The organism is Streptomyces sp. NPDC002156 (assembly GCF_053593675.1).
The window spans coordinates 1-57671 of sequence record NZ_JBSFDA010000058.1 but is presented as its reverse complement, the minus strand read 5'-3'; the positions used below and the strand labels follow the sequence as shown (position 1 = coordinate 57671).

Genomic DNA, 57671 nt, shown 5'->3' with positions numbered 1-57671 from the left:
GTTCAGGCCGAAAGGGGGGTCTGGGGGCGCAGCCCCCAGAGATGGGACGGGTAGGGGCGGCGGGGGCGAAACAAACCCCTACCTCCCGCGCAACTCCCGATACGTGGCCACGAGGGCGACAGTGGAGGAGTCGAGGCCGGGGACATCAGCTCCTGTGGTGAGCGCGGGCTCGACGCGCTTCGCCAACACCTTCCCCAACTCAACCCCCCACTGATCGAACGAGTCGATGTTCCACACAGCCCCCTGCACAAACACCTTGTGCTCGTACAACGCGATCAACTGCCCCAGCACAGACGGAGTCAACTCCCGAGCCAGCACAGTCGTCGTCGGATGGTCCCCCCGGAACGTCTTGTGAGCCACCAGCTCCTCCGGCACCCCCTCCGCCCGAACCTCCTCCGGCGTCTTGCCGAAGGCCAACGCCTGCGTCTGCGCGAAGAAGTTCGCCATCAACAGATCGTGCTGCCCCTTGAGTTCGTCACTCAACTCCCCCACCGGCTCGGCGAACCCGATGAAGTCGGCCGGAATCAGCTTCGTCCCCTGATGGATCAACTGGTAGTACGCGTGCTGCCCGTTCGTACCCGGCGTCCCCCACACCACCGGCCCGGTCTCCCACTCCACCGGCAACCCGTCCCGCCCGACCGACTTGCCGTTGGACTCCATGTCCAACTGCTGCAAGTACGCCGTGAACCTGGACAGATAGTGCGAGTAGGGCAGCACCGCATGTGACTGCGCCCCGAAGAAATTGCCGTACCAGATCCCCAACAGCCCCAGCAGCAGCGGCACGTTCTCCTCCGCCGGAGCCGTCCGGAAGTGCTCGTCGACCAGCGCGAAGCCGTCCAGCATCTCCCGGAACCGGTCCGGGCCGATCGCGATCATCAGCGACAGCCCGATCGCCGAGTCGTACGAGTACCGCCCACCGACCCAGTCCCAGAACTCGAACATGTTCGCCGTGTCGATCCCGAAGTCGGAGACCTTCCCGGCATTCGTCGACAACGCCACGAAGTGCTTCGCGACCGCCGCCTCCTCACCGCCCAGCCCCGCCAGCAGCCAGGAACGGGCCGAGGTCGCGTTCGTGATCGTCTCGATCGTCGTGAACGTCTTCGAGGCGATGATGAACAGCGTCTCCGCCGGGTCCAGGTCGCGCACCGCCTCGTGCAGGTCGGCACCGTCGACGTTCGACACGAACCGGAACGTCAACTCCCGTGCCGTGAACGCCCGCAGCACCTCGTACGCCATCGCCGGACCGAGGTCCGAGCCCCCAATACCGATGTTGACCACGTTCTTGATACGACGGCCGGTGTGGCCCGTCCACGCACCCGAACGCACCCGCTCCGCGAACCCGGCCATCCGGTCCAGCACCCCGTGCACGGCCGGCACGACGTTCTCCCCGTCCACCTCGACCACCGCGTCCCGCGGCGCCCGCAGCGCGGTGTGCAACACCGCACGATCCTCGGTCGTGTTGATGCGCTCGCCCCGGAACATGGCGTCCCGCAGCCCGAACACGTCCGTCGCGCCGGCCAGTTCTCGCAGCAGTCGCAGCGTCTCGTCCGTGATCAGGTGCTTGGAGTAGTCGATGTGCAGATCACCGACCTGGAGCGTGTACCCGGTGCCGCGCCCGGGGTCGGTCGCGAACAGGTCCCGCAGATGGGTGTCCGCCAGCTCCTCATGGTGCTTGGCCAGTGCCGTCCACTCGGGCGTCTGGTTGAGCCTGCTACGGCTGTCTGCGTTCATCTCGGACTTCCGCCTCTTTCGTGCCTGGGCCCCGCTGCCGGTCCCAACCTAATTGATCAACGCGCTGGTCGAACTGTCGTCGGACCGTCATCCGGTCGAACAACAGACATGTCTCGAACAACAGACACGTCTTCACCCACAGATACGTCCGACTTCAGCCCCGGTATCAGCGAGGCGACCGACAGGACGAAGAAAGCCGCGGCGAGCAGCGCCGGCGTGTTCAGTCCCCACGCCGTCGCCACGGCTCCGCCCAGCAGCGCGCCCAGGGGTGCTCCGGCGACCGCCAACGTACGGAAGGCCGAACTCACCCGGCCCAGCATCCCGTTGGGGCTGCGACGCTGCATCAGGGTCGTCGTGTTGACGTTCCACACCATCCCCATGAACCCGAACACCGCCAGGGCCGCCACCAGCGCGGCCAGGCTGCGCACCGTCCCCATGACGACCAGCGCGCCGGTCTGCACCGTGCCGGCGAGCAGCACGGCCCGTATCCGCCCGATCCGGTTCACGAGCCGGCCGTTCAGCGCGCCGCCGGCGAGGCTGCCGACGGTGTACGCGGTCATCGCCGCCGCGTACCCTCCGTTGCCCGCGTCCAGCCAGCCCGTCACCAGCAGGACCATCGTGGCGATGAGGGCGCCCATGCCGACGTTGCACAGTGCCGTGGCCGCGCACAGCCCACGCAGCGGTCTGTCGTGCCACAGGGTGCGCAGGCCGGCCGTGATCTCCGCGCGCAGGGTGCTGCCCGCCGGTCTCGGCGCCCGCTCGGGCACGTCGGGCCGCAGCGAGGCGACCAGGGCCGCCCCGACCAGGAAGGTGACGGCGTCGGCCGCGAAGGGCACGGCCGCTCCCAGTACGAGCAGTACGGGCACCACCGGTCCGGCCAGCAGACCGCCCGCGATGCGCTGGCCGGTCATCAGGCGGGCGTTCGCGCCGCCGAGCGCTTCCTTGTCTACCAGGGTCGGCAGCAGGGCCGTCGAGGCGTTGTCGAAGAGGGTCTGGAGTGTGGTCAGCGCGAGGGCGAGCGCGATGAGCAGGCCGATCGAGGCGTGCCCGAGGCCGACGGCCACGGCGAAGCAGGCGACCAGCAGCCCTCGTACAGCGTCCACCGTCCACATCGCGCGCCGCTGGTCGACGCGGTCCGCGACGGCCCCGCCGAGCAGTCCGAAGACCAGCCAGGGCAGATAGCCGCAGGCCGTCACGGAGGCGATGAGCAGGGGCTGGTCGGTGAGGGTCGTGGCGAGCAGGGGCAGGGCGGCCGTGCGCAGCGCGTCGCCGAAGCTGGAGAGGACGGCGGCACTCCACAGCCGTCCGAATCCCCCGCGCCACGCGGGTGCACACGCTCCCGCCGTCTCGACCGTCGTCACAACTCCCCCTCGCGGTTCGCCGATTCACAAACCGTAGAGGGCACCACTGACAATCGGTCGGGGAGCCGGTGTACGACGCCCCGTCAGACGGGTCCGGCCAGGCACCTTCTCGGTGCCTGGCCGGCCGTCAATTCCTAGATCTCGCCCCGCAGTTTGGCGAGCGCCTCGGCGAGGATCGCCTCGCCGTCCGCGTCGCTGCGCCGCTCCCGTACGTACGCCAGGTGCGTCTTGTACGGCTCGGTGCGCGGCGGGTCCGGCGGGTTGTCCCGGTCCTGTCCGGCGGGAAAGCCGCAGCGCGGGCAGTCCCAGGTGTCGGGGACCTGCGCGTCGCTGGCGAAGCTGGGCTGCGTCTCGTGCCCGTTGGAGCACCAGAAGGAGATGCGCAGCCGTGGCGCGGACTCGCCACGCTCCGCCTCGCCCATCGGCCCCGCCCCGACCCGGCTTCCTCGGATCGCGTTGCCACTTGCCACGGTCGTAACTCCCTGCGTAATGGTGCCGCGAAGCGAGTCGGCGTTTTCGCTTCGTTGCGAGCGCCTCAGTCTACGTAAGGCCCAACGCGCGTCCAGTGCTTGGAGTTACAGGCCCCGCACCAAGACGCAAGCCCCATGATAGGCCGCCCTTGGCGGGGCGTACCGAACATGGGGCCTTACGTGCGGAATGTGCGTGCGTAATGTGCTGTCGTACCGGTATTTGACGACCGGTGTCAGCCGCTGATCAGTTGTTCACCTTCATCAGGATGCCGAGCACCACGATGCACGCGAACCACAGCAGACCGAGCACGACGGTGATGCGGTCGAGGTTGCGCTCGGCGACCGAGGAGCCGCCGACGGACGACTGCATGCCGCCACCGAACATGTCGGAGAGGCCGCCGCCCTTCCCCTTGTGCATCAGCACGAGCAGCATCAGCAGCAGGCTGAAGACGATCAGGGCGATCGAGAACCCCAAAACCACGGCTGGACCAACTTCCTCGGATTCTGATGGACGACGGGGCCGAAGCTTTCGTTCGAGGAACGCTCGGCGCCCCCCATACTAGTTTCGGCCCCGCCAGGGTACGACGGATCTCCGCTAGCGCATACTCACTGGTCGCGGAACCGAACGATCTTGACGAACTCGTCGGCGTCCAGAGCGGCACCGCCGACCAGTGCGCCGTCGATGTCGGGCTTCGCCATGATCTCGGCGACGTTCCCGGACTTCACGGAGCCGCCGTACTGGATGCGTACGGCGTCGGCGACGTCCTGGGAGTACAGCTCGGCGAGCTTCGCGCGGATCGCGGCGCAGACCTCCTGGGCGTCGTCGGCGCCGCAGACCTTGCCGGTGCCGATGGCCCAGACGGGCTCGTACGCGATGACGACGGTCTCGGCCTGCTCGGCCGGGAGGTCCTTGAGACCGCCCTCGACCTGCGCGAGCGTGTGGGCGACGTGGTTGCCCGCCTCGCGGACCTCCAGCTCCTCGCCGACGCACAGGATCGGGGTGAGGCCGTGCTTGTAGGCGACCTTCACCTTGGCGTTGACGAGTTCGTCGGTCTCGTTGTGGTACTGGCGGCGCTCGGAGTGCCCGATCGCCACATAGGTGCACTTGAGCTTGGCCAGCATCGGGCCCGAGATCTCGCCCGTGTAGGCGCCCGAGTCGTGCGCGGAGATGTCCTGGGCGCCGTACTTGATCTTGAGCTTGTCGCCGTCGACCAGGGTCTGTACCGAGCGCAGGTCGGTGAAGGGCGGCAGGACCGCGACCTCACAGGCCTCGTAGTCCTTGTCCGCGAGGGCGAAGGCGAGCTTCTGGACGTGGGCGATGGCCTCGAGGTGGTTGAGGTTCATCTTCCAGTTGCCCGCCATCAGCGGCGTGCGAGTGGTCATGCTGGGTCAGTCCTCCAGTGCGGCGAGACCGGGGAGCGTCTTGCCCTCGAGGTATTCGAGGGAGGCGCCGCCACCGGTCGAGATGTGGCCGAATGCGGTTTCGTCGAAGCCCAGGATGCGTACGGCGGCGGCAGAGTCGCCGCCCCCGACGACCGTGAAGGCCGGGGAGTCGAGGAGGGCCTGGGCGACGGCCTTGGTGCCCTCGGCGTAGTCGGGGTGCTCGAAGACGCCCATGGGACCGTTCCAGAAGACGGTGGCCGCGTCGGCGAGCTTGGAGGCGTACAGCTTGCGGGACTCCGGACCGATGTCCAGGCCCATCTGGTCGGCCGGGACGGCGTCCGCGGCGACGGTCGTGGGGTTCGTGGGCGCCTTGGCCTTCAGGTCGGGGAAGCCCACGGAGACCACCACGTCGACCGGGACGATCAGCTCGACGCCGTTCTTCTCGGCGCGGGCGACGTACTCCAGCACGGCCGGGATCTGGTCCTCCTGCAGGAGGGAGGCACCGATCTCATGACCCTGCGCCTTGAGGAAGGTGTACGCCATTCCGCCGCCGATGAGGATGCGGTCGGCCTTGCCGAGCAGCTGGTCGATGACGGCGAGCTTGTCGGAGACCTTGGCACCGCCGAGCGCGACCACGTAGGGGCGCTGCACGTCGTCGGTGAGCTTCTTGAGGACGCCCACCTCGGTGGCGATGAGGTAGCCGGCGTAGTGCGGCAGGCGGGCCGGAAGGTCGTACACGGAGGCGTGCTTGCGGTGCACGGCACCGAAACCGTCGCCCACGTAGACATCGGCCAGGGCCGCCAGCTGATCGGCGAACTCGCCGCGCTCGGTGTCGTCCTTGGCGGTCTCACCGGCGTTGAAGCGCAGGTTCTCGATCACCGCGACCTGGCCCGGCTGGAGGCCGTTCACGGCGTCGTGGGCGGCGGGGCCGACGGTGTCCTGGGCGAAGGCCACGGGGGCGTCCAGGAGTTCACCGAGGCGCTCCGCGGCGGGCAGCAGGGAGAAGGCGGGGTCCGGGGCGCCCTTGGGGCGGCCCAGGTGGGAGGCGACCACGACCTTGGCGCCGGCGTCCGTGAGGGCCTTGACGGTGGGCAGGACGGCCCGGATGCGGCCGTCGTCGGTGATGAGACCGTCGGCCAGCGGCACGTTCAGGTCGGCGCGGACGAAGACCCGCTTGCCGTCGACTCCTGCGGCGAGGAGTTCGTCGATCGTCTTCATGAAGGGGGCTCCTAAGGGAGGGCTCTTTTGTCCGGGAGGGGCTGGATCGATCAGCACGTGCGACAGGGCTCGGGCAGCGCCGCGTCGCGCTGCCCGAGCCCTGTGCTCACATCGAAGTGCCTGCTCCGGGACTCAGAGCTGGTTGCCGACGAAGACCGTCAGGTCGACGAGGCGGTTGGAGTAGCCCCACTCGTTGTCGTACCAGCCGAGGATCTTCACCGACGTGCCCTCCTGGACCATGGTCAGGGAGGAGTCGAAGGTGCAGGACGACGGGTCGCCGACGATGTCCGAGGAGACGATCTCGTCCTCGGTGTACGTCAGGAAGCCCTTGAGCTCGCCGTCGGCGGCCTTCTTGAACGCGGCGTTGACCTCGTCCTTGGTGACCTCGCGGGACAGCTCGACGACCAGGTCGGTGGCCGACCCGGTCGGGACCGGCACGCGCATCGCGATGCCGTCGAGCTTGCCCTTGAGCTGCGGGAGCACGAGCGCGGTGGCCTTGGCGGCACCGGTCGTGGTCGGGATGATGTTCTCCGCGGCGGCGCGGGCGCGGCGCAGGTCGGAGTGCGGGAAGTCCAGGATGCGCTGGTCGTTCGTGTACGCGTGGACCGTCGTCATCAGGCCCTTGACGATGCCGAAGTTCTCGTCGAGAACCTTGGCCATCGGCGCCACACAGTTGGTGGTGCAGGAGGCGTTGGAGATGACGTGGTGGTTGGCCGCGTCGTACTTGTCCTCGTTGACGCCCATCACGATGGTGATGTCCTCGTCCTTGGCCGGAGCCGAGATGAGGACCTTCTTGGCGCCGCCCGCGATGTGCTTCTCGGCGTCGGCCTTCTTGGTGAAGATGCCGGTCGACTCGATGACGACGTCGACGCCCAACTCGCCCCACGGGATGTCGGCGGGGTTGCGCTCGGAGAGAACCTTGATCGTCTTGCCGTCGACGGTGATCGTGTCGGCGGTGTGCGACACCTCGGCCTTGAGACGGCCCAGGATGGTGTCGTACTTGAGCAGGTGAGCGGTGGTCGCGGTGTCACCCAGGTCGTTGACAGCCACGATCTCGATGTCAGCACCCTGCTCCAGCAGCGCGCGGAAGTAGTTACGACCGATGCGGCCAAAGCCGTTGATGCCTACGCGGATCGTCACGAACCGATCTCCTCGTTGGTACGCCGGCTTTCGTGCCGGCGAGTTGTATGGGATGTCCCCGACCGCCTACGACCCTACCTCCCTGCGGCCCCCGTGGTGACATCGAGATGCCCCATACACGGCAGGGCGGTCCGTACCCGCCAGTAGGGGTACGGACCGCCCAGTTGTCGCACCGCGATTACCCGATGAACGGACAGGGTCGGATCGTCGGTGAACGGTTCTGATCAGTCCTTCAGCGCGGCCAGTGCCTTGCCGAGGAGTGCCGTCCGGTCGGCGGCCTTGGTGACGTGCTCCAGGCCGAAGCCAAGCAGCACGGTGTCACCCGTGGAGACCGCTCCGTACGTCTTGGCCAGCTCACCCGAAAGACCCCAGTCCTTGATGACCGCGGGGCTGCCCGCGGGCGGTCCGGGGACGCTCCAGGCGCCCAGGGACGTCTCGAAGCCCTCGACCGCGCCCGCCGTACCGCCGATGACGACGGTGGCGTTGTCGGCGAGGACACCGCGGCCGCCGGAGCCGGGGTCGGTGATGTAGCCGAGCGAGATCTCGACCGTCCTACCGGCGTAGGCGGAGAGGTCGAACTCGACCTGCTGCCAGCCCGCGGAGGCCCCGGTGAAGCTGTTCCAGGAGCCGCTGGTCCCGGTGGGCGTGCAGGCACCCGCGCCGATGGTCAGATAGCGGGCGAGCGCGGGGTGGCCCGCGATGAAGAACCCGGCCTCGCACTCGGTGGGCACGGCGGTGCTGGTGGCGCCGCCCTTGTCCGGGAGCGTGGTCCAGTCGTCGGCCCCGACGGTGTGGGCTTCGAGCACGGCGTGGTCGTAGCCCTCCTCCGTGTCCCACAGGAGCTGGGTGCGGAAGGCCGGCGCCTGGGCCGCGGTCACGCCGGTGAGGTCGATGGTGCGGGTGAGGCGGTTCCAGGCGTAGTCGGTGTGCGTGACGGCGGCCATGGAGGCGCCCGCGTAGGGCCCGTACGGGTTGACGGTCCCGGGATAGCTGCCCGCACCCGCGCTCGCGAACTGCGGGTACGTCGCCACGGGCAGGGTGTCCGACGTGACACCGAAGGACCCGGCCGTGTTCAGCGGGTTGCCGGGCGCGTCACCGAGGGCGCCGTTGAAGCCGGTGAGCTTCCCAGAGCCGTTGAACGCGGTGACCGACGGTGTGGTCGTACGGGAGTAGGCGCCCAGGTAGTACTGGCTGAAGTCGTTGGACAGGGTGCCCCCGCCCAGGTCGACGGAGCCGCCCGCGGTCTCGCCGGCCTCGATCAGCTTGCCGCCCTCGTTGAGGTAGGCGCGCAGTTCGAGCTGGGTGGCGTTGCCGGGCCGTACGGCTCCCGTGTAGTGGACGACCGTCTTGAAGTGGTCGAGCACACCGAGCGCGTCGGGTGCGCCCAGGGCGGCGACGTCCCAGACGAGCGGCTTCCTGCCGTTGGCCTTCAGCGCGTCGACGTAGACCTGGGCCTGGGTGGCGGTAGCGCCCTCCTCGGCGAGGACGAGCGTGTCGGCGCGCGGCCGTTCGGCGACCGTGTACGTGAAGCGCGTGCTCCTGGTCGGCTTGCCGGCCTTGGTCTCGCCGGTGAACCAGACCTCGACCTTGTCGCCCGGGTCGCCGTCGGCGACCTTGGCGCGGTACTCGTCGAAGTACAGGTTGTCGTCACCGCCGAAGGTCTCGCCGCCCTTCCAGGCCTTGAGCGTCACGTCCTTCGTACGGCCGCCGTTGACGCGGTACTTGAGTTCCTTGTCGCGCACGGACTTGCGTACGACGACCGAGACCTCCTGGTCGGCGCCGCGCGAGTACGAGGTGGTGAAGGGGGCCGGGGTGAAGTCCGGGGCGTCGACGCCGACCGAGGACTTCGGCTGGTCCGGCCTGGCCGCGGACTCGGCGAGCGACAGGGCGAACGGGATGTTCTTGGTGAACTCCTCCTGGATCAGCTTCTCGTCGTCCGGGAAGGTGAAGACCGAGGCGCAGTCGGCCGCGTTCCAGGCGTCGTCCGGATAGAGGTCCGACGCGGTCTGGCAGGTCGACATCTCCGGGGTGAACATCGCCGCGCCGTTGACGTTGGACGCGTGTCCGTTCGCCTCGCCGTTGGTGGTGTACAGCTCGGAGGAGAGCTGCGGGCGGTAGCCGGGGATCGCGGAGTTCTCGGGTGTACCGGCGAGGGACTTGTAGAGGACGTCGTCGGGGCTCGGCGAGGCGACCTGCCAGCCGACGCCGTAGAGGAGCAGTTCGGCGGCGGAGTGGTAGTTGATGCCGTACTCGAAGCCGATGCGCCGTTCGAAGGCGTCCAGTGCCTTGGTCTCGGGCTCCGAGCCCGGACCGGCGCCGCGGTAGGTCTGGCTGGTGGGGAACGGGGAGGAACCCTCGTCGTCGTAGCCCCACTTGTAGGGGAAGTTGCGGTTGAGGTCGACGCCGTCGCCGATGGTGTAGGCGCCGTCGCCGTTGACGTCACGCATGTTCTTGCGCCACTGACGGTCGCCCTCGGGCTCGAACGTCCAGTCGTAGCCGTCCGGGTTGGCGGACAGGACGAACCAGAGTTCCGTCGAGTCGACGATCTTCTTGATGCGCCGGTCCGTGGAGTAGCCGTCCAGGTAGTAGTGCATCAGGCGCCGGGTCATCTCCGGCGTGATCCATTCGCGCGCGTGCTGGTTGGACAGGTACAGGACGGACGGCTTGGTGCCGTCCTTGGTCTTCTTCGCGCCCTTGGTCAGTTTGAGCGCGAGGATGTCCTGGCCCTGAAGGGTCTTGCCGATGGAGACGACCTTGGTCAGGGCCGGGTTCTCCTGGGCGGTCCGGAGGACCTCCTCCTGGAGGTTGCCGGCTCCGCTGTACGGCCGGAAGACTCCGTCTCCGGCGGCGGCCACGCGCGCGCGTGCCTTCGCCGTGAGCGTGTGCTCCTTGAGCTCGACGCCCTTGTCCTCCAGCTGGTCGGCCTGCTTGTCGGTGAGGTAGACCTCGACCGTGGCCGTGCCCTTCTCCGGTGCCTGCTCCCCGAGTTCGTGCCCGTCCTGGCCGGTCGCGAGAAGCAGGGGAATCTGCTCCTTCGTGACCTCGGCACGGAAGACCTTGACCTCTTCGGCGTCCGGTGTACCGGCGTCCTCCGCGGCCACGGCGATGGGCGCGAGTCCCGCGCCGCCCAGCAGGAGTGCGCCGACAGCGAGGATCGTTCTCGCTCTTCGTCTCATGAACCCCCCTTGCGATGGTTCGCCACAATGGCGAACAGATGCCAGGCTCATGACAGTTCATGATCCAGTCAAGGGTGCCCCAAGGACAGGCAACACGCCGGGGCCGGTACCCGAAGTGGGTACCGGCCCCGGCGTGTTGAGGCTCCGTCAGCCCGCGCTGAGACTCCGTCAGCCCGCGTCGGCCATCTCCTCGGAGAGGTTGGACTCCGTCCCCGGGATGCCGAGGTCCTGGGCGCGCTTGTCGGCCATGGCGAGCAGCCGGCGGATACGGCCCGCGACCGCGTCCTTGGTCAGCGGCGGGTCGGCGAGGGCGCCCAGCTCCTCCAGGGAGGCCTGCTTGTGCTCCATGCGCAGTCGGCCGGCCGCCGCGAGGTGCTCGGGGACGTCGTCGGCGAGGATCTCCAGCGCGCGCTGGACCCGGGCTCCTGCGGCGACGGCCGCGCGCGCGGAGCGGCGCAGGTTGGCGTCGTCGAAGTTGGCGAGACGGTTCGCCGTGGCGCGGACCTCGCGGCGCATTCGCCGCTCCTCCCAGGCCAGCACGGACTCGTGCGCGCCGAGCCGGGTGAGGAGGGCGCCGATCGCGTCCCCGTCCCGGACGACGACCCGGTCGACGCCCCGGACCTCGCGGGCCTTGGCGGCGATCGAGAGGCGCCGGGCCGCGCCGACGAGGGCGAGCGCGGCCTCGGGGCCGGGGCAGGTCACTTCGAGGGACGAGGATCGCCCCGGCTCGGTGAGCGAGCCGTGGGCCAGGAAGGCCCCTCTCCAGGCCGCCTCCGCGTCGCAGGTGGCCCCGGAGACCACCTGCGGGGGCAGACCTCTGATCGGGCGCCCACGGCCGTCCACGAGCCCTGTCTGGCGGGCCAGCTGATCGCCGCCCGCGACCACCCGGACCACGTAACGGGAGCCGCGGCGCAGTCCGCCGGGTGCCATCACGATCAGTTCGGAACTGTGGCCGAAAATCTCCAGGATGTCCCGCTTGAGACGGCGCGCCGCCATCGCGGTGTCCAGCTCCGCCTCGATCACGATGCGCCCGCTGACCAGGTGAAGGCCGCCGGCGAACCGCAGAATGGCGGAGACCTCCGCCTTCCTGCAGCAGGTACGGGTGACGGGGAGCCGGGAGATCTCGTCCTTCACCGCTGCCGTCATCGCCATGGGCCGATCCTTCCATGCATCCGAAAAATACGGTCGTACGCGGCGGCCAACAGCTCCGTATCGTGCCGAGGAGATCCGTCGGGCCGGGCCACCGGCGCCAGCTCGACCGCGGCGCCGAACCCCTTGGCGGCGTCGGTCAGCAAATCGCGGTCGGGCACGGCGGCCTCGTCGGCCAACACCACGTCCAGGGCGAGTTTAGGGGCGTGTCGTCCCAAAACCTCCAAATGACGCTGCGGGGAGAAGCCCTCGGTTTCTCCGGGCTGCGGCGCGAGGTTCAGCGAGAGTACCCGGCGGGCCTTCGTCTCGGTGAGCGCTTCGAGCAGCTCCGGCACCAGCAGATGGGGGATCACGGAGGAGAACCAGGAGCCGGGACCGAGGACCACCCAGTCGGCGTCCAGGACGGCGGCGACGGCTTCCGGGACGGCGGGCGGGTCGTGCGGCACGAGGTGCACGCTCTGCACCTCGCCGGGCGTCAGCGCGACGGTCGCCTGTCCCCGTACGGTGTCGACGTCCTCGGGCCGCTCCGGGTCGTGCCCCTTGACCAGGGCCTGCAGTTCCAGGGGTACGGCGGACATCGGCAGGACGCGGCCGTGCGCGCCCAGGAGCCTGCCGACCAGGTCGAGGGCCTGGACGTGGTCGCCGAGCTGCTCCCACAGGGCGACGATCAGCAGATTGCCGACGGCGTGTTCGTGCAGGTCTCCCTTGGACTGGAAGCGGTGCTGGATGACGCGGGCCCAGGTCTGGCCCCACTCGTCGTCGCCGCACAGCGCGGCCAGGGCCTTGCGCAGGTCACCGGGCGGCAGGACGCCCAGCTCGTCGCGCAGGCGCCCGCTGGAGCCGCCGTCGTCGGCCACGGTGACGACGGCGGTCAGGTCGCCGGTGATCCGGCGCAGTGCGGCGAGCGAGGCGGACAGGCCCATGCCACCGCCCAGGGCGACGACCTTGGGCTGGGCGCCCCGGCGGCGCGGCCTGGCGCCGCGTGCCTCGACGGGCCGGCCGGCCCGTCCCTCGGGGGTCACCCGGCGCAGCCTGCTCAGCCGCGGTGTACGTCCCGTCATTCCCGTCCCATGTCCCGGTGCACGATCACGGTCTCCACGCCCTGCGAGGCAAGGCGTGCGGCGAGCTTCTCCGAGGTGGCGACCGAGCGGTGCTTGCCGCCGGTGCAGCCGACCGCGATGGTCACGTAGCGCTTGCCCTCGCGGCGGTATCCGGCGGCGATGAGCTGGAGCAGTTCGGCGTACCGGTCGAGGAACTCCTTGGCGCCGGGCTGGTTGAAGACGTACGCCGACACCTCCTCGTTGAGGCCGGTGTACGGGCGCAGCTCCGGGACCCAGTGCGGGTTCGGCAGGAACCGCATGTCCACGACCAGGTCGGCGTCGACCGGGAGGCCGTACTTGAAGCCGAAGGACATGACGGTGGCCCGCAGCTCGGGCTCCTCCTCGCCGGCGAACTGGGCGTCCATCTTGGCGCGCAGTTCGTGCACGTTGAGGCTGGAGGTGTCGATCACCAGGTCGGCGTCGCCGCGCAGCTCGCGCAGCAGTTCGCGCTCGGCGTCGATGCCGTCGACGATACGGCCGTCCCCCTGGAGGGGGTGCGGCCGGCGCACCGACTCGAAACGGCGCACCAGGGCGTCGTCGGAGGACTCCAGGAAGACGATCCGCCGGGTGACGCCCTTGATCGCCAGGTCGGCGAGCGACTCACGGAGGTTGTCGAAGAAGCGCCTGCCGCGTACGTCGACGACGACCGCGATCCTGGCGACGTTGCCCTGGGAGCGGGCACCCAGCTCCACCATGGTCGGGATCAGCGCCGGTGGCAGGTTGTCCACGACGAACCAGCCGAGGTCTTCCAGACACTTGGCGGCCGTCGAACGGCCGGCTCCGGACATACCGGAGATGATCACCAGCTCGGGGATGGCCGCTTCCGCGACCCCGGCTGTCTCGATGCCCGTACCCACTTGGTCTCCGTCTTCCTGGCCCGGTGGTTCCTGGCCCGTCGGGCCGCCCGGTGCGGGGCCCTCGGCGTGCCGCGAGCGATCATCGCCCGCTTCCTTGTGACCTGCCTGGCCCTCTGCTGTGGGCTCGGCCTTCGGTGTCTCGTGCTCGGTCATTTCTCCTGCCCCCGTCGCTCGTCCGGGGCGCCCGCGGCTACGGGCTCCCCCGGGGAACCCGTCCGCGTCCCGGGTTCCCCGTCCTGCGTGTCTGCCGTGTCTTCCGCGTCTGCTGCGTCTGCTGCGTCTGCTGCGTCTTCCATGATCTCTCCGGTCGCCGTGTTGACGGCGGGTGCGGCCGGGGCCGCCCGCGCGAGGGCCACGGCGATCGTCTCGGCCGTCTTCAGGCCTATGCCGGGAACCTCGCGGATCTGGTCGATTGTGGCGGACCGCAGCTTCTTCACCGAGCCGAAATGCTTGATCAGCGCCTGTTTCCGGGTTTCGCCGAGTCCGGGCACGTCGTCCAGGGGGCTCGCCCGGAAGCGTTTGGCCCGCTTGACGCGCTGGTAGGTGATCGCGAAGCGGTGCGCCTCGTCACGCACGCGCTGGAGGAGATACAGGCCCTCGCTGGTGCGGGGCAGGATCACCGGATCGTCGTCACCGGGCACCCAGACCTCCTCCAGGCGCTTGGCGAGGCCGCAGACGGCGATGTCGTCGATGCCCAGCTCGTCCAGCGCCCGCTGGGCGGCGGCGACCTGCGGCTGCCCGCCGTCGACGACGACGAGCTGCGGCGGATAGGCGAACCGCTTGGGCCGCCCGTCCTCGTCCTTCAGCTCCGGCACGGGCTCCGGGTCGGTTTCCTGGCCGATTTCCTGGCCGTCCGCCCACTCCCCGGTCTTCCCCTTCTCGGCGATGTAGCGCTTGAAGCGGCGGGTGATCACCTCGTGCATGGACCGGACGTCGTCCTGGCCTTCGAAGCCCTTGATCTGGAAGCGGCGGTACTCGCTCTTGCGCTGCAGGCCGTCCTCGAAGACGACCATGGAGGCCACCACGTCGTCGCCCTGGAGGTGGGAGATGTCGTAGCACTCGATCCGCAGCGGGGCACTGTCCAGGTCGAGGGCTTCGGCGATCTCCTCCAGCGCGCGCGAGCGGGTGGTCAGGTCGGAGGCGCGCTTGGTCTTGTGCAGCACGAGCGACTGCTGCGCGTTGCGCTGCACGGTCTCCATGAGGGCCTTCTTGTCGCCGCGCTGCGGGATGCGCAGCGAGACACCGGACCCGCGCCGCTCCGCCAGCCACTCCTGGACGGGCTCCACGGGATCGGGCAGCGCGGGGACGAGGACCTCCTTGGGCACGGAGTCGCCCTTCTCCTCGCCGTAGAGCTGCTGGAGCGCGTGTTCGACGAGGGCGCCGGTGGTGATCTCCTCGACCTTGTCGGTCACCCAGCCCCGCTGGCCGCGCACGCGACCGCCGCGTACGTGGAAGATCTGGACGGCCGCTTCCAGCTCGTCCTCGGCGACCGCGATCAGGTCGGCGTCGGTCGCGTCGGCGAGGACGACCGCGCTCTTCTCCATGGCCTTCCTGAGGGCCTCGATGTCGTCGCGCAGCCGGGCCGCCCGCTCGTACTCCATCTCCTCGGCCGCCTCGGCCATCTGCTTCTCCTGGCGGCGGATGTACGTCCCCGTACGCCCGGCCATGAAGTCGCAGAACTCGTCGGCCAGTTCCCGGTGTTCCTCGGCCGAGACCCGCCCGACGCAGGGCGCCGAGCACTTGCCGATGTAGCCGAGGAGGCAGGGGCGCCCGGTGCGGGCGGCGTTCTTGAAGACCCCGGCCGAGCACGTGCGCACAGGGAAGACGCGCAGGAGCAGGTCCACGGTGTCGCGGATCGCCCACGCGTGCCCGTACGGCCCGAAGTAGCGCACGCCCTTGCGCTTGTGACCGCGCATCACCTGCACGCGCGGGTACTCCTCGTTCATCGTCACCGCGAGATACGGGTAGCTCTTGTCGTCGCGGTACTTGACGTTGAAACGGGGGTCGTACTCCTTGATCCACGAGTACTCCAGCTGGAGCGCCTCGACCTCCGTGGACACGACCGTCCACTCCACGGAGGCCGCCGTGGTGACCATCGTGCGGGTGCGCGGGTGGAGTCCGGCCAGGTCCTGGAAGTAGTTGGCCAGGCGCTGGCGCAGGCTTTTCGCCTTCCCGACGTAGATCACCCGGCGGTGCTCGTCGCGGAATCTGTACACCCCGGGAGAGTCCGGGATCTGTCCCGGCTTGGGGCGGTAGCTGGAGGGGTCGGCCATGTCTCACACCCTACTGGCGGGGTGTGACAGCGCGGCGGTCCTGTGGACGGACGCCCCGGTCCCCACGGAGGGGTGAACGACGAAGTCAGAGTCCCAGCAGTCGCGCATGTTGCGCCTCAGGTGTTGTCGCGCCTTGGTCAACACGCTTCAATGCGGGGGAACTCGGGGCCGCGAACGGCCGCGTACGCACGTGAGGACACACGGGGGCGAGGACGACGCCGCGTACGCCCGCCGGACCGCCCCGGTTCGCCCCACGCGCGCGGTCCGACCAGCCGCCGCGACCATTCACAGAAGGGCCCCTGCATGCGCCAAGGCACACCGCACGCGGACGACGCCATCGCCGAGGACGCCACCGCGGAACTGGACACGGCCCTGCGAAACGGCCCCTTCCATGTGGCCCTGCGGGCGGCGATCACCGCCCGCGGTCTGCCGCTGCAACGCGTCCAGCACCATCTGTGGCGGTACGGGGTCAAGGTCGGCGTCACCAGCCTGAGTTACTGGCAGCAGGGCGCCCGCCGCCCGCAGCGCCCCGAGTCGCTACGGGCCGTGCGGGCCCTGGAGGAGATCCTCCAGCTGCCGGAGGAATCGCTGATCCGGCTGCTCTCCCGGGACGACGAACGCGCCGGCACACAGCGTCCCGCCGCGCGTTCGTACCGCTCCCTGGTGGAGGCGTCCGGGGTCCTGGAGCAGCTGCTGACGGAGCTGGAGGCGCCGCTCGACGGCGGTCTGCACACCCTTGGCCTGCACGAACGGATACGGATCGGCGCACACCGCGAACTCCTCGTCCGCGAGGCCCACCACATCGTGCGCGCCCACCGGGACGGCACCGACCGCTTCGTCGCCGTCCACCACGGCGACCCCGGGTGCGCGCCGGACCGTATGTCGGTCCACGCCCTGGAGAACTGCCGCACGGGACGGGTACGCCGGCACCACGACACCGGGGTGCTCGTCGCCGAACTCCTCTTCGACACCCGGTTGCGCGCCGGAGATACGTTCCTCTTCCGTTACGCCGTCGAGGACGGCACCGCGGGCGTGTCCCGTGAGTACGTCCGTGGCTTCGGCGTCGCGGGCGGCCAGTACGCGCTCCAGGTCCGCTTCGACGACGGATCCCTGCCGGTGCGCTGTCACCGGTTCGCCCAGCACTCGGCCGCGGCACCCCGCAGCGGCCGCCAGGACCTCCCGGTGAGCGCCCGCCACCGCTCGGTCCACCTCGTCGAGCCGAGGCTGCGACCGGGGATCCTGGGCATCGGCTGGGACTGGGAGTGACCGGCCCGGGGCAGACGTAAGCGATTGCGCAATCGCTTACGTAAGCGTTTACGTCCTGCGGCGAATGCGGTACGTTGCCGCCATTGACGCCGGATCCGGACGGGAGGGCACAGCCCCATGGCGACGATGGCCGATGTCGCACGGCACGCGGGCGTGTCCGTGGCGACCGTCTCCCATGTACTGAACGACACCCGTGTGGTGCGCCCCGCGACCCGGCAGGCCGTCCTCGACGCCATCGAGGTGCTGGGCTACACGCCGAACACGCTGGCCCGTTCCCTGGTCACCGCGCGGACGCGGTCCATCGGACTCGCGGTGTCGGCGATCAGCAACCCGTACTTCACGGAGATCGTCCAGGGCGTCGAGGCGGGCGCCCTGGAACAGGGCTACAGCCTCCTCATCGCCGACCCGCACGACGACCCCGAGCACGAGCGCAAGGTCGTCCAGCTGCTGCACGAGCGGCGCGTGGACGGCATGATCGTCGCCCCGTCGGCGGATCCCGGCGCCCTGGTCGCCTATCTGACCCGGCACGACGTACCGACGGTGATCCTGGACCGGCTGCTCGACCCCCCGTCGGACAGCACCACCTCGGCCGGCCCCCCGCGCTTCGACCAGGTGTGCGCCGAAAACTCCGAACCCATGGCCCGGCTGGTCGCCCACCTCACCGCGCTCGGGCACGAACGCGTCGGCCTGGTCGCGGGCCGCCCCGGCCTCAGCACGACGACGGAACGGATCACCGGCTACCGCATCGGCCTCGCGTTCGCCGGGCTCCCCCACGACGAGCGGCTGGTGGTCCATGGCGACTCCGAGTCGGAAGGGGCCGAGCGGGCCACCGCCGCCCTTCTCTCCCTCGCGGCGCCCCCGACCGCCCTCGTCACCGCCAACAACACGATGACGATCGGCGCCCTGCGTGCCGTGCGCGAGCGGGGCCTCACCGTGCCGGATGACCTGGCGCTGTGCTGCTTCGACGACTTCGCGTGGGCGGATCTCTTCTCCCCCGGGCTCACCGCGATGGCACAGCCCGCCAAGGACATCGGCGCCCAGGCCGTACGTCTGCTCCTGGACCGCCTGGCCGACCCGGACCGCCCGACCCGGACCGTGCGGCTCCCGTGCGCGTTCGTCCATCGCGAGTCGTGCGGGTGTGCCGGGCGACGGGGCCGGCAATCGCGCCCCGCGAACTTCCCCAAGGCCGAGAAAGGACCCGTCTCGTGATCGTCGTCGCCGGTGAGGCACTGATCGACCTGGTACCGCGTGCGGCGGGCGCCCTCGCGGATCTGCGGCCGGCGCTGGGTGGCGGGCCCTACAACACTGCGGTGGCCCTCGGGCGCCTCGGCTCCCCCACCGCGTTCTGTTCCCGGGTCTCGTCCGACGCCTTCGGCGAGGCGCTGCTCGACGGGCTGCGCGGGGCGGGCGTGGACGTGTCGTCCGTGCAGCGCGGCAACGAGCCGACGACCCTCGCGGTCGCCTCGATCGGCGCGGACGGTTCGGCCGCCTACTCCTTCTATGTCGAGGGCACCGCCGACCGGCTGTTCACGGCACCCGACCGACTCCCCGGCGCGGCCCGGGCGGTGTCCTTCGGCACCTGTTCGCTGGTCCTGGAGCCGGGCGCGACCGCGTACGAGGAACTGCTGCGGACCGCCTCCGCACAGGGCGTGTTCACCGCGCTCGACCCGAACATCAGGGCGGTACTGATCCCCGACGCGGACGCCTATCGGGCCCGTTTCAAGAGCTGGCTGCCGTCGGTGTCGCTGCTCAAGCTGTCGGAGGAGGACGCGAAGTGGCTCGGCGGGACTCCGCACGAATGGCTGGCCGCCGGTCCTTCCGCCGTCGTGGTCACCCGGGGCGGCGACGGGCTGACCGTCTTCACCCGTGAAGGCGCGGAACACTCGGTGCCGGGCGAGGAGGTCGACGTCGTGGACACGATCGGCGCCGGTGACACCGTGAACGCGGCGCTGCTGCACGGTCTGTCGGTCCGGGACGCCCTGTCCCCTGCGGCCCTGGCCGACCTGGGCCCCGACGGCTGGACCGACCTGCTCCGCCTCGCGGCCCGGGCGGCGGCGATCACCTGCTCACGGGCGGGGGCGGAACCGCCGTACGCGGCTGAACTGGGTGCCCTGTAGGGCTGGGTGCCCTGTAAGGGCGGTTGCGTCCGCTTGTGCAACGCGCGGTGGCCCGCGGGGAGTTCCCGCGGGCCACCGTGTTCGCCGTGTTCGTCGTGCTTTCCGGGCTCGTCGACAGCTCAGGCCTTACGGGCCCGAGTTGTCGTCTTCTTCGCCGGAGTCGCCTTCTTCGTCACCGTGTTGTTGGCGGTCTTCGCCGTCGCCGTCGCCGTCTTCGTCGCCGTCGACTTGGCCGCCACCGCCTTCTTCGTGGCCGTCCTGCGCGGGGCCTTGACCGAGGTGCCGTCGCTGATCCGGTCGGCGCCCAGGATCTCGCGCAGGAACTTGCCGGTGTGGCTGGCGGGGACCCCGGCGATCTCCTCGGGCGTGCCCTCGGCGACGACGAGCCCACCGCCCGCACCGCCCTCGGGGCCCATGTCGACGACCCAGTCGGCGGTCTTGATGACGTCGAGGTTGTGCTCGATGACGATGACCGTGTTGCCCTTGTCGACCAGGCCGGAGAGGACCTTGAGGAGCTTGCTGATGTCCTCGAAGTGGAGACCGGTGGTCGGCTCGTCCAGGACGTACACCGTGCGCCCTGTGGAGCGCTTCTGGAGTTCGCTGGCGAGCTTCACCCGCTGGGCCTCGCCGCCGGACAGGGTCGTGGCGGACTGGCCGAGCCTGACGTAGCCGAGGCCGACGTCGTGCAGGGTGTTGAGGTGGCGGGCGATCGCCGGGACCGCCTCGAAGAAGTGTCTGGCTTCCTCGATCGGCATGTTGAGGATGTCGGCGATGGACTTGCCCTTGTAGTGGACCTCCAGGGTCTCCCGGTTGTAGCGGGCGCCGTGGCAGACCTCGCACGGGACGTACACGTCCGGGAGGAAGTTCATCTCGATCTTGATGGTGCCGTCGCCCGCGCAGTTCTCGCAGCGTCCGCCCTTGACGTTGAAGGAGAAGCGGCCGGGCAGATAGCCCCGCACCTTCGCCTCGACCGTCTCCGCGAAGAGCTTGCGCACGTGGTCGAAGACACCGGTGTACGTCGCCGGGTTGGAGCGCGGGGTGCGGCCGATGGGCGACTGGTCGACGTGCACGACCTTGTCGACGAGGTCGTCGCCGTCCACGCGCGTGTGGCGGCCCGGCACGCTGCGGGCGCCGTTCAGCTCGCGGGCGAGGTGTGTGTACAGGATGTCGTTGACCAGCGTCGACTTGCCGGACCCCGACACCCCGGTGACGGCCGTGAGCACACCCAGCGGGAAGGACACGTCGATGTCCTGGAGGTTGTTCTCGCGGGCACCGTGGACGGTGAGCCTGCGGGACGGGTCCTGCGGGCGCCGGATGTCGGGCAGCGGGATGGCCTTCTTGCCGGACAAGTACTGCCCGGTCATCGACTCGTCGTTGGCGAGCAGTTCCTTCAGGGAGCCGCTGTGCACGACCTTGCCGCCGTGCTCGCCCGCGCCGGGGCCGATGTCGACGATCCAGTCGGCGACCTTGATGGTGTCCTCGTCGTGCTCGACGACGATGAGCGTGTTGCCCATGTCGCGGAGCCGGACCAGGGTTTCGATCAGCCGGTGGTTGTCGCGCTGGTGCAGACCGATGGACGGCTCGTCGAGGACGTACAGGACGCCGACGAGTCCGGAGCCGATCTGGGTCGCGAGGCGGATGCGCTGGGCCTCGCCGCCGGAGAGGGTGCCGGCCGCGCGGTTCAGCGAGAGGTAGTCGAGGCCGACGTCGACCAGGAACTTCAGCCGTTCGTTGACTTCCTTGAGCACCCGCTCGGCGATCTTCTTGTCGCGGGCGTCGAGCTTCAGCTCGGCCAGGAAGTCGGCGCAGTCGCTGATCGACATCGCGGCGACCTCGGCGATGGACCTCTCCATGACCGTGACCGCGAGGACGATCGGCTTGAGGCGGGTTCCCTGGCAGGTGGGGCAGGGCACCTCACGCATGTAGCCCTCGAAGCGCTCCCGGCTGGCGTCGCTCTCGGACTCGCTGTGTCGCCGCTTCACGAACGGGACGGCGCCTTCGAAGGGCGTGGTGTACACCCGCTCACGGCCGTACCGGTTGCGGTAGCGCACCTCGATCTGGGTCTTGTGCCCATGCAGCAGCGCCTTCTTGGCGCGCTGCGGGAGGCCCGCGAAGGGGATGTCGGTGCGGAATCCCAGGGCGTCCGCGAGGGCGGTGACGAGGCGGCCGAAGTAGTCCTTGGTGTGGCCGTGCGACCAGGGGTGGATGGCGCCCTCGTCGAGGGACTTGTCCTCGTCCGGGACGATCAGCTCGGGGTCGACCTCCATGCGCGTGCCGATGCCCGTGCACTCGGGGCAGGCGCCGAAGGGCGAGTTGAAGGAGAAGGAGCGGGGCTCCAGCTCCTCGAAGGACAGGTCGTCGTACGGGCAGTACAGGTGCTCCGAGTACATGCGCTCGCGCTCGGGGTCGTCCTCGGGGAGATCGACGAAGTCGAGCACGACCATGCCGCCGGCGAGGCCGAGGGCGGTCTCCACGGAGTCGGTGAGACGGCGCTTGGCGGTGTCCTTCACCGTGAGGCGGTCGATGACCACCTCGATGGTGTGCTTCTCCTGCTTCTTCAGCGCGGGCGGGTCGGACAGCTGGACCGTCTCGCCGTCCACCCGCGCGCGGGAGTAGCCCTTGGTCTGGAGGTCCGCGAAGAGGTCGACGAACTCGCCCTTGCGCTCGCGCACCAGCGGCGACAGCACCTGGAAGCGGCTTCCCTCCGGCAGCGACAGGACCTTGTCGACGATGGCCTGCGGCGACTGGCGCGAGATGGGGCGACGGCACTCGGGGCAGTGCGGCTTGCCGATGCGCGCGAAGAGCAGGCGCAGATAGTCATAGACCTCGGTGATGGTGCCGACCGTCGAGCGCGGGTTGCGTGAGGTCGACTTCTGGTCGATCGAGACGGCCGGCGAGAGGCCCTCGATGAAGTCGACGTCCGGCTTGTCCATCTGGCCGAGGAACTGGCGGGCGTACGACGAGAGCGACTCGACATAGCGGCGCTGGCCCTCGGCGAAGATCGTGTCGAAGGCCAGGGAGGACTTGCCCGACCCGGACAGGCCCGTGAAGACGATGAGCGAGTCGCGCGGGAGGTCGAGCGAGACATTCTTGAGATTGTGCTCGCGCGCGCCACGGACGATGAGACGGTCGGCCACGCCGGTCCGCACCTTTCTTGAGAGTGGTGACAGGGGCGGGGCCCCCGTGCTTTCTCAGACTAGGGGGAGCCACTGACAACGCCGGTCGGATCCCTGGGTTGGTAACAATCCCCGGCCATCCAGCATGCCCGACGCCACGCCCGACCATATAGCACGCACATTCGATTTACGGGTCCTGGCCGCTACCTTCACCCGAACGTGTGGCGGGGCTATCGTCGGCTCCATGGCTGATCATGTGCGCGACCTGGCATCTGTACGTGACGCGACGGAACGACTGCTCACCGCAGCCGCGAAATTGAACAACGATTCGGTGGCCGAGCCGTCACGACTCCCGGGCTGGACCCGCGGCCATGTCCTCGCCCACCTCGCCCGCAACGCGGACGCTCTCGTGAACGTCTTCGAGGGGCGCCTCATGTACGTCTCCGGGGAGGCGCGTGACGCCGACATCGAGCGCGACGCCCCGCGCCCCCTCGACGTACAGCTGACGGACGTGCGCGAGAGCGCTGCCCGCTTCCAGGAGGCGGGGGCCGCGCCCGCGGACTGGACGCGCACGGTGGAACTGCGCAACGGCGTCACCGACTCCGCCTCCAATGTGCCGTTCCGGCGCTGGGCCGAAGTCGAGTTGCACCACGTGGACCTGGGGATCGGGTACGAGCTGGAGGATCTGCCGGAGGAGTTCGTGGAGCGGGAGATCGACTTTCTCGCCGAGCGCTTCGCGGGGCACCGGAATGTGCCCTCGACGGGCTTGATCACCAGTGAGGGCCGGATCTGGACGACCGGCAGCAGCGCCGAGGGCGGCCCGATCGGCGTCCGGGGCACGGCTGCGGACCTGCTGGGCTGGCTCGCGGGCCGCCGCGAGGGCACCGCGCTGCACGTCGAAGGAGGGGCCCTGCCGTCGCTGCCCCCGCTATAGGCTGAACTCCATGACGTACAGCGGAGCGGTGAAGGTCGGCGGCCCCGCCGATGTGCACGAGTTGCAGGACCTGATGATCACCAAGGTCGCGGTCGGCCCGATGAACAACAACGCCTATCTGCTGCGCTGCCGGGCCACGGACGAGCAGTTGCTGATCGACGCGGCGAACGACGCCCACACGTTGATCACACTGATCGGCGACGACGGCATCGCGTCGCTCGTCACCACGCACCAGCACGGCGACCACTGGCAGGCGCTCGCGGAGGTCGTGGCAGCCACCGGTGCCCGTACGTACGCGGGCCGGGACGACGCCGAGGGCATCCCCGTACCCACCGATGTGCCGGTAGACGACGGGGACACGATCCGCGTGGGGCGCGTGGAACTCACCGCGCGCCACCTGGTCGGACACACGCCGGGCTCGATCGCGCTCGTCTACGACGACCCGCACGGGCACCCTCACGTGTTCACCGGGGACTGCCTCTTCCCCGGTGGCGTCGGCAATACGCGCAAGGACCCCGAGGCCTTCGCCAGCCTGATCCACGACGTGGAGACGAAGATCTTCGACCCGCTCCCGGACGAGAGCTGGATCTATCCGGGACACGGCAACGACACGACCCTGGGTGCGGAGCGGCCCCATCTGCCGGAGTGGCACGCGCGGGGCTGGTGAGCGGGCCGAATCCCGTTCCGGGGGCGCGCAGTTGATGAACGCGCGCCCCGTGTGAAACGAACACACACGCTGGCATCGCGCACGCGCTCCCGGCGTGCGCGCGGGCGCAGTCCACTGGAGGCAGCCCCGCACAGGATGACGGCTCCTGAGCGGCACGGGCCGCCGACCTGTCGATCCCCGCCCTCGGTCGGCGGCCCAGGCGTTCACAGGAGGCGTTCACAAGAACGCAACACGCGTTCCCACTATGCGGACATTTCCGGTCGTGACCTCGACAAATGACACGCTCCGCTGCCACTCTCCCGCCATGCACTCTGCCCCTCACCTGCTGCGCCGCGCAGTATCCGCCGCCACTGTCGCCCTGCTCGCCACCGCTGTCGGCTGTGCCCCGCAGCCGGAGGAGAAGAGCAGCGCCGCGTCCACCGAGTCGGCCGGAAGCACCTGCGCCAAGGGCAAGTTGGCCACCGAGACCTCGGGCAAGCTGACGATCGCCACCGACGAGCCCGCGTACGAGCCGTGGTTCAAGGACGACAAGCCCGCCAATGGCGAGGGCTTCGAGTCGGCGGTCGCGTACGCCGTGGCGAAGCAGCTCGGCTACGACAAGGCGAACGTGGTCTGGCAGAGCGTGCCCTTCAACAAGGCGTTCGCACCCGGGGAGAAGACCTTCGACTTCGACATCAACCAGGTGTCGATCAGCGCCGAGCGCAAGAAGGCCGTGGACTTCTCGTCCGGCTACTACGACGTGCGCCAGGCCGTCATCGCGCTGAAGACCTCCAAGGCCGCGAAGGCGACGAGCATCGCGGACCTCAAGGGCCTCAAGCTGGGCGCCCAGGTCGGCACCACGAGCCTCAACTACATCGAGGACGTGGTGAAGCCGACCGAGGAGCCGGCCGCGTACGCCAAGAACGACCAGGCCAAGTCCGCGCTGCAGAACGGCCAGGTCGACGCCATCGTCGTCGACCTGCCGACCGCCTTCTACATCACCGCCGCCGAGGTGACCGACGCGAAGATCGTCGGGCAGTTCGAGAACCAGGGCGGTACGCCGGAGCAGTTCGGGCTCGTGCTCGACAAGGGCAGTGCGCTCACCTCGTGCGTGACGTCCGCGGTGGACGCCCTGCGCAAGGACGGCACGCTCGCCTCGATCGAGAAGCAGTGGCTGTCGGACGCCGTCGACGCTCCGGTGCTCAAGTGACCGCAGTGAAGGAGGAGTCCGGGCAGGAGGACCCGGGCGACATGCCGGACCGGGGCGACGGTTACGTCCCCTCGCAGCGGCGGATCGACCGTGAGCGGTTCAAGCGCACCCGCGCGCGCCGCGCCACGTCGATCGCCGCGGTGTCCACCCTGGTCACCGGGGTCGTCCTCTACCTGATAGTCGTCAACGCGCCGGGCTGGCCGCGCACCAAGGAGACGTTCTTCAACGCGCAGTACGCGCGCGAGGCGTTCCCCAAGGTCCTCGAAGGGCTGTGGCTCAACGTACGGCTGCTGCTGATCTGCGGCGTCGCGGTGCTCGTCCTGGGCATGCTGATCGCGATCGCCCGTACGCTGCGCGGCCCGGTGTTCTTCCCGGTGCGCGCGCTGGCCGCCGCGTACACGGACTTCTTCCGCGGCCTCCCGCTGATCATCAACCTGATGATCGTCGTCCTGGGTGTCCCGGCGCTGCGGCTCCAGGGCATCACCGTGGACCCGGTGCTCCTGGGCGGTACGGCGCTGACGCTGACGTATTCGGCGTACGTCGCCGAGGTGTTCCGGGCCGGCATCGAGTCCGTGCACCCGTCGCAACGGGCGGCGGCGCGCTCGCTCGGGCTGACCAACCGGCAGGCGCTGCGGCACGTCGTACTGCCGCAGGCCGTTCGACGCCAGGTGCCGCCGCTGCTGAACGACCTGGTGTCGCTGCAGAAGGACACCGGGCTCGTGTCGATCGGCGGCGCGGTGGACGCCGTCCGCGCGGCCGACATCATCGTGGGCCGCAGCCTCAACTACACGCCGTACATCGTCGCGGGACTGGTCTTCGTGGCGCTGACCATCCCGATGACCCGCTTCACCGACTGGGTGACGGCCCGGATGGACCGGCAGCGGGCGCAGGGAGGAACACTGTGAGCAACATCCCCGGCCGCGTCCCCGAGGGCTCCTCCCCCGTGCTGCGTATGGAGTCCGTGCGCAAGACGTTCGGCGAGACGGTCGTCCTGCGGGACGTCGATCTGGAGGTCGCCTCCCACACGGTGACCGCCCTGATCGGCGCGTCCGGCTCCGGCAAGTCCACGCTGCTGCGGTGCGCGAACCTGCTGGAGGACATCGACGACGGCGCGATCTGGCTGGACGGCGAGGAGATCACCGATCCGCGGACCGACCAGGACGCCGTGCGCCGCCGGATCGGCGTGGTCTTCCAGGCGTACAACCTCTTTCCGCACATGACCGTCCTGGAGAACATCACCCTCGCCCCGCGCCGGGTGCACGGCGTGAACCGCGCGGAGGCCGAGCAGCACGCCCGTGAGCTGCTGGAGCGGCTCGGGCTGGGCGCGAAGGCCGGCGAGTATCCGGACCGGCTGAGCGGCGGGCAGCAGCAGCGGGCCGCGATCGTCCGCGCCCTGGCCGTACGCCCCCGGCTGCTCCTCCTCGACGAGATCACCGCGGCCCTCGACCCGGAACTCGTGGGCGAGGTCCTCGCCGTCGTCCGGGATCTGAAGGGCGAGGGCATGACGATGGTGCTGGCCACCCACGAGATGGGCTTCGCCCGCGATGTCGCGGACCAGGTGTGCTTCCTGGAGGGCGGTGTGGTCCTGGAACGCGGCACGGCGGACCAGGTGTTCGGCGATCCGCAGCAGGAGCGTACGCAGCAGTTCCTGCGGCGGATCGTGGAGGCGGGGCGGCTGTAGGACCGGTTGTGGCCTCTCGTCACGCCTCCGCGGTCGCCGCTCTCACCAGCGCGGCGACCCGCTCCACCCCGAACACGTATCCCTGCACACCGCACCCCGCGATGACGCCGTCGGCGCGCAGGGAGACGTACGAGTGGTGCCGGAACGTCTCGCGCTGGTGGATGTTGGAGATGTGGACCTCCAGCACCGGCAGGCCGTCGCAGGTGTTGAGCGCGTCCAGGATCGCGACGGACGTGTGGGAGTAGGCGCCGGGGTTGATGACGATGCCGGCGTGGTTGAGGCGTGCCTCCTGGATCCAGTCGACCAACTCGCCCTCGTGGTTGGACTGACGGAAGTCCACCGTGCCGCCGTGCCCGGCCGCCGCCTTGGCGCACAGGGCCTCGACGTCGGCGAGCGTGTCGGAGCCGTAGATCTCCGGCTGGCGCTGGCCCAGGAGGTTCAGATTGGGCCCGTTGAGAATCATGATCGGGGCGTTGGCGAGGGTGCGGGGCACGGTTCCTCCGGTCCGTTCGGGGGTGACGGCCCGTCGAGGACCGCTGCTCAGCCCCGGTTTATCACGGTGCACTGACAGTGCGGTGGCCCGTACGCTCCCGGCATGACGACCCCCGCGTATCCGCCCAGGCCCGCACCCGGCGACCGCATCGCCGTCATCTCGCCCGGCGCCGCCCTCCCCGGGCTCTTTCCTCGCCCCCACGAACTGGGGCTGGAGCGACTGCGCAAGGAGTTCGAGCTCGAACCGGTCGAGTATCCGGCGACCCGGAAGATGGGTTCGACGCCTCAGGAGCGCGCCGACGACATCCACGCCGCGTTCTCCGATCCGGACGTCAAGGCGGTCATCGCGTCGATCGGCGGCGACGACCAGATCACCGTGCTGCCGTTCCTGGACCGGGAGTTGATCAGGGCGAACCCGAAGCCGTTCTTCGGGATGAGCGACAACACCTGCCTGCTGGCGTACCTGTACAACACCGGGATCGTCGGCTTCCACGGCGCGACCGTGATGACGGCACTGGGGCGTCCCGTGGCCATGGACCCGCTGACCGCAGAGTCCCTGCGGGCCGCCCTGTTCACCTCGGGCGAGTACGAACTGCGGCCCGCCGAGCGCTGGAACGACGTCGACCGCGACTGGGCAGACCCCGCGACCTTCGACAGCGAGCCGGAGACCCGGCCCGGCACCGGCTGGACCTGGCAGAACGCCGACCGCGTGGTGGAGGGCCGCAGTTGGGGCGGCTGTCTGGAGATCGTCGCCTGGCTGCTGATGGCCGACCGCGAGATCTCCCACGATCTGACGGAGTACGACGGCGGCGTGCTGTTCCTGGAGACCTCCGAGGAGTTGCCGAACGGGGAGGAGGTCTTCCGCATCCTGCGCAACATGGGCGAGCGCGGTCTGCTCCAACGCTTCTCCGCGCTGCTGATGGCCCGCGCGAAGACCTGGTCCTTCGAGCGCCCCAACAGCCCCGGGGAGAGCGCCCGTTACGCCGCCGAGCAGCGGGAGGCGGTCCAACGCGCGCTGCGCGCCTACGCTCCCGGCATGATGGCCGTCTTCGACGTGGACTTCGGGCACACGGACCCGCAGATCGTCATCCCCTATGGAGGGTCGGTACGGGTGGACGGCCTCGACCGGCGCATCACCGTGACGTACTGATCCGGATCGGCCCCCGCACGCCCCCGTAACGCGTGGTCACCGTGGGTAGTTGACCCGGCATGCACGATGTACGCACGGTAAAGGCGCCTTCCATGGTGCGGCTGGCCACGGCCTCGCTCGCGGGGACGGCCATCGAGTTCTACGACTTCTTCGTCTACGGCACCGCGGCCGCGCTGGTTCTGGGGCCACTGTTCTTCCCGACGTTCTCGCCCCTGGCCGGGACGCTGGCCGCCTTCGGGACGTTCGGGGTGGGCTTCGTCGCCCGGCCGCTGGGGTCGGTGCTGTTCGGGCACATCGGGGACCGGCGCGGGCGGCGCCCCGTCCTCGTCGCCTCGCTGCTGCTGACCGGTGCGTCGACGGTCGCGGTCGGCTGCGTACCGACGTACGAGTCGATCGGCATGGCCGCTCCCGTACTCCTCCTGGTGCTGCGTTTCCTCCAGGGGCTGGGGCTCGGCGGGGAGTGGGGCGGGGCGGTCCTGCTGACCGCGGAGCACGCGCCCGCCGAACGGCGCGCCCTGTGGGCGAGCTTCCCGCAGATCGGCCCCGCGGTGGGCTTCCTGCTCGCCAACGGCGTGATGCTGGCGCTGTCGGCGTCGCTCACGGAGGCGCAGTTCGCCTCGTGGGGGTGGCGGGTGCCGTTCTGGGCGGCCGGGGTGCTCGCGGTGGCGGGGCTGTGGCTGCGTTCGTCGCTCGCGGAGAGCCCGAGTTTCCTGGAGATCGACGACCACGCGCGCGTGCCGCTCGCCGAGGTGGTGCGCGACCATTGGCGGCTGGTCCTGCTGACGGCGGGCGCGCTCGCGGTCGGCTACGCGGTGTTCTACGCGGTGACGACCTGGTCCCTCGCCTACGGGACGGAACGGCTCGGCGTCAGCCGCACCGTCATGCTGGCCTGCATCATGGCCGCGGTGGTGGTCAAGGGCGCTCTGACACCGGTGGCGGCTCTCCTCGGGGACCGTTACGGCCGCCGCCCGCTGTGCCTCACGGGCTGTGCCGTCGCCGCTCTGTGGATGTGCCCGATGGTCGCGCTGCTGTCGACGGGCGAACCGCTGCCGATGTTCCTCGGCTTCCTGGTCGCGATGATCGCGTTCGTGACGATGTTCGCGGTGATCGCCGCCTATCTCCCGGAGCTGTACGAGCCCCGCGTACGGTGCACGGGCGCCGCGGTCGGCTACAACCTCGGCGGGGTTCTCGGCGGCGCGCTCACGCCGATCGTGGCAACGGCGCTCGCGGAGGGTGGGGGCCGGGTCCCGTGGGGCGTGGGCGTGTATCTGACGGGGATCGCGCTGTTCAGCCTGGGGTGCTTCGCGCTGCTGCCGGAGACCCGGCCGGTGCCCCGCCTCGCCGCCGTACCGGCCACGGAGTGAACGGAGTGGCCTGTGACGGTGGTCAGGGGTTGATCGCCAGCTCCAGGTAGGCCGCGAACAGCACCAGATGTACGCCTCCCTGGAGCGGCGTGGCCCGCCCGGGCACCACCGTCAGCGAACCCACCACCACGGTCAGGGCGAGCAGCACCATGTGCGTGGCGCCCAGGCCGAGGACCAGCGGCCCGGAGAGCCAGACGGACGCCAGGGCCACGGCCGGGATGGTCAGGCCGATGCTGGCCATCGCGGACCCGAGGGCGAGGTTGAGGCTGGTCTGCACCCGGTCGCGGCGCGCGGAGCGCAGGGCGGCGATGGTCTCGGGAAGCAGCACGAGCAGGGCGATGATCACACCGACGACGGCATGCGGCAGGTCCGCCGCCTCCACTCCGTCCTCGATGGTGGGCGACACTCCCTTCGCGAGGCCGACCACACCGATCAGCGCCAGGCCCAGCATTCCCAGGCTGGCCCGGGCGTCGCGGGCGGTCGGGAGCTGCGCGTGGCCGTCCGCGGTGATGACCTCGCCCTGCCGGGTGATCGGCAGGAAGTAGTCGCGGTGCCGCACGGTCTGGGTCGCCACGAACAGGCCGTACAGAGTCAGTGAGGCGAGCGCGGCGAAGGTGAGCTGGGCGGTGGAGAACTCGGGGCCCGGCTTGCTGGTGGTGAACGTCGGCAGCACCAGGCTGAGCGTGGCCAGCGTCGCGACCGTCGCGAGGGCGGCGCCGGTGCCCTCCGGGTTGAAGACCGCGGTCCCGTGGCGGAGCGAGGCCGTGAGCAGGCTCAGTCCGACGATGCCGTTGCAGGTGATCATCACGGCCGCGAAGACGGTGTCCCTGGCCAGGGTGGAGCTCTTGTCCCCGCCGTCGGCCATCAGCGTGACGATCAGGGCGACCTCGATGATCGTGACGGCGACGGCCAGCACGAGCGAGCCGAACGGTTCACCTACGCGGTGCGCGATCACCTCGGCGTGGTGCACGGCGGCCAGCACCGCTCCCGCGAGGACCAGCGTCACCAGCCCGACAACGACACCGGGAAGGTCGCGTCCCCACGTGAACACGAGCAGGACGACCGCGGCCACCGGCACGACGGCCGTCCACCGCGTCACGAGCGACCGCAGCCGGACGATCATTCAGCGATCGTCGCAGAGGGACCCGGGCCCCGCATGCGCACGCCGGCTCCGCGCCCGCCCCTCAGACCGGGCTCGACAGCCGGTCCTGAGCACTGCCCCGCGCACCGTGCTCCCGACGAACCATCGGGAGCAGTGGTCGGCAATTCGCCGCTCACCGCTCCCGATGTGGTTGCTCCTGCGTCCGGCGCGGTCAGGCGCCGATGCTGTCCTTCGGAGCGCCTTCGCTCTCCTCCTGCGCCGCCTCGGCCGCCGCCTGCTTCTTGGAAGCGATCAGGCTGGTGATCGTGGTGACGATCAGGACCGCGCAGATCACGCCGAGAGAGACCGGTATGGAGATCTCCGGGACATGGACACCCGACTCGTGCAGCGCGTGCAGCACCAGCTTCACCCCGATGAAGCCGAGGATGACCGACAGGCCGTACGAGAGGTGGACCAGCTTCTTCAGCAGACCGCCGATGAGGAAGTACAGCTGGCGCAGACCCATCAGCGCGAACGCGTTGGCGGTGAAGACGATGTACGGGTCCTGGGTCAGGCCGAAGATCGCCGGGATCGAGTCGAGGGCGAAGAGGACGTCCGTGGTACCGATCGCGAGCATCACGACCAGCATCGGCGTCATGACGCGCTTGCCGTTCTGCTCGATCCACAGCTTGGTGCCGTGGTAGCGGTCGGCCACTCCGAACCGCTTCTCGGCAGCCTTGAGCAGCCTGTTCTCCTCGAACTCCTCGTCCTCGTCGTCGGTACGCGCCTCCTGGATCAGCTTCCAGGCGGTCCAGATGAGGAAGGCACCGAAGATGTAGAACACCCACGCGAAGCTCGCGAGGATCGCGGCGCCGGCGGCGATGAATATCGCGCGCAGGACGAGCGCTATGAGGACACCGACGAGGAGCACTCGCTGCTGGTACTGCGAGGGCACCGCGAACTTCGCCATGATCAGGACGAAGACGAAGAGGTTGTCGACACTCAGCGACTTCTCGGTGATGAAGCCCGCGAAGAACTCGCCACCGGCCTCACCGCCGCCGAACACGAGCAGCCCGAGGCCGAAGAGCCCGGCCAGGGCGATCCAGACGACCGTCCAGATCCCGGCTTCCTTGATCGATACGTCGTGGGGCTTGCGCCCGATGAAGAAGTCCACCGCGATCAGAGCGGCGAGACCCACGATGGTCAGGACCCAAAGGGTCGGGGAAACATCCACTGCGCCTCCGGCAGTACGTAACGGCAAATTTCAGCGTCGTCGCTACCGGAGGTCTCTTCCACCCGCGACAACCCGGCTCCTTCACGCCCGGTGCCTGCGGGCCGACGCCCCGGGATCTGGATTGATCCGTATTGACGGGTACGCCGCAGCAGGTAGGGAGTACTCCCCTCCGTTACGGAGAACAGTACCCCAATCACCAAGGAAAGGTAAAGAGATTGGTAAAAGAAAACCCAAATACGCAGGTCAGATGGCTTTACCGATGCTTGGTGAAGTGCTTGCGGGTGTCAGCGGTTCCATGAGCGGCGGGCCGCCGCGACCTGGCTGAGCACCTGCTGGAGCACCTGGCTGCCCTGCGGCACGACCGACGGCTCGTACGTCCACGCGTGACCGACCCACGGGTCGGCAAGGTGGTCGTCGGGCACCGGGGTGAGTCGCAGAAGCGAACGCCAGAGGGGGTCGAGCAACGGCCCGTAGGCGGCCGCGTCCTCGCGGTCGGCGACCATCATCAGGTGGACGCCGACGGCCGGGCCCTCGTCCGCGAGATAGCGCAGCTGGGTCACCGCCCGGTCGTCGAAACCGTGCGGGAAGTCGTTGACGATCAACAGCTGCTGAGCGGTGTCGAGATCGGGCGGCAGCGAGTCGGCCGCGCCGGCGCGCACCGCCATCTGCACCAGGTCGACGCGCTGGGTCAGCCGGCCCAGAACGTCCGTGACACCCGCGGCCCCGGCGGCGGGCGGACCAGCTAGCACACCGGTCCCCACGAGCGGTGCCAGAGCCTGGGCGCCCGCGCCTGCCGGGTCGATGACGTGCACGGCGAATTCGCCCGCCGGATGGACGGCCAGCAGCCGGGCCGCGTGCATCACCGCCGTGTCCATCGCGAGCCGGCGCAGCTCGTCGGAGTCGACGAGCGAGCCGTCGGGCGACTCACCGCTGTCGATCCACAGACCGCGCTCCAAGGGCAGCCGGACGAGCATCGGGATGCTCAGGTCAACGCTCTCGGGCAGCCGCAGGTCGCCCAGCCGCAGCGCCATGGGCATCTCCATCGGCACGCGGTAGCCACGCCAGACAGGGCTGTCCCAGCGTGCGTACGCCAGGGGCAGCGCGGGCTCGACGACCTCGGCCTCGGCGGTGAGCTGGGCGAGGTCGCGGTCGAGGGCGGCGCGGGCCTGGTCGACGAGCTGGGCGTGCTTGGCGCGGGCCGCTTCCCGTGCGCCGTCGCCCTGGCCGCCGAGCCGGTTGCGGGGATCGGCCAGTGCCCGGTCGATCTCCTGCTCCAGGCGCGAGTCGGCGAAGTCGACGGCGCTGCGGTACGCGGCGGCGGTGCGCGCCAGGTCCTCGAACATGCCCCAGACCTGGTTGTAGAGCCGCTCGTCCATGGACCACCCGGTCGCGTCACCCGCGACGGGCCGCGACGGCTGTCCGGGCTGGACCGGGGGTGGTGCGGTCGGCGGCGCCGGTGACGGAGCTGCCGTACGGCGGCCGGGATGGCTGTAGTTGAGCGGGCCGGCGGCTTGTGTGGCTCCCCCGGCGTGGCCCGCCTGGGGCGAGGCGTCCGGTTGGCCGGCCTGCGCCGGGGTGTTCTGCGGGCCCTCGACCCCGTACGGCGATGAGGGCTGCGGGGAGGCAGGGCCGCCCTGAACCACGGAACCGGCCTGCTCCGGTGTGCCGGGAGGCGGGGTGTCCTGCGGCCCCTGAGCCGCGTACGGCGCGGGGGCGGGGGATGCCGTCCGGCGGGTGCGGTCGCTGTCCGGCGTACGGGGTGGCGGGGGTGCCACCGAGCGGGAGTGGGCCTGGGACACCGCCTCGTTGATCGTGTCCGCGAGGCGGCGGGCCTCGGGGAGGCCCTGGTCGGTGAGGAGTTCGGCTAGGCCGCCGGAGTACCCCTGGCCGATGGCGCGCACCTTCCAGGTGTCCTGTCTGCGGTACAGCTCCAGGGCGACGACGGCCGACTCCGCCTCCAGGCCCGTGATCGTGTAGCTGGCGACCTCGGCACCGTCGAGCCCGGTGACGGCGACGAAGGGGGCGGCCACGGCGCCGAAACGGGCCGGGCCGCCCACGCCGGACGGCAGGGCGAGCAGCACGCTGATCCGGTGCACGGAGTCCGGCATGGCGCCCAGGTCCACGGCGAGCCGGTGGTCGGCGGCCGCCTGCTTGGAGACCTCCAGGCCGGGGAGCGTGGGGGCACCGGGGTGGGCCACCCACTCGACGCCGTGGACCTTGCCCTGTTCGTCGCCGATCGTGGCCCCCGCCACGATCGGCGCACCGGCCGAGATCCGCACTTCGAGGCGGACCTGGGAGAGCGGATGGTTCTGCCCCCGGACCAGCTCGGCCGTCATCGCCTTCGTCCCCCCGTGTCGTTCTCTCTTGCTTCTGTGGGCTGCGCGGGCCCGGTTACAGGTGCGGCAGGATCGCCGGCATCAGGTCCTGGAAGGTACGGCCGTTGGCCGGGGTACCGAGGGCCGTCATCTGCCAGCCCGTGCCCGCGCGGTGCACCTTCGCCATGATCTGGGCCGTGTACTGGCCGCCGCCGTCCAGGGTGTAGCGGGCGAGTTCGTCGCCGTTGGTCTCGTCGACCAGTCGGCAGAACGCGTTCTGCACCTCCTGGAACGTCTGGCCCGTGAAGGAGTTCACGGTGAAGACGATCTGGTCGATGTGGACCGGCACTCGCGGCAGGTCGACGAGGATCGCCTCGTCGTCACCGCCCTGGCCGACACCGCCGACGAGGTTGTCGCCGGTGTGCCGCACCGAGCCGTCGTCGCTCACGAGGTGGCGGAAGAACACGACGTCGACGGGCTGCTTGTCGGCGAAGAGCACGGCGGAGGCATCGAGGTCGATCTCCCGTGTGCGCGAGCCGAACAGGCCGCGCCGGGGAGCCGCCTGCCAGCCGAGGCCCATCCGCACCGCGGTTAGGGTGCCCCCGTCGCTCTTCTGCAGGTTGATGGCCTGACCCTTGGTCAGATTGACGCTGCCACTGGGCGTTCCGCCCTTGGATACGTCCACCACGCGCTGTTCCCCTCTCGAACCGATCCCCTGTTGCCGCGGGGTCCGCGGATGACGTGAACCCTACGCAGGAGCACTGACAGTGCCGAAGCCTCGGGCGCACTTTGTGTCGGTGTTGCAACACTGCGCGTACGACGCAGCTCATCGACGCCGGCCGGAGTGCCCGACCGCTGCGGCGGCCGGCACCCCGTGTGCCCTGTGCGGCGGTCAGGCCAGGCCCGCCTCCTTCATCTGCCGCAGTTCCTTCTTCATCTCCGACACCTCGTCGCGCAGCCGGGCGGCGATCTCGAACTGGAGGTCGGCCGCGGCGGCGCGCATGCGTGCCGTCATCTCCTCGATCTGACCGGCGAGTTCGGCAGCGGGACGGTCGGTCGGCACCGTCTGCCCGGCCTTGCCCTTGCCGGCCCCGGCTCCCTTGGCCGCCTTGCCGCCGAGCGCGGGCACCGGGGCCTTGGCGCCCTTGCCGTCCTTCGACTTGCGGTAGCCCGAGCCGAGGAGCTGTTCCGTGTCGACGTCCTCGCGGGCGATCTGCGCGACGATGTCGTTGATCTTCTTGCGGAGCGGCTGCGGGTCGATGCCCCGCTCCTTGTTGTACGCGACCTGCTTCTCCCGGCGGCGGTTGGTCTCCTCGATGGCCTTCTCCATCGCCGGGGTGATCTTGTCCGCGTACATATGGACCTGGCCGGACACATTGCGCGCCGCGCGGCCGATGGTCTGGATCAGGGAGGTGCCGGAGCGCAGGAAGCCCTCCTTGTCGGCGTCGAGGATCGACACCAGGGACACCTCGGGGAGGTCGAGGCCCTCCCGGAGGAGGTTGATGCCGACCAGGACGTCGAACTCACCGGAACGCAGTTCGCGCAGCAGCTCGACCCGGCGCAGGGTGTCGACGTCGCTGTGCAGATAGCGGACCTGGATGCCGAGTTCCAGGAAGTAGTCGGTGAGGTCCTCGGCCATCTTCTTGGTGAGCGTGGTGACCAGGACGCGCTCGTCCTTCTCGGCGCGCGTGCGGATCTCGTGCACCAGGTCGTCGATCTGGCCTTCGGTGGGCTTGACGACGACCTCGGGGTCGATGAGGCCGGTGGGGCGGATGATCTGCTCGACGTAGCCGTCGCCCCGGGACAGCTCGTACTTCCCGGGGGTCGCCGACAGGTAGACGGTCTGTCCGATGCGCTTCTGGAACTCCTCCCATTTCAGGGGGCGGTTGTCCAGTGCGGAGGGCAGCCGGAAGCCGTGGTCGACGAGGGTGCGCTTGCGGGACGCGTCGCCCTCGTACATGGCGCCGATCTGCGGGACCGTGTTGTGCGACTCGTCGATGACGAGCAGGAAGTCTTCTGGGAAGTAGTCGATCAGGGTGTTCGGGGGCGAGCCGGGGAGGCGGCCGTCGAAGTGCATCGAGTAGTTCTCGACCCCGGAGCAGGAGCCGATCTGGCGGAGCATCTCGAGGTCGTACGTCGTCCGCATCCTCAGGCGCTGGGCCTCCAGGAGCTTGCTCTGCTTCTCCAGTTCGGCGAGGCGTTCGCCGAGTTCCTTCTCGATGTCGTTGACGGCCCGCGCCATGCGCTCCGGTCCTGCCACGTAGTGGGTGGCCGGGAAGACGTACATGTGCTCGTCTTCGCTGATGATCTCGCCGGTGAGCGGGTGGAGGGTGGAGAGGGCCTCGATCTCGTCGCCGAACATCTCGATGCGGACGGCCAGTTCCTCGTAGACCGGGAAGATCTCGATGGTGTCGCCGCGCACGCGGAACGTGCCGCGGGTGAAGGCCAGGTCGTTGCGGGTGTACTGGATGTCGACGAAGCGGCGCAGCAGCTGGTCCCGGTCGATCTCCTCGCCGACCTTGAGAGTGACCATCCGGTCCACGTACTCCTGGGGAGTACCGAGGCCGTAGATGCAGGACACGGAGGCGACCACGATGACGTCCCGCCGGGTGAGCAGCGAGTTGGTCGCGGAGTGGCGCAGGCGTTCGACCTCCTCGTTGATCGAGGAGTCCTTCTCGATGTAGGTGTCCGACTGCGGGACGTACGCCTCGGGCTGGTAGTAGTCGTAGTACGAGACGAAGTACTCGACGGCGTTGTTCGGGAGGAGTTCCCGGAACTCGTTCGCCAGCTGGGCGGCCAGGGTCTTGTTCGGCGCCATGACGAGCGTGGGGCGCTGGAGCTTCTCGATCATCCACGCGGTGGTGGCGGACTTGCCGGTGCCGGTCGCGCCGAGGAGCACGACGTCCTTCTCACCTGCTTCGATGCGCCGAGTCAGCTCGGCGATGGCCGCCGGCTGGTCGCCGCTCGGCTGATAGGGGCTGACGACCTCGAAGGGCGCCACCGTGCGTTCGATCTTGGAAACTGGCCGCATGGCATCCACCGTACGACCACCCACTGACAACGGGTCCTGATCACCGGTTCTGCGGGGTGCGGGAGCTGCGGTGTCCGTGCCGCTGGCCGGGGCGCTGCGGGGGGCGTCGGCCGGGGTGCGGGACGGCGGGGTGGGCCGGGATGCCGGGCTTGTTGTCGGCGGGGCGCCGGTCGGACTTGCCCATGATCATCAGCGGGTCGAACATCACGACGACGCCGGCCAGCAGGAGGAAGGCGAGCGGGCCGATCATCAGGGGGGCGAGGAGGCTCGCGGGCGAGTCGCCGTCGGGGCTCCCGGTCGTGGTGTGGAGGTGGACCCTCAGGGCGGCCATGCCCGTGTAGTGCATGCCGCTGACGGCGAGTCCCATGACGAGGCTGGCGCCCACGCTCCACAGGAAGCCGCGGATCTGTCCGGCCGCCCACAGGGCGGCGGTGGCGGCCACGACGGCTATCACGACGGAGGCGGCGACGGTGAAGGTGTTGTACTCCAGCTTCCCGTTGAGGCGCATTCCGGCCATGCCCAGGTAGTGCATGGACGCTATGCCGAGGCCTGTGATGGTGCCCCCGGTGAACAGTGCGGTTCCGCTCGCGCCCCGGTAGCCGACGATGAAGATCCCGATGCCGACCATGAGGATGGCGACGCCCAGACTGGCGAAGGTCAGCCACATGTCGTAGTTGATCGGGGTCTCCTTGACCTTGAACCCCATCATCGCGACGAAGTGCATGGTCCATATGCCGGAGCCGATCGCGGCGGAGCCGAGCGCCAGCCACCCTGGTCGCCACGACTGGGCGACCAGCATGGATCTGGTGGTGCAGCGCAGGCCCAGCGCACCGCCCAGGCAGGCCATGACGTAGGCCACCAGCGGTGTGACGAGTCCGTAGCTGAATCCGTCGACCGTGCCCTGCATGTGCGGCTGCCCTTCCGCCCTGTTGCGTCCCGTAATTCCCTGAAATGCGCCCCCGCCCCAGAACCGGCCAGCGGTCAGGGTTGTGGCAGAGAGTATGACTGCCTCCGGAAGGGTCGAACGATTTTCCGGCAAAGAAACACGGCCTTGCCCCACTTGTGCGGCAGGAGTGTGCGGACTCGGGCAACTCCGTTCAATGTGTGTCTGTGCCGCACCTCTCTTTCCGTTGTCCCTCCGCTGTCACTCGCGGCACGTCCGCGCCCGCTCGGCACCCGCGCACCGGGCGTTGTCAGTGGTGGGTCGTACGGTGGGGCGCATGGACAGCGATGGGCGGGACGAGCGGCGGGACCCGGGGAACCGGCAGCAGGTCGTGTGGGCGGTTGTCGGCACCGACATCGGTCCGCTGCTGCTGGCCGCGACGCATGAGGGTTTGGTGAACGTGGTGTTCCACGCCACGGAGCCGGAGCGCGAGAAAGCTGTCGAACGGCTCGCCTCCCGGCTGGGCGCGGAGCCCGTCGAGGCGCCCGGATCCCCGCTGCTGGCCGAGGCGACAGCCCAGTTCGAGGCGTACTTCGCGGGCAAGCGGCACGATTTCGAGCTGCCGCTCGACTGGTCCCTGATCTCCGGCTTCAACCGGCAGGTGCTGCGCGAACTGGCGTCCGGTGTGCCGTACGGCACGGTCGTCGGGTACGGCGACCTGGCCGGCCGGGTCGGCCAGCCCGGCGCGGCCCAGGCGGTGGGCGCGGCGATGGGCGCCAATCCGCTGCCGGTCGTGGTGCCGTGCCATCGGGTCGTGGAGAGCGACGGCGGCCTCGGCGGGTTCGGGGGCGGGCTGGAGACCAAGCGGAAGCTGCTCGCGCTCGAAGGGGTGTTGCCCGAGCCGCTGTTCTGAGAGAGGTTCCGCAGGGGAACGGAACGCTGGGGGAAGCAGGGGGGATCGCACCAGTGACCACATCTTCCGCCCGCGCGGGCGGGGAACTGGCCGTGCTGCGGCGCCGGATCTCCGGCGTGCTGGTCGCGAGCCAGATTCTCGGCGGGCTCGGGGTGGCCACCGGCGTCGCGCTGGCCTCCGTCCTGGCCCAGCGGATCAGCGGTACGGAGTCGCTGTCCGGGCTCGCGCCCACCGCGATGGTCGCGGGCACCGCGATCGCCTCCCTGCCGCTGGCGGCACTGATGACCGCGCGCGGGCGGCGGCCCGGGCTGGTCCTGGGCTATCTCGTCGGCGCCCTGGGGGCGGGAGTCGTCGTGATCGCGTCGGTCGTCGACAACTTTCCGCTGCTGCTCTGCGGCATGGCCGGGTTCGGCGCGGCCTCGTCGGCGAATCTGGGGGCGCGGTTCGCGGCCGCCGATCTCGCCGAGCCGGACCGGCGGGCCCGCGCGATCTCGAACGTGGTGTGGGCGACCACCATAGGGGCGGTCCTCGGGCCGAACATCGCCGCTCCGGCGGGGCGCAGTGTGTCCGGACTCGGGATACCCGAGACGGCGGGCCCCTTCCTGTGGGCGGCCGGGATCTTCCTGGTCGCGGCGGTGACGGTGGCCGTCCTCCTGCGCCCGGATCCGCTGCTCACGGCCCGGTCACTCGCCCCGGTGGAGGAGCGGTCGGCCGAGGGCCGGTCCCTGCGCGCGGGCCTCGCCGCCGTCACCGCCTCGCCGCGTGCCCGGCTCGCACTGGTGACGGTGGCCATGTGCCACACGGCCATGGTCTCGGTGATGTCGATGACCCCGGTCGCACTCGGGCACCACGGCGCGGGCATCGATCTGATCGGGCTGGTCATCAGCGGTCACATCGCGGGCATGTACGCGTTCTCGCCGCTCATGGGGCGGTTGTCCGACCGGGTCGGGCGGCTGTCCGGCATCGGTCTCGCCGTGGGGCTGCTTGCCTGCGCCGCGTTCCTCGCGGGCACGGCCGACGGCAGTCACGGCCGCACCGCGACGGGGCTCTTCGTCCTGGGGCTGGGCTGGTCGGCCGGGCTGGTCTCCGGGTCCGCCCTGCTCACGGACTCCGTGCCGGAGGCCGCGCGCGCCGCCGCTCAGGGGCTGTCCGACCTCGTCATGAACACCTCGGCGGGCCTCGGCGGGGCGGCCTCCGGGCTCGTGATGGCGCAGGCAGGCTACGGATGGCTGAATCTCGCCGCCGCCTGCCTGCTGATACCCGTGGGCGCGCTGGCGCTGTTCACGCGGAACGGCCTGCGGCGGGTCCGGGACGCGACAGCGGGCGGCTGAACCGGTTCGCGCCGGTCCTCGCGCCAGGGCCTGTCGTCACATTCCCGTCGTCCGCCCGAAGGGCGGGCCTCGCGGCGCCAGGTGCGTGCTCTCGGCGTGCCGGACGCGGGCCCTCGTACTGGTTGTACGTGGGCCTGTGTCCGGTGCGGCGAGTGGGGGCACCTCCCACGCCCTTAAGGCAGTGGGGGAGCGTGCATGGCACCGCGAGGCAGGCGGGAATTTGACGACAGGCCCTAGGCCGGTGCGCGCTGCCGCCGGGCGGGCGGCTCGGGCTGTACGGGTTCGGCGGCAGCGCCCATCTGTGCGCGCAGGTCGCGCTCGCCGAGGGCGCCAGGGTGCATGTCCTGACCCGGGACCCGGCCGCGCGGCGGCTGGCGCTCGCGCTCGGCGCGGCCTCGGCGCAGGGGGCGTACGACCCGCCCCCGGAGCCGCTGGACAGCGCGATCCTGTTCGCGCCGGTCGGCGACCTCGTACCAGTGGCGCTGCGGGCGCTCGACCGGGGCGGGGTGCTGGCGGTCGCGGGCATCCATCTGAGCGACATCCCGCCACTGCGCTACGACACCGACCTGTTCTACGAGAAGGAGCTGCGCAGCGTCACCTCCAACACCCGCGAGGACGCGCGTGAGTTCCTGTCGCTGGCCGCGCTGCACGGCGTACAAGCGACCACACACACCTATCCGCTGTCGCGGGCGCCGGAGGCGTTGCGGGATCTCAAGGGCGGGCGGTTCGACGGGGCGGCGGTGCTGGTCAATGACCTGGGGTAGGGCGCGGCAGTAGCACACCCCTGCGGTCTGATAATTTCATCGGCGCTTGTCTCCTTGGCCCCTCCCTCAACTTCAGGTGTCCCGATGTCCGCTGCACGGGTGCGTCGCCTCGCGACGCGGCATGCCCGCGGCGGGCTCCCGCATCTGCTGGGCGTCCTGGTTCTCGTCCTCGCGACGTTCGCGTTCTCCTGCGCCGGCTCGCTGCCCTCGCCGGACGCCGGGCCGTCGCGGTCGACGTCGGCGCACCTCGTGCACGCGGCCGACCGGGATCCCTGCCAGGAGGGCCCGCTCCACGGCTGCCACACCCCGGGCCACCACGGTGTCCTCAACCACGCGCCCTTCATCGGCGCGGACCGGGCCGCCGCCCTGGACCAGCTGAGCACCGCGCCCGCCCGGCGCGCTCTCGGCCCGTCCCGGATCCCGGGCAGCGCCCGCCCTCCCGACCTCCACGAGCTGCAACTGCTCAGGGTCTAGGCCGAGTTCGGGCCCGCACCCGCCGGCCCGGCCCGTTCGGCCCCGACCACGATCATCACCCCAGTTCGCAGCGCCGTGCCCGGAGACGGTACGGCCCGGAGAAGGACATCCCATGGGTACATCCAATGCCAAGGCGAAGACCGCGGCCCGCCGCGCCCACATGGAAGAACTGCGCAAGGCCGAGCAGGCCCGCGAGCGCCGCATGCGGCTGCTCACGCTCGGCGCGACCGCCGTCATCCTCGTCGGCCTGGCCGGCGGCGGCTGGCTCCTGATCGACTCCGCCCAGGACAAGGAGGAGGCGAAGGCCGCCCCGATATCGGGCGTGAAGAGCTGGTCCAAGCTCACCCAGAACCACGTCGACACGGCCGTCACCTACAAGATGAGCCCGCCCGTCGGCGGCGACCACAACCAGGTGTGGGTGAACTGCGACCGGCAGGTCTACACGAAGGCCGTCCCCAACGAGAACGCGGTGCACGCCCTCGAACACGGCGCCGTCTGGATCACGTACAACGACAAGGCGGCCAAGGCCGACGTCGAGACCCTGTCCGAGCGCGTGACCAACACGTCCTACACCTTCATGAGCCCGTACGAGGACCAGTCGTCGCCGATCGTGCTGAGCGCCTGGGAGCACCAGCTCAAGGTGGACAAGGCCTCGGACCCGAGGGTCTCGAAGTTCCTCGACAAGTACGTCCAGGGCGAGCAGACGCCCGAGCCCGGTGCCGCGTGCACCAACGGCATGACGCCGTGAACTGAGCGCCGGGCGCGGGGCGTTCCCACCGGACGCCCCGCACCGACGCCCGTGCCGCTCACGCGGACGGCCGAAGCTCCGTCCCGATCAGCCTGTTGAGGTGCCGGCGGGCGTCCTGGGTGCTCAACGGGGGTGCCTGGCGCAGCCGTTGCAGGGCCAGGCCGTCGGCGAGGGCGGCGAAGCGGACGGTGAAGCCGTCGAGGTCGTCGCAGGTGAACTCCCCGTCGGCGACGGCTCGTTCGGCCAGTGCGCGGATCTGGCTGTGCCAGGCCTCGTAGCGCTGGGCCTGGCCGCGCGCGAAGGCCTCGTCCTTTGCGCCCCCTTCGACCACGGAGCCCGCGTTCCAGTAGTCGAACCACATCCGCCAGTGCCGGTCGGTGTCCTCGGTGAACAGCGCGTCGACGAGCAGCCGCAGCGCCTCGGCCCCGCTGCTCGCCCGGTCGGCGGCCTCGTGGAGCGCCGCGTAGTACCGCTCGATGTGCAGCACCATCGCCTCGGAGAGGATCTCCTGGACGCTGCCGAAGTGATAGGTGACGGTACCGACCGACACCCCGGCCGCGGCGGCGACGTCGCGCACGCCCACCGCCGCGTATCCGCGCTCCGCTATCAGCGGCACGGCTGCCTCGACGATGAGCCGCCGGCGGACCTCGGTGGGCTGCCGGGTGCGGTCGGCGGCGGCCACGGCGCGGCGGGGGGCCTTCGCGGCGGGCCGGGAGGGCTTGGCGGCCGTCATCCCGAGGTCCTCGGCGTGGTGCGGTGCCATGCGCGCTTGGCCACTGTCTCTCCGTTCGCCCGTGCTTCGACGCGACTGTCCATGACGAACTCCGCGGCCGTGGCCCGCAGCTCCGTCCGCGCCATGATCTCAGCGTCCCACTCGTCGCCGCCCGCCCCGCGCCGCAGCCGGATGCGCCACTCGGAGACGGCCCGTGCGGACAGCGGGTCGTCGGAGCGGATGCGGTACGTCTCGCGTGCGCTCTCCTCGTACCGCAGGCCGTCCGGATAGGTGCGCGAGCCCCCGTAGTTGGGGTCGACCTCCAAGGTCCACTCCCCCTTGGCCACGTCGTGCGTGACGAGCCGTTCGGGTGCCGGGTCGGTGGGCCGGTCGTAGGTCACGGGCAGCGGCGGGGCCTGCTCGGGCTCCTCGAACACGATCGGCGCCTGCGCCTCGTCCAGCGCTTCCCGTACCGGCAGGAGTACGGCACTGTCGGCCGGTACGAGACGCAGCTCGCCGCGTTCGCCGTGCGGCCACACCCACGGCCAGTACGCGTCGGAGACGGCCAGCCGGATGCGGTGGCCGGGCGGGAAGGCGTAGCCGATGCCGTTCAGCTCGAACTCGACGTCCTCGTACGTCCCCGGGCTCCACTCCACGGCCTTCTCCCGCCCGTGCCTGCTCAGCAGGTTGAGCACCCCGCGCGTGACGAGCGTCGACGACCCGTCGGGGGCGACGTCGCACAGCCGGGCGATCACATGGGCGCGCGGGGTCGCGCTGTCGAGGCGCAGCCTGACTCGCGGGCGCCCGAGGATCTCGACCCGCTCCTCCAGCACCGGCGAGTCGAAGCACACCGAACGCCCGTCCTCCTCCCGCTGGTCGGGCGGCAGGTCGCTGGCGTTGCCGAAGGGGAAGAAGCGCCCGGCGTCGAGGCCGGTGTGCTGCGGCGAGCGTACGAGGACGGGGGTGCCGGGGGTGTCGCCGGAGCCGAGCGGGCGCGTGTCCCAAGTGATGTTCGGGGAGGGCCAGTTACTCTCCCCCACCCATCTGCCCGGCATCTCCTCGTACGAAGTCGCGGGTGGCACCGGGTCGTTGATCCACGCCCGGAGCAACGGCTCCCGCATGACACCCGTGTCGATGCCCTTGAGGTGCTGGTCCCACCAGCGCAGGGTCTCCTGGAGGAAGCCGATCGCAGGGCCGGGCGGGAGTCCCCGGTCCGGGTACTGGTGCGACCAGGGGCCGATCAGACCCCGCACGCGGTCCCCGGGCAGGTGTTCCACGAGTCGCAGTACGGCGTCCCGGTACGGGTCGTGCCAGCCGCCGACCGCGAGGACGGCCGCGCCGATGGCGTCGTAGTCCTCGCAGACGCTGCCGTGCTTCCAGTAGTCGTCGCGCTGCTGGTGGTCCAGCCAGGTGTGGAGGAAGGGTTCGAGGGCGTCGAGGCGCTCGCGCCACATGGGGAGCCAGCGGTCCGTGCCGACAACCGTCGGGTCCGGCGGGCGGGCCGCGAAGGCGAGCATCGTGCCGGCCCAGGCAAGCATGTCGATGCCGAGGACGGCGCCGCCTGTGTAGTGGACGTCGTTGTCGTAGCGGTCGTCGGTCGAGCAGACGGTGACGATCGCCTTCAGTGGTTCGGGGGCGAGGGCGGCGATCTGGAGGGAGTTGAAGCCGCCCCAGGAGATCCCGAACATGCCGACCGCGCCCGTGCACCAGGGCTGTGCGGCAAGCCAGTTGACGACGTCGACGCCGTCCGCGAGTTCCTGGGCGTCGTACTCATCGCCGGGTGTGCCCTCGCTGTCTCCGTGCCCCCGGATGTCGACGCGTACGGAGGCGTAGCCGTGTCCGGCGTACCAGGGGTGGCGCTGGGCGTCGCGCGGGGACGTCCAGTCGCTCTTGCGGTACGGGAGGTATTCGAGCAGCGCGGGCACCGGGTCCGAGACGGCGTCCACCGGACGCCAGATACGGGCGTGCAGGTGGGTCCGGCCGTCCCGGGTGGGGATCCAGACGTCCTCGCGGACGACCTGGCGCTCGAACTCCTCGCGGTACTTCACGAAACTCCTTCGGTGACACGGGCGTCGGCCGCGCGCCAGCGGCGGACCCGGTGTCCGTCGCCATGCTCGGTCCACTGGTCGTCGGGCCCGGCCGCGTCCTCCCAGTCGGGGTCGCCCGTGTCGCCCTCGACGAACGGGCGGGCGTCCGGGTCGGGTTCGAGGGCGGCGGCCATCAGCTGGCGGGTGTAGGGGTGTCCGGGCGAGGCGAACACCGCGTCGGTCGGGCCCTCTTCGACCACGACTCCGTTCCGCAGCACCACCACCCGGTCCGCGATGCCCCGTACGACGGCCAGGTCGTGGCTGATGAACAGGCAGGCGAGTTGGCGTTCCCGGCGCAGGTCGTCGAGGAGGCGCAGGACGTCTGCCTGGACGGAGACGTCGAGGGCGGTCGTGATCTCGTCGGCAATGAGGACATCGGGCTCGCCCGCCAACGCCCGTGCGATGCCGATGCGTTGGCGCTGGCCGCCGGAGAGCTGGGCGGGCAGGCGGTCGGCGAGGGCGGGGTCGAGCCGGACGTCGGCGATGAGCCGGCGGGCCCGTTCGGCGGCCTGCGTGCGGCTGTCCGCCGTACCGAAGAACCGGAGCGGGCGGCGGATCGCGTCGCCCACCGAGCGGCGGGGGTTGAGGGAGGTGTCCGCGTTCTGGAAGACGAGTTGTACCCGGCGGCGCAGGGACAGCGGACGCCGCCCGGCGGGCCGGGCCAGGTCGCCCGGCTCGGTGTGCCCCGGCTGGTGGGTCATCGTGCCGCCGGACGGGGTGCGCAGCCCGGCGAGGGTCCAGGCGAGCGTCGACTTGCCGCTGCCCGACTCGCCGACGAGGGCGAGGACTTCGCCGCGCCGGACGTCGAAGGAGACGCCGTGCACGGCCCGGGCGGAGCCGTAGTCGACGGTGACGTCGACGGCCGAGACGGCGACGGGTGAGTCGTCGGGCACGGTCGCCTTCGCGCGCACCTCCCGCTCGCCCGTCTCGCCGACGACCGCGAGCCCGGTGTCGTCGAGGCGCGGCACGCTCGCCAACAGGCGTCTGGTGTACGGGTCTTGGGGTGTCGTGAAGAGCGTGCGCGTGGGCGCCGCCTCCACTACTCTCCCCGAGCGCAGCACGGTGACCTCGTCGGCCATGTGGGCGACGACGCCGAGGTCGTGGCTCACCAGGACGGCGGCCAGGCCGAGTTCGTCGCGCAGTGCGGCGATCAGGTCGAGGACTCCGCGCTGTGTCACCACGTCCAGGCCGGTCGTCGGTTCGTCGAGGACGAGGACCTTGGGGCGGGCCGCGACGGCCATGGCGATGGCGACGCGCTGCTGCTGGCCGCCGGACAGTTCGTGCGGGTAGCGCCGGGCCAGTTCGGCGGGGCGCGGCAGCCGGACCTGTTCCAGCAGGTCGACGACGGGGATGCTACCGCCCGCCTCCGCGATCTGCCGGCCGATCCGCATGGAGGGGGTGAGCGCGTGGCCCGCGTTCTGGCCGACCATGGCGACGGTGTTGCCCCGCAGCCGCCTCAACTCCCGTGCGGGCAGGGCGAACACGTCCTGTCCGTCCACGACGACCGAGCCGCCGGTGACCCGCGACCCGTGTCGTAGATGCCCCAACAGGGTCGCCGCGACAGTGGACTTGCCGCTGCCGGACTCGCCGACGAGGGCCAGTGTCCGCCCCGGGGCGACCTCCAGCGACACCTCGTGCACGACGGGCACGTCACGGCCGCCCGAACGGTAGGCCACGGACAGGGAGTTCACGGAAACGATCGAGCCGGCCATCAGTTGCCCTCCCTGATCCTGTCGACGCCCCACGCCTTGGACAGGCCGTCGGCCGCGAGGTTGAGCCCGACCACGAGGGTGGCCAGGGCGATGATCGGTGCGAGGCTCGCCATCGGGACGACGGTGATGGCGGTGCGGTTCTCGGCGACCATCAGCCCCCAGTCGGGGGTCGGCGGGTCGGCGCCGAAGCCGAGGAAGGACAGCGAGGAGATCAGCAGGACCACCCAGGAGGCCCGCATCGCGAACTCCACGCACACCACATCGGTGATGTTCGGCAGGATCTCCCGCCGCAGGATCGCCCAGGTGCCCTCACCGCGCGCCCTGGCGGCGGTGACGTAGTCGGCGGGGACGACCGCGAGGGCGGCGCCGCGCACGACGCGGACGACCTGGGGGACGTACACGACGGCGATGGCCAGGACGATGACCGACGGGCCGGTGCCGAGGGCGGTCACGATGACGAGCAGCGCCAGGATCGACGGCACGGACAGGATCGCGTCCAGGACGCGGCCCAGCACGTCGTCGAACCAGCCGCCGCGCAGTGCCGCCGCGCATCCGACGACCGTGCCGAGCGCGACGGTCAGCAGCGTGGCGGCGACAGAGACACCGAGGGCGTAGCGACCGCCGTACAGGACGCGGGCGAGGACGTCCCGGCCGTACTGGTCGGTACCCGCCCAGTGGGACCAACTCGGGCCCAGCAGCGCCTCCGAGGAGTCGTTGGCGATGGGGTCGTAGGAGGTCAGGACGGGGGCGAGCAGGGCGATCAGGACGTGTACGGCGACGATCGCGAGGCCGACGAGCGCGGTGCGCAGGGTGCGCCAGGCGCGGCCGGCCACGGGGGCGAGGGTGAGGGCGGTCATCGGGTCCTCCCGCGCGTACGGAGCTTGGGGTTCAGGGCCATCGCCGTGAGGTCGGCGGCGAGGTTGCAGCACACGTACACGACCGCGCTGACCAGGGCGATGGCCTGGATGACGGGCAGGTCCCGGTTCTGCACGGAGGAGAGCATCAGCTTTCCGATGCCGGGGTAGTTGAAGACGTTCTCGACGACCGCGACCCCGCCCGCGAGCCAGGCGACGTTGAGGGCGATGACGTGCAGGGTGGGCAGCAGCGCGCTCGGCAGTGCGTGCCGAGTTACCACCCGCCAGGTCGACAGGCCCTTCAGGCGGGCGGTCGTCACGTACTCGCTCGCCATCACGTCGATCACCGAAGTGCGGGCCATGCGCACGATGTAGGCGGCCATGACGATGGCCAGCGCGAGGGCCGGAAGCCATACGGCAGGCAGGAGTTGGCCGACGCTCGCCTCGGGTCCGTACAGCACGACCGCCGGGAACCAGGGCAGCGCGACGGAGAAGCAGAGCACCAGGACGGTCGCGACGACGAACTCGGGGACGCTCATGCCGACCAGGCTGACCGTGGAGATGAGGTGGTCGGGCCAGCGGTCGCGGTACAGGCCGGCGACGATACCGAGGACGATCGATCCGGTGACCGCGAACAGGACGGTGATCAGGGCGATCAGCGCCGAGTTGCCGAGGTACATGGACACTTCGCCGCCGACGGCCTTGCCGGAGACGAGCGAGGTGCCGAAGTCGCCGTGCAGCGCACCGCGAACCCAGTCGAAGTAGCGCTCCCAGGCGGGCTGGTCGAGGCCCAACTGGGTGCGCAGGGCAGCGACGGCGTCCGGGGTGGCGTCCTTGCCGAGGACCTGGGTGGCGACGTCGCCGGGAAGGGCCTGGACTGCGAGGAAGACCAGGACGGAGGAGAGGAGGAGGGTACCGAAGGCGGCGGCGATCCGGCGCGCGACGAAGGTCAGCATGCTCATCACGCCCCGTCCTTCAGGCCGATGCCGCGGTAGTCGAACTCGAAGCCGTGCTCGGCGTATCCGCGCACCTTGCGCGAGATCCCGACGAGCCGGTCGGCGAACATCGGGGTCATCGCCCCGCCCTTCTCGATCACCAACGTCTGTGCCTCGCCGTACAGTTCGCGGCGTTTCGTGTCGTCGGTCTCGCGGCGCGCCCGGTCGAGGACGGCGTCGAAGGCCTTGTCGGACCAGGCGGTCTCGTTGTACGAGGAGCCGCTGCGGAAGATCTGGGTGAAGAGCTGGTCGACGGGTCTGCCGGTGAACCAGTAGGTGGCCATGAGCGGCTTCTTCATCCAGATCTGGGTGTAGTACGAGTCCGCCGCGGCCGTCTTGACCCTGATCCGGATGCCGGCCCGCTTGGCGGAGTCCTGGTAGGCGAGGGCCATCGGCGTGAAGATCGGGTCGTAGGAGGAGGTGTAGAGGTCGACGGCCAGCCCCTCCTGCCCTGCCTGCTTGAGCAGATATCGAGCCTTGTCCGGGTCGTGCGCCGGGTGCGCGGAGAGGTAGTTGGGGTCGCTGGGCGGTACGGGGTTGTCCCAGCCGGCGGCGCCCGCGCCCTGCAGGGCGACCTTCACGACGTGCTCGGGGTCGTAGGCGAGCTTCATGGCCTGCCGGACCCGTACGTCCGTGAAGGGCTTCTCCGTGGTGAGCATCGGCAGGACGTACCACTGGGCGTTCTTGACGCGGGCGACCGTCGCGCGGTCGGAGGCGGCGACCACCCGGGCGGTCGCGAAGTCGAGGTTGGTCTGGGAGAGCAGATCGACTTGCCCCGCCAGCAAGGCATTTGATCGCGCGGACATGTCGGCGACCGAGTAGAAGGCGATCGCGTCGAGGACGGGACGGCCGGCCCAGTGGTCCACGTACGCGGTGACCCGGCCGGGTCCGGCGGGCGCGAACGACTCCAGCTTGAAGGGGCCGGTGCCGATGCCCGTACGGCCGATCGAGCGGGCGCTCCCGTCGGGGACGACATAGCAGTTGTAGTGGGTGAGCAGGCTCGGGAACTCGGCGTTCGGGGTCTTCAGCGGGACGACGAGGGTGTGCTCGTCGGGGGTGCGCAGCGCGTCCGGGTCGACCAGCGGGGCGAGAACGGCCGCCTGCGGGGAGGCGGTTGCCTTGTCGAGGATGTGCCGGAGTGTGTAGGCCGCGTCGGCGGAGGTGAAGGCGCGTCCGTCGTGGAAGGCGACGCCCTTGCGCAGCCGGAAGGTCCAGGTGCTCGCCTTGGTGTCCGGTTCCCAGGACTCGGCGAGGTCGGGGGCGAGGGTGCCGTCGGCGGCGACGCGGACGAGGCGGTTGTAGAGGGCGCCCAGATATTCGTACGCGGACAGGGCGCTCGCCGGATCGAGGGTCTCGGCGTCGGAGGCGGGCGGCCGGGCGATGCGCAGGGTGCCACCGCGGTCGGGAGCGCCCTTCTGCACGGCGGCGGGCAGCACCGGCGCGGACGCGGCGCCCGTACAGCCGGTCAGCAGCCAGGACCCGCCGAGCGAGGCCGCCGAGGCCACACCCGCGGCGAGCACCGACCGCCGTGCCGGGTGGTGGATGTCGGACATGGACCGACCGCCCTTCCCGCTATTCGTTCAGCGGAACGATTAAGTGAAGTGCGTGAACGATAACGAGGGAGCGGTTTCCCGCCAACCCTTCGGCCGCGGAAATTAACCGGGGAAACGCAGTGGTTACGCGGGGGCAGCGACGGGCCGGTCGGCGTGGCGCCGATCCGACGTGCGCGACGACGGGCGGGCCCACGGTGCCGGACGCGCCGGCGCGTGGTCCCGGACAGACCGGCTGGCGGGTCCGTGACGGAGCAACCCAGAGCCCCGACCAGGCCGACCCACGGGTCCCAACCAGGCCAACCCACGGCTCCCGGACAGGCTGACCTGCGATTCCGTGACGAAGTAACCAGCAGCCCCGGACAGGCCGACCCACGTGTCCCGACCAGGCCAACCCACGGCTCCCGGACAGGCTGACCTGTGGTCCCGTGACGGAGTAGCCAGCAGCCCCGGACAGGCCGACCCACGGCTCCCGAACAAGCCCGCCCGCAGCCCCGTGACGAGCCAACCCACGGTCCCGCGACAAGCCAATCCACGGGTCCCCGACAGGCCGACCCGCAGTCCCGCAACGGCCCGGCCCACAGCCCCAGACACCCAGCCCGCGCCCCCACAACAAGCCAACCCACGGCTCCCGAACAACCCGACCCTCGGCCTCGGCCGCCCCCACGCACCCGCCGCACCGCCAAATTCGGTGGACTGCGCGCCCCTCGGCCGCTGGGATGGTCGACATGTGTGCCCTGAAGATGCATGCCGACGAGGTGGAGATCGATGCCCCGCTGGTCCGGCGACTGATCGCCCGGCAGTTTCCCGAGTGGGCGGAGCTGCCCGTGGAGCGGTTGGAGTCCGCCGGGACCGAGAACGCCATGTTCCGGCTCGGCGGTGAGTTGGTGGTCCGGCTGCCGAGGCATCCCGGAGCGGTGGACAGCATCGAGCACGAGCAGCGCTGGCTGTCCCTGCTGGGGCCTCGGCTGCCGGTCGCCGTGCCCGAGCCGCTCGGGCGGGGCCGCGCCGACGACGGGTTCCCGTGGCCGTGGTCCGTGTACGGCTGGCTGGACGGGCGGAACCCGGCCGTCGACGCCCTCGACGCCCCCGAGACGCTGGCCAGGGAACTCGCCGTCTTCCTTCGCGCCCTGCGCCGCGTCGACCCCACGAACGGGCCGACCCACATCCGGCCCGCGCCCCTGTCGACACGGGAGACAGAGACGCGGGCGGCCCTCGCCCAGTTGGCGGGGGCGGTGGACACGGAGGCGGTGACGGCCGTGTGGGAGGAGGCCGTACGGGCTCCTCAGCACACCGGACCGCCGGTCTGGGCGCACGCCGACCTGTCACCGGGCAATGTGCTGGTCGCCGAGGGACGACTCAGCGCGGTGATCGACTTCGGCTGCGCCAGGATCGGCGATCCGGCCGTCGATCTGATCGCGGCCTGGAACCTGCTGCCCGCCGGTGTCCGTGACACCTTCCGCGAGGCGGTCGGCGCCGACGACGCCGAGTGGGCGCGCGGGCGCGGCTGGGCGCTGTCGATCTCGCTGATCCAGCTGCCGTACTACCGGGAGACGAACCCGGTGCTCGCGGCGAACTCCCGGCATGTGATCAGGGAGATCCTGGCCGAGTGAAGGAGATCCTCCCATCGGGGTGGTGTAGGCCGGCACACAGAGGGCAGAAAGCGCTTGCCCCAATGCCAGGTTCCCAAGGAGGACCTCCGTCCATGGCGTCGTCCGAGCAGCCACTCGACCACCGTTACCGGGGCGAGCACCCGATACGCACCCTCGCCTATCTGTTCCGCGCCGACCGGTGGCGGCTCGGCGTCGCGCTGGTCGTCTTCACCGTCAAGCACAGCCCGATCTGGCTGCTGCCGCTGATCACGGCGGACATCGTCGACACCGTCGTCCAGCACCGCCCGATCGGCGGGCTCTGGCTCAGCTCCGGGGTCATCATGCTGATCCTGGTGATCAATCCGCCGTTGCATCTGCTGTACGTGCGCCTGCTGTACGGCAGCGTGCGCCGCATGGGGACCGATCTGCGGTCCGCGCTGTGCACGCGGATGCAGCAGCTGTCGATCGGCTACCACTCCCGGGTGAGCGCGGGCGTGCTCCAGGCCAAGGTCGTCCGTGATGTGGAGACCGTCGAGCAGATGATGCAGCAGACCTCCGACTCGGGGCTCGGCGCGCTCACCGTGCTCATGGGCGGGCTTGTCGTGATCGGGATCCGTACGCCCGAGTTCCTGCCCGTGTTCCTGCTGGTGGTGCCGGTCGCGGCCCTGCTGATCGTCCGGCTGCGGACGCGGCTGCGCGCCCAGAACGAGAGTTTCCGGCACGAGGTCGAGCAACTGTCCTCGCGGGTCAGCGAGATGACGCGGCTGATCTCCGTCACGCGGGCGCACGGGCTTGAGGGCAAGGCGCTGGGCCGGATGGACCGCACCCTGCGCCAGGTGCTCACCTCCGGGCTCCGCCTCGATCTGCTCAACGGGCGGTTCGCTTCGCTGGCCTGGGTGTTCCTGAACGCGGTCGGCGTGCTGTTCCTGACAGGCGCGGCGCTCGTCTCGTACTACGGCGTCTGGGGTGTCACCCCGGGTGATGTGGTCATGCTGAGCGCGTTCCTGACCACCCTCACCAACTCGACGACCACGCTCGCGGGGCTCGCCCCGGTCATCACCAAGGGCCTGGAGTCGGTGCGGTCGGTCGGCGAAGTGCTGGAGGCGCCCGAGCTGGAGGACAACGCGGGGAAGATCGCCGTGAGCGGGCTGCGGGGCGAGGTGACGTTCGAGGGCGTGGGGTTCGCGTACGACGAGGGCGGGCGGCCCGCCGTACGGGACTTCGGGCTCAGCGTGTCGCCCGGCGAGACGATCGCGCTGGTCGGTGCCTCGGGGGCCGGGAAGTCGACCGTGCTGAACCTCGTGATCGGGTTCATCCGGCCGACCTCGGGGCGGCTGCTGCTCGACGGGACCGATATGAACACGCTCGACCTGCGGACGTACCGGCGGTTCGTGTCGGTGGTGCCGCAGGAGTCGATCCTGTTCGACGGGACGGTCCGGGAGAACGTGGCGTACGGCATGGACGACGCCGACGACGCGGCGGTGCGGGCCGCGCTGCGGGACGCCAACGCGCTGGAGTTCGTGGACCGGCTGCCGCACGGCGTCGACACCCTGGTCGGCGAGCACGGCGCCCGGCTGTCCGGGGGCCAGCGGCAGCGCCTCGCCATCGCGCGGGCGCTGATCCGCGATCCCCGGGTGCTGATCCTCGACGAGGCGACCTCGGCGCTGGACACCAAGTCCGAGGCACTGGTGCAGGAGGCGCTGGCGCGGCTGCTGCACGGTCGTACGACGTTCGTGGTCGCGCACCGGCTGTCGACGATCCGGGGCGCCGACCGGATCGTGGTGATGGAGGACGGCGCCGTCCGGGAGATCGGCTCGCACGAGGAGCTGCTGGGGCGCGGCGGGGTCTACTCGGCGCTGCACAGCAGCGGTCAGCCGGCCTGAGCCACCGCAGTGCGGGGGTGGCTCAGGCCGGTGTCGACCAGCCGGGTCACCCCTACTCCCCCGCGTACGCCTTCTTGAGGGCGGCGATGTCCAGCTTGCCCATCGCGTACATGGCCTTGGTGGTGCGGACGGCCTTCTCCTGGTCCGGGTCGCCGATCATCTCGATCAGGCCGTCCGGGATGACCTGCCAGGACACGCCGTACTTGTCCTTGAGCCACCCGCAGGGGCCGCCCTCGCCGCCCTCCGTGAGCTTGGCCCAGTAGTGGTCGACCTCGGCCTGGTCGGCGCAGTAGATCTGGAAGGAGATGGCCTCGGTGAACTTGAACATCGGGCCGCCGTTCAGGGCGACGAACTTCTGGCCGTTGGCCACGAAGTCGACGGCCATCACGCCGCCGGCGGGGGCGGGACCGGCCTCGTTGTAGTAGCCGATCTTTCCGAGGGACGAGTTCTTGAAGATCGAGACGTAGAAGTGCGCGGCTTCCTCGGCCGTGCCGTCGAACCAGAGACACGTGGTGAATCCGTCGGTCGTCATGGAGAACCTCCTGGAGCGGGAGACTGGAGCGGGAGAGCTGTCACCCCTTTCGACCGATCCTCGTTCGGAAACTCATCGGTGGCGCGGTGAGTTTTCCGAACGGCGGCTCACTGGCCCACTCGGCCGTCGATCCGCTCGCGCAGGAGGTCGGCGTGGCCGCAGTGCCGGGCGTACTCGTTGACGTGCGCCGCCAGGACGTCACGGACCTGGAGGTGTCCGCCGTGTTCGGCGCCGAAGTCGGAGAAGCCCGCGTTCGTGGTGCCGAGGTCGTCGACGCTCGCGATGAAACGGTCGGTGCGTTCCGTCTCCAGCCGCCACTGCCGCCAGGCGTCCTCGACGACCGCCGGATCGGCGACCGCGCCGTTCCAGTCGCCGTCCCGGTCCTCCTCGGTGCGGTAGAGCTTGGGCGCGTCCTCGCCGGCCATGACCCGGCGGAAGTGCCGCTCGTCCTCGGTCAGATGCCGGATCAGTCCGAGCAGGGACATCGTGGACGGCGGTACGGAGCGGCGGGCCATCTGTTCGGCGTCCAGGCCCGCGCACTTCATCTCCACGGTGAGGCGGAAGTGGCGCAGGCCCTCCAGCAACGTGCCGCGTTCGTCGACGATCTCGGTCTCGGTCTCGCGTGGATCGTCGTCCGGGTCGACCCACATGTCGTCATAGACGGTCGCGACCGTCCACCGAGTCGTCTTCGTGTCGGTTTCGTGCTCGCGCGAGTCCATGGGGGCATCGTGGCGCCCGTCACCGGGCTCCGCCAACCGATTATTCGGCCTGGTGCACGATCTGGATCAGGTTGCCGCAGGTGTCGTCCAGCACCGCGGTGGTGACCGGGCCCATCTCCATCGGCTCCTGGGTGAACCGCACACCGAGCCCGCGCAGCCGGTCGTACTCCGCGTGCACATCGTCCACGGCGAAGGCGGTGGCCGGGATGCCGTCCTTGACCAGCGCGTCCTTGTACGGCTTCACCGCGGGATGGCCGGAGGGCTCGAGGAGCAGTTCGGTCCCGTCGGGATCCTCGGGCGACACCACGGTCAGCCAGCGGTCCGCGCCGATCGGGACCTCGGTCTTCTTCACGAAGCCCAGCGCGTCCGTGTAGAAGCGCAGGGCCTTGTCCTGGTCGTCGACGAAGACGCTGGTCAGGTGGATCCTCATGATGCCCTCTCTCGGTTCGGGTCACCGAAGGTGCGGTGCCTCTCCCGCATCATCACGCAACCAGCGGTCGTACGCCGCCGGGGTCCCAGCCCTCATGGGGCACCGAGTCGAGCAGAAGTCTCGTGTACGGATCCTGCGGGTCGCTCAGTACCCGCGCGGTCGGTCCCTGCTCGACCACGACTCCGCGCCGCATCACCACCGTCTCGTCCGTGATGTGCTGGACGACGGCCAGGTCATGGCTGACGAAGACCAGGGCGACCCCGGTGTCCCGGCGGATCTCGCCGAGGAGCTGGAGGATCTGCGCCTGGATCGACACGTCCAGCGCGGCGACCGCCTCGTCGAGCACCAGGATGCGGGGGTCGACGGCGAGGGCGCGGGCGATGGCGAGGCGTTGCCGCTGGCCGCCGGAGAGGGCGTGCGGCCGCGCGTCTCCCTCCCGGCTGCCGAGGCCGACCTGGTCGAGCAGCGCGTCGATACGCGTGTCCGGCTCGGGGTGCCGGTGCAGGCGCAGGGCGGTGCGCAGGCACTGACGGGAGGTCAGTCGTGGGTCGAGCGAGACGTACGGGTCCTGGAAGACCATCTGGATGTCGCGGGCGCGGGCCAGCCGGTCGCGACGCCCGAGCCTGCCCCGCCCGTGGGCGCGGTCCTTTCCCTCGACGGTGATCGTGCCGGAGTCGGGCCGGAGCAGGCCGACGAGCATGCGCGCGACCGTGCTCTTGCCGGAGCCCGATTCGCCGACGATGCCGACGGAGCCGCCTCGGGGCACGGTGAAGGACACCTGGTCGGCGGCGGTCAGGCGCTCGCCGCCGGGCAACCGGTAGGTCTTGGTCACGCCGTCCACGACGAGCAGCGGCTGGGTCGGAGGGGTGCCCGTCATGACGTACTCCTGGCGGCCGGGGCGGCGGGTTGCGCGGACAGGTCGGGGAGGCGTCGGCAGGCTGCCGTGCCGCCGCCCTCGACGGGGACCGGCTCGGGCGGCCCGCTCTCGCACTCGGGCTCGGCGTGGGGGCAGCGCGGGGCGAAGGGGCAGCCTGTGAAGTGCTCGGCGAGGGACGGGGGTTTGCCGGGGATCGGTCGCAGGACCCGGGTGGTGTCGCCCAGTTCGGGCGAGCAGTCGAGCAGGCCGCGGGTGTAGGGGTGCCGGGCGTCCGTGAAGAGGCGGCCGGCCTGCTGCTCCTCGACGATCCGGCCCGCGTACATGACGTACACGCGGTCGCAGTAGGCGGCGGCGAGATGCAGGTCGTGGGTGATGAAGAGGAGTCCGAGGTCGCGCTCGGCGCGCAGCTTGCGCAGCAGGGCGAGGATCTCGGCCTGGGTGGTGACGTCCAGGGCGCTGGTCGCCTCGTCGGCGAGGAGGAGGCGGGGTTCGGCGGCGAGGGCGCCGGCGATGACGACGCGTTGCAGCATGCCGCCGGACATCTCGTGCGGGTGCTGGCGGATGCGCTGTTCCGGGTCGGGCAGGCCGACGGCGTCGAGGAGTCCGACGGCGCGGAGGCGGGCGGCGCGCTTGTCCAACTGCCCGGTGGCGAGCAGCCGTTCGACGAGGAAGTCGCCGACGCGGCGGACCGGATTGAGTGCGGAGCGGGGGTCCTGGTGGACCATCGCGACCGTCCTGGACCGGTGTTCGCGCAGCCGCGGGCCGCTCATCGTCAGCACGTCGGTGCCCTCGACCAGGGCCCGGCCGGTGGCCTGTGCTCCGTCGGGGAGGATGCGCAGGGCGGCCTTGGCGGTGGTGGATTTGCCGGAGCCGGATTCGCCCACGAGTCCGACGACCTCGCCGGTACGGACCTGGAGGGAGATGTCGGCGAGCAACGGCCGGGCGGCGCCCGGGAGTTGGACGGTCAGGTTCTCGATGTCGAGCAGCATGCGCGCGCTACCTCCTGGCGCCTAGGTCGTGTCCGTAAAGTCCCGTCGTCCGCCCGGAGGGCGGGCCCGGCGGCGTCTGGTGCGTGCTCTCGGCGTGCCGGGCGGAGTCCCTCGTACTGGTTGTACGTGGG

The 57671-nt window shown here is 70.4% G+C and carries 47 protein-coding genes and 1 pseudogene; 17 read left to right on the top strand and 31 right to left on the bottom strand.

Annotation, left to right across the window (positions count from 1 at the left end; translation table 11 throughout):
• Window positions 1–78 precede the first annotated feature (78 nt).
• The 12 genes from pgi to uvrC all read right to left on the bottom strand — a co-directional run bounded on the left by pgi (window position 79) and on the right by uvrC (window position 15858).
• Complete coding sequence (gene pgi / locus ACWCRB_RS23620; RefSeq protein ID WP_450997925.1) at window positions 79–1731, bottom strand: glucose-6-phosphate isomerase; 1653 nt, start codon at window positions 1729–1731, stop codon at window positions 79–81.
• A 56-nt stretch (window positions 1732–1787) separates the two neighbouring features.
• Window positions 1788–3092: an MFS transporter gene (locus tag ACWCRB_RS23615; protein ID WP_450997924.1), complete on the bottom strand. Its 1305-nt coding sequence runs from the start codon at window positions 3090–3092 to the stop codon at window positions 1788–1790.
• A 134-nt stretch (window positions 3093–3226) separates the two neighbouring features.
• On the bottom strand, window positions 3227–3562 hold the full coding sequence (locus ACWCRB_RS23610) for an RNA polymerase-binding protein RbpA (RefSeq protein WP_003957010.1): 336 nt from the start codon (window positions 3560–3562) through the stop codon (window positions 3227–3229).
• 244 nt (window positions 3563–3806) lie between these two features.
• Window positions 3807–4043: a preprotein translocase subunit SecG gene (gene secG / locus ACWCRB_RS23605; protein ID WP_079054207.1), complete on the bottom strand. Its 237-nt coding sequence runs from the start codon at window positions 4041–4043 to the stop codon at window positions 3807–3809.
• A gap of 125 nt (window positions 4044–4168) precedes the next feature.
• A complete protein-coding gene (gene tpiA, locus ACWCRB_RS23600) occupies window positions 4169–4945 on the bottom strand; it encodes a triose-phosphate isomerase (RefSeq protein WP_105973876.1) in 777 nt (258 codons plus the stop codon).
• Window positions 4946–4951: 6 nt separating this feature from the next.
• Window positions 4952–6163, bottom strand: coding sequence for a phosphoglycerate kinase (locus ACWCRB_RS23595; RefSeq protein ID WP_450997923.1), 1212 nt, complete (start codon window positions 6161–6163; stop codon window positions 4952–4954).
• Window positions 6164–6295: 132 nt separating this feature from the next.
• Entirely contained in the window at window positions 6296–7303 is a 1008-nt protein-coding gene (gap, locus tag ACWCRB_RS23590) for a type I glyceraldehyde-3-phosphate dehydrogenase (RefSeq protein WP_450997922.1), read from the bottom strand.
• Between the two features lie 224 nt (window positions 7304–7527).
• A complete protein-coding gene (locus ACWCRB_RS23585) occupies window positions 7528–10479 on the bottom strand; it encodes a M14 family zinc carboxypeptidase (RefSeq protein WP_450997921.1) in 2952 nt (983 codons plus the stop codon).
• Between the two features lie 168 nt (window positions 10480–10647).
• Window positions 10648–11631, bottom strand: coding sequence for a DNA-binding protein WhiA (gene whiA, locus ACWCRB_RS23580; protein ID WP_105973880.1), 984 nt, complete (start codon window positions 11629–11631; stop codon window positions 10648–10650).
• Window positions 11622–12689 carry a gluconeogenesis factor YvcK family protein gene (locus ACWCRB_RS23575; RefSeq protein ID WP_369033707.1) on the bottom strand — a complete coding sequence of 356 codons (1068 nt, stop codon included), beginning with the start codon at window positions 12687–12689 and terminating at the stop codon, window positions 11622–11624. Before ACWCRB_RS23575 ends, whiA begins: the two co-directional genes overlap by 10 nt.
• Window positions 12686–13738, bottom strand: coding sequence for an RNase adapter RapZ (rapZ, locus tag ACWCRB_RS23570; protein ID WP_450997920.1), 1053 nt, complete (start codon window positions 13736–13738; stop codon window positions 12686–12688). Before rapZ ends, ACWCRB_RS23575 begins: the two co-directional genes overlap by 4 nt.
• Complete coding sequence (uvrC, locus tag ACWCRB_RS23565) at window positions 13735–15858, bottom strand: excinuclease ABC subunit UvrC (RefSeq protein ID WP_450997919.1); 2124 nt, start codon at window positions 15856–15858, stop codon at window positions 13735–13737. Before uvrC ends, rapZ begins: the two co-directional genes overlap by 4 nt.
• A 303-nt stretch (window positions 15859–16161) precedes the next feature.
• On the opposite strand from uvrC, the gene ACWCRB_RS23560 reads away from it, so the two are divergent.
• The 3 genes from ACWCRB_RS23560 to ACWCRB_RS23550 all read left to right on the top strand — a co-directional run bounded on the left by ACWCRB_RS23560 (window position 16162) and on the right by ACWCRB_RS23550 (window position 19241).
• Window positions 16162–17124: a hypothetical protein gene (locus ACWCRB_RS23560; protein WP_389350000.1), complete on the top strand. Its 963-nt coding sequence runs from the start codon at window positions 16162–16164 to the stop codon at window positions 17122–17124.
• Between the two features lie 117 nt (window positions 17125–17241).
• Window positions 17242–18333 (top strand): LacI family DNA-binding transcriptional regulator, encoded by a 1092-nt coding sequence (locus ACWCRB_RS23555; protein WP_450997918.1) that lies wholly within the window; start codon window positions 17242–17244, stop codon window positions 18331–18333.
• Window positions 18330–19241, top strand: coding sequence for a carbohydrate kinase family protein (locus ACWCRB_RS23550; protein ID WP_450997917.1), 912 nt, complete (start codon window positions 18330–18332; stop codon window positions 19239–19241). The genes ACWCRB_RS23555 and ACWCRB_RS23550 overlap by 4 nt, the downstream gene beginning before the upstream one ends.
• A 119-nt stretch (window positions 19242–19360) precedes the next feature.
• Here the strand turns inward: ACWCRB_RS23550 and uvrA are convergent, their stop codons facing one another.
• Window positions 19361–22378 carry an excinuclease ABC subunit UvrA gene (gene uvrA / locus ACWCRB_RS23545; RefSeq protein ID WP_450997916.1) on the bottom strand — a complete coding sequence of 1006 codons (3018 nt, stop codon included), beginning with the start codon at window positions 22376–22378 and terminating at the stop codon, window positions 19361–19363.
• A 223-nt stretch (window positions 22379–22601) separates the two neighbouring features.
• Between uvrA and ACWCRB_RS23540 the strand changes: the two genes are divergently transcribed.
• The 5 genes from ACWCRB_RS23540 (at window position 22602) to ACWCRB_RS23520 (ending at window position 26828) form a co-directional block, all read left to right on the top strand.
• On the top strand, window positions 22602–23291 hold the full coding sequence (locus tag ACWCRB_RS23540; RefSeq protein ID WP_450997915.1) for a maleylpyruvate isomerase family mycothiol-dependent enzyme: 690 nt from the start codon (window positions 22602–22604) through the stop codon (window positions 23289–23291).
• A 10-nt stretch (window positions 23292–23301) separates the two neighbouring features.
• Window positions 23302–23958, top strand: coding sequence for an MBL fold metallo-hydrolase (locus ACWCRB_RS23535; RefSeq protein ID WP_450997914.1), 657 nt, complete (start codon window positions 23302–23304; stop codon window positions 23956–23958).
• Between the two features lie 304 nt (window positions 23959–24262).
• A complete protein-coding gene (locus tag ACWCRB_RS23530; RefSeq protein ID WP_450997913.1) occupies window positions 24263–25147 on the top strand; it encodes an ABC transporter substrate-binding protein in 885 nt (294 codons plus the stop codon).
• Window positions 25144–26052 (top strand): amino acid ABC transporter permease, encoded by a 909-nt coding sequence (locus ACWCRB_RS23525; RefSeq protein WP_369033697.1) that lies wholly within the window; start codon window positions 25144–25146, stop codon window positions 26050–26052. The genes ACWCRB_RS23530 and ACWCRB_RS23525 overlap by 4 nt, the downstream gene beginning before the upstream one ends.
• A gap of 47 nt (window positions 26053–26099) precedes the next feature.
• Window positions 26100–26828 (top strand): amino acid ABC transporter ATP-binding protein, encoded by a 729-nt coding sequence (locus ACWCRB_RS23520; protein WP_450997928.1) that lies wholly within the window; start codon window positions 26100–26102, stop codon window positions 26826–26828.
• A gap of 19 nt (window positions 26829–26847) precedes the next feature.
• Here the strand turns inward: ACWCRB_RS23520 and aroQ are convergent, their stop codons facing one another.
• Complete coding sequence (gene aroQ / locus ACWCRB_RS23515; protein WP_450997912.1) at window positions 26848–27321, bottom strand: type II 3-dehydroquinate dehydratase; 474 nt, start codon at window positions 27319–27321, stop codon at window positions 26848–26850.
• Window positions 27322–27423: 102 nt separating this feature from the next.
• On the opposite strand from aroQ, the gene ACWCRB_RS23510 reads away from it, so the two are divergent.
• Window positions 27424–28470, top strand: coding sequence for a S66 family peptidase (locus tag ACWCRB_RS23510; RefSeq protein WP_450997911.1), 1047 nt, complete (start codon window positions 27424–27426; stop codon window positions 28468–28470).
• Between the two features lie 59 nt (window positions 28471–28529).
• Window positions 28530–29834: an MFS transporter gene (locus ACWCRB_RS23505; protein ID WP_450997910.1), complete on the top strand. Its 1305-nt coding sequence runs from the start codon at window positions 28530–28532 to the stop codon at window positions 29832–29834.
• A 22-nt stretch (window positions 29835–29856) separates the two neighbouring features.
• On the opposite strand, the gene ACWCRB_RS23500 is transcribed toward ACWCRB_RS23505, so the two are convergent.
• The 6 genes from ACWCRB_RS23500 to ACWCRB_RS23475 form a co-directional block, all read right to left on the bottom strand.
• Window positions 29857–30957 carry a calcium:proton antiporter gene (locus tag ACWCRB_RS23500; RefSeq protein WP_450997909.1) on the bottom strand — a complete coding sequence of 367 codons (1101 nt, stop codon included), beginning with the start codon at window positions 30955–30957 and terminating at the stop codon, window positions 29857–29859.
• Window positions 30958–31147: 190 nt separating this feature from the next.
• Entirely contained in the window at window positions 31148–32149 is a 1002-nt protein-coding gene (locus ACWCRB_RS23495) for a TerC/Alx family metal homeostasis membrane protein (RefSeq protein ID WP_389350012.1), read from the bottom strand.
• 284 nt (window positions 32150–32433) lie between these two features.
• A complete protein-coding gene (locus ACWCRB_RS23490; RefSeq protein WP_450997908.1) occupies window positions 32434–34485 on the bottom strand; it encodes a TerD family protein in 2052 nt (683 codons plus the stop codon).
• Between the two features lie 55 nt (window positions 34486–34540).
• Window positions 34541–35107: a TerD family protein gene (locus ACWCRB_RS23485; RefSeq protein ID WP_450997927.1), complete on the bottom strand. Its 567-nt coding sequence runs from the start codon at window positions 35105–35107 to the stop codon at window positions 34541–34543.
• 249 nt (window positions 35108–35356) lie between these two features.
• A complete protein-coding gene (uvrB, locus tag ACWCRB_RS23480; RefSeq protein WP_450997907.1) occupies window positions 35357–37495 on the bottom strand; it encodes an excinuclease ABC subunit UvrB in 2139 nt (712 codons plus the stop codon).
• A gap of 40 nt (window positions 37496–37535) precedes the next feature.
• A complete protein-coding gene (locus tag ACWCRB_RS23475; protein WP_450997906.1) occupies window positions 37536–38402 on the bottom strand; it encodes an MHYT domain-containing protein in 867 nt (288 codons plus the stop codon).
• A 313-nt stretch (window positions 38403–38715) separates the two neighbouring features.
• On the opposite strand from ACWCRB_RS23475, the gene ACWCRB_RS23470 reads away from it, so the two are divergent.
• The 5 genes and pseudogenes from ACWCRB_RS23470 to ACWCRB_RS23450 all read left to right on the top strand — a co-directional run bounded on the left by ACWCRB_RS23470 (window position 38716) and on the right by ACWCRB_RS23450 (window position 42608).
• On the top strand, window positions 38716–39291 hold the full coding sequence (locus ACWCRB_RS23470) for a methylated-DNA--[protein]-cysteine S-methyltransferase (RefSeq protein ID WP_450997905.1): 576 nt from the start codon (window positions 38716–38718) through the stop codon (window positions 39289–39291).
• 53 nt (window positions 39292–39344) lie between these two features.
• Window positions 39345–40622, top strand: a complete 1278-nt coding sequence (locus ACWCRB_RS23465; protein ID WP_450997904.1) for an MFS transporter — start codon at window positions 39345–39347, stop codon at window positions 40620–40622.
• Between the two features lie 227 nt (window positions 40623–40849).
• Window positions 40850–41386: pseudogene (locus tag ACWCRB_RS23460) on the top strand (zinc-binding alcohol dehydrogenase family protein); the annotation flags it as partial.
• Between the two features lie 84 nt (window positions 41387–41470).
• Window positions 41471–41860, top strand: coding sequence for a hypothetical protein (locus ACWCRB_RS23455; RefSeq protein ID WP_450997903.1), 390 nt, complete (start codon window positions 41471–41473; stop codon window positions 41858–41860).
• Window positions 41861–41972: 112 nt separating this feature from the next.
• On the top strand, window positions 41973–42608 hold the full coding sequence (locus ACWCRB_RS23450; RefSeq protein WP_450997902.1) for a DUF3105 domain-containing protein: 636 nt from the start codon (window positions 41973–41975) through the stop codon (window positions 42606–42608).
• Between the two features lie 58 nt (window positions 42609–42666).
• Here the strand turns inward: ACWCRB_RS23450 and ACWCRB_RS23445 are convergent, their stop codons facing one another.
• The 6 genes from ACWCRB_RS23445 to ACWCRB_RS23420 are packed head-to-tail and all read right to left on the bottom strand — an operon-like array spanning window position 42667 to window position 50521.
• The gene (locus ACWCRB_RS23445) at window positions 42667–43371 is read right to left on the bottom strand and encodes a TetR/AcrR family transcriptional regulator (protein WP_450997901.1); all 705 of its coding nucleotides are present in this window, start codon (window positions 43369–43371) and stop codon (window positions 42667–42669) included.
• The gene (locus tag ACWCRB_RS23440) at window positions 43338–45368 is read right to left on the bottom strand and encodes a CocE/NonD family hydrolase (RefSeq protein ID WP_450997900.1); all 2031 of its coding nucleotides are present in this window, start codon (window positions 45366–45368) and stop codon (window positions 43338–43340) included. Before ACWCRB_RS23440 ends, ACWCRB_RS23445 begins: the two co-directional genes overlap by 34 nt.
• Entirely contained in the window at window positions 45365–47119 is a 1755-nt protein-coding gene (locus ACWCRB_RS23435) for a dipeptide ABC transporter ATP-binding protein (protein ID WP_450997899.1), read from the bottom strand. Before ACWCRB_RS23435 ends, ACWCRB_RS23440 begins: the two co-directional genes overlap by 4 nt.
• Entirely contained in the window at window positions 47119–47976 is an 858-nt protein-coding gene (locus ACWCRB_RS23430) for an ABC transporter permease (protein ID WP_450997898.1), read from the bottom strand. Before ACWCRB_RS23430 ends, ACWCRB_RS23435 begins: the two co-directional genes overlap by 1 nt.
• Window positions 47973–48929 carry an ABC transporter permease gene (locus tag ACWCRB_RS23425; RefSeq protein ID WP_450997926.1) on the bottom strand — a complete coding sequence of 319 codons (957 nt, stop codon included), beginning with the start codon at window positions 48927–48929 and terminating at the stop codon, window positions 47973–47975. Before ACWCRB_RS23425 ends, ACWCRB_RS23430 begins: the two co-directional genes overlap by 4 nt.
• A 5-nt stretch (window positions 48930–48934) precedes the next feature.
• The gene (locus tag ACWCRB_RS23420; protein ID WP_450997897.1) at window positions 48935–50521 is read right to left on the bottom strand and encodes an ABC transporter substrate-binding protein; all 1587 of its coding nucleotides are present in this window, start codon (window positions 50519–50521) and stop codon (window positions 48935–48937) included.
• A gap of 725 nt (window positions 50522–51246) precedes the next feature.
• On the opposite strand from ACWCRB_RS23420, the gene ACWCRB_RS23415 reads away from it, so the two are divergent.
• Both ACWCRB_RS23415 and ACWCRB_RS23410 read left to right on the top strand, forming a co-directional pair.
• Window positions 51247–52131: an aminoglycoside phosphotransferase family protein gene (locus ACWCRB_RS23415; protein ID WP_450997896.1), complete on the top strand. Its 885-nt coding sequence runs from the start codon at window positions 51247–51249 to the stop codon at window positions 52129–52131.
• A gap of 92 nt (window positions 52132–52223) precedes the next feature.
• Window positions 52224–53993, top strand: a complete 1770-nt coding sequence (locus tag ACWCRB_RS23410; RefSeq protein WP_450997895.1) for an ABC transporter ATP-binding protein — start codon at window positions 52224–52226, stop codon at window positions 53991–53993.
• 52 nt (window positions 53994–54045) lie between these two features.
• Here ACWCRB_RS23410 and ACWCRB_RS23405 read toward each other — a convergent pair whose 3' ends face one another.
• The 5 genes from ACWCRB_RS23405 to ACWCRB_RS23385 all read right to left on the bottom strand — a co-directional run bounded on the left by ACWCRB_RS23405 (window position 54046) and on the right by ACWCRB_RS23385 (window position 57540).
• On the bottom strand, window positions 54046–54525 hold the full coding sequence (locus ACWCRB_RS23405; protein ID WP_450997894.1) for a VOC family protein: 480 nt from the start codon (window positions 54523–54525) through the stop codon (window positions 54046–54048).
• 107 nt (window positions 54526–54632) lie between these two features.
• Window positions 54633–55244, bottom strand: coding sequence for a DinB family protein (locus ACWCRB_RS23400; RefSeq protein WP_450997893.1), 612 nt, complete (start codon window positions 55242–55244; stop codon window positions 54633–54635).
• Window positions 55245–55284: 40 nt separating this feature from the next.
• Window positions 55285–55674 (bottom strand): VOC family protein, encoded by a 390-nt coding sequence (locus tag ACWCRB_RS23395; RefSeq protein ID WP_450997892.1) that lies wholly within the window; start codon window positions 55672–55674, stop codon window positions 55285–55287.
• Between the two features lie 52 nt (window positions 55675–55726).
• Entirely contained in the window at window positions 55727–56551 is an 825-nt protein-coding gene (locus ACWCRB_RS23390; protein ID WP_450997891.1) for an ABC transporter ATP-binding protein, read from the bottom strand.
• On the bottom strand, window positions 56548–57540 hold the full coding sequence (locus ACWCRB_RS23385; protein WP_450997890.1) for an ABC transporter ATP-binding protein: 993 nt from the start codon (window positions 57538–57540) through the stop codon (window positions 56548–56550). Before ACWCRB_RS23385 ends, ACWCRB_RS23390 begins: the two co-directional genes overlap by 4 nt.
• Window positions 57541–57671: the final 131 nt, after the last annotated feature.

Bases quoted from the DNA above. Each gene is read 5' to 3' on its own strand.
- pgi (WP_450997925.1), bottom strand. From the start codon at position 1,731: ATGAACGCAGACAGCCGTAGCAGGCTCAACCAGACGCCCGAGTGGACG.
- tpiA (WP_105973876.1), bottom strand. From the start codon at position 4,945: ATGACCACTCGCACGCCGCTGATGGCGGGCAACTGGAAGATGAACCTC.
- ACWCRB_RS23595 (WP_450997923.1), bottom strand. From the start codon at position 6,163: ATGAAGACGATCGACGAACTCCTCGCCGCAGGAGTCGACGGCAAGCGG.
- ACWCRB_RS23585 (WP_450997921.1), bottom strand. From the start codon at position 10,479: ATGAGACGAAGAGCGAGAACGATCCTCGCTGTCGGCGCACTCCTGCTG.
- whiA (WP_105973880.1), bottom strand. From the start codon at position 11,631: ATGGCGATGACGGCAGCGGTGAAGGACGAGATCTCCCGGCTCCCCGTC.
- ACWCRB_RS23575 (WP_369033707.1), bottom strand. From the start codon at position 12,689: ATGACGGGACGTACACCGCGGCTGAGCAGGCTGCGCCGGGTGACCCCC.
- rapZ (WP_450997920.1), bottom strand. From the start codon at position 13,738: ATGACCGAGCACGAGACACCGAAGGCCGAGCCCACAGCAGAGGGCCAG.
- uvrC (WP_450997919.1), bottom strand. From the start codon at position 15,858: ATGGCCGACCCCTCCAGCTACCGCCCCAAGCCGGGACAGATCCCGGAC.
- ACWCRB_RS23560 (WP_389350000.1), top strand. From the start codon at position 16,162: ATGCGCCAAGGCACACCGCACGCGGACGACGCCATCGCCGAGGACGCC.
- ACWCRB_RS23555 (WP_450997918.1), top strand. From the start codon at position 17,242: ATGGCGACGATGGCCGATGTCGCACGGCACGCGGGCGTGTCCGTGGCG.
- ACWCRB_RS23540 (WP_450997915.1), top strand. From the start codon at position 22,602: ATGGCTGATCATGTGCGCGACCTGGCATCTGTACGTGACGCGACGGAA.
- ACWCRB_RS23535 (WP_450997914.1), top strand. From the start codon at position 23,302: ATGACGTACAGCGGAGCGGTGAAGGTCGGCGGCCCCGCCGATGTGCAC.
- ACWCRB_RS23530 (WP_450997913.1), top strand. From the start codon at position 24,263: ATGCACTCTGCCCCTCACCTGCTGCGCCGCGCAGTATCCGCCGCCACT.
- ACWCRB_RS23520 (WP_450997928.1), top strand. From the start codon at position 26,100: ATGGAGTCCGTGCGCAAGACGTTCGGCGAGACGGTCGTCCTGCGGGAC.
- ACWCRB_RS23510 (WP_450997911.1), top strand. From the start codon at position 27,424: ATGACGACCCCCGCGTATCCGCCCAGGCCCGCACCCGGCGACCGCATC.
- ACWCRB_RS23505 (WP_450997910.1), top strand. From the start codon at position 28,530: ATGCACGATGTACGCACGGTAAAGGCGCCTTCCATGGTGCGGCTGGCC.
- ACWCRB_RS23500 (WP_450997909.1), bottom strand. From the start codon at position 30,957: ATGATCGTCCGGCTGCGGTCGCTCGTGACGCGGTGGACGGCCGTCGTG.
- ACWCRB_RS23490 (WP_450997908.1), bottom strand. From the start codon at position 34,485: ATGACGGCCGAGCTGGTCCGGGGGCAGAACCATCCGCTCTCCCAGGTC.
- uvrB (WP_450997907.1), bottom strand. From the start codon at position 37,495: ATGCGGCCAGTTTCCAAGATCGAACGCACGGTGGCGCCCTTCGAGGTC.
- ACWCRB_RS23475 (WP_450997906.1), bottom strand. From the start codon at position 38,402: ATGCAGGGCACGGTCGACGGATTCAGCTACGGACTCGTCACACCGCTG.
- ACWCRB_RS23470 (WP_450997905.1), top strand. From the start codon at position 38,716: ATGGACAGCGATGGGCGGGACGAGCGGCGGGACCCGGGGAACCGGCAG.
- ACWCRB_RS23455 (WP_450997903.1), top strand. From the start codon at position 41,471: ATGTCCGCTGCACGGGTGCGTCGCCTCGCGACGCGGCATGCCCGCGGC.
- ACWCRB_RS23450 (WP_450997902.1), top strand. From the start codon at position 41,973: ATGGGTACATCCAATGCCAAGGCGAAGACCGCGGCCCGCCGCGCCCAC.
- ACWCRB_RS23445 (WP_450997901.1), bottom strand. From the start codon at position 43,371: ATGGCACCGCACCACGCCGAGGACCTCGGGATGACGGCCGCCAAGCCC.
- ACWCRB_RS23435 (WP_450997899.1), bottom strand. From the start codon at position 47,119: ATGGCCGGCTCGATCGTTTCCGTGAACTCCCTGTCCGTGGCCTACCGT.
- ACWCRB_RS23430 (WP_450997898.1), bottom strand. From the start codon at position 47,976: ATGACCGCCCTCACCCTCGCCCCCGTGGCCGGCCGCGCCTGGCGCACC.
- ACWCRB_RS23425 (WP_450997926.1), bottom strand. From the start codon at position 48,929: ATGCTGACCTTCGTCGCGCGCCGGATCGCCGCCGCCTTCGGTACCCTC.
- ACWCRB_RS23420 (WP_450997897.1), bottom strand. From the start codon at position 50,521: ATGTCCGACATCCACCACCCGGCACGGCGGTCGGTGCTCGCCGCGGGT.
- ACWCRB_RS23415 (WP_450997896.1), top strand. From the start codon at position 51,247: ATGTGTGCCCTGAAGATGCATGCCGACGAGGTGGAGATCGATGCCCCG.
- ACWCRB_RS23410 (WP_450997895.1), top strand. From the start codon at position 52,224: ATGGCGTCGTCCGAGCAGCCACTCGACCACCGTTACCGGGGCGAGCAC.
- ACWCRB_RS23405 (WP_450997894.1), bottom strand. From the start codon at position 54,525: ATGACGACCGACGGATTCACCACGTGTCTCTGGTTCGACGGCACGGCC.
- ACWCRB_RS23400 (WP_450997893.1), bottom strand. From the start codon at position 55,244: ATGGACTCGCGCGAGCACGAAACCGACACGAAGACGACTCGGTGGACG.
- ACWCRB_RS23395 (WP_450997892.1), bottom strand. From the start codon at position 55,674: ATGAGGATCCACCTGACCAGCGTCTTCGTCGACGACCAGGACAAGGCC.
- ACWCRB_RS23390 (WP_450997891.1), bottom strand. From the start codon at position 56,551: ATGACGGGCACCCCTCCGACCCAGCCGCTGCTCGTCGTGGACGGCGTG.
- ACWCRB_RS23385 (WP_450997890.1), bottom strand. From the start codon at position 57,540: ATGCTGCTCGACATCGAGAACCTGACCGTCCAACTCCCGGGCGCCGCC.